Annotated in this window: 40 protein-coding genes, 1 tRNA gene, 2 pseudogenes and 1 riboswitch; of the genes and pseudogenes, 16 read left to right on the forward strand and 27 right to left on the reverse strand. The window is 68.5% G+C overall.

What is annotated here, in order from left to right; translation table 11 throughout:
- Positions 1-99: 99 nt before the first annotated feature.
- Positions 100-590 (forward strand): annotated as a pseudogene (locus ABS73_RS15115) (transposase family protein); the annotation flags it as partial.
- Between the two features lie 39 nt (positions 591-629).
- A pseudogene (locus tag ABS73_RS15120) lies at positions 630-989 on the forward strand (transposase); the annotation flags it as partial.
- A 330-nt stretch (positions 990-1319) separates the two neighbouring features.
- Here the strand turns inward: ABS73_RS15120 and ABS73_RS15125 are convergent.
- The 7 genes from ABS73_RS15125 to ABS73_RS15155 form a co-directional block, all read right to left on the reverse strand.
- Complete coding sequence (locus tag ABS73_RS15125; protein WP_277021625.1) at positions 1320-2039, reverse strand: sulfate/molybdate ABC transporter ATP-binding protein; 720 nt, start codon at positions 2037-2039, stop codon at positions 1320-1322.
- A gap of 12 nt (positions 2040-2051) precedes the next feature.
- On the reverse strand, positions 2052-2933 hold the full coding sequence (cysW, locus tag ABS73_RS15130) for a sulfate ABC transporter permease subunit CysW (protein ID WP_277021623.1): 882 nt from the start codon (positions 2931-2933) through the stop codon (positions 2052-2054).
- Positions 2926-3762, reverse strand: a complete 837-nt coding sequence (gene cysT / locus ABS73_RS15135; RefSeq protein ID WP_277021620.1) for a sulfate ABC transporter permease subunit CysT — start codon at positions 3760-3762, stop codon at positions 2926-2928. The genes cysW and cysT overlap by 8 nt, the downstream gene beginning before the upstream one ends.
- A 3-nt stretch (positions 3763-3765) precedes the next feature.
- The gene (locus ABS73_RS15140) at positions 3766-4743 is read right to left on the reverse strand and encodes a sulfate ABC transporter substrate-binding protein (RefSeq protein WP_277021618.1); all 978 of its coding nucleotides are present in this window, start codon (positions 4741-4743) and stop codon (positions 3766-3768) included.
- A 37-nt stretch (positions 4744-4780) separates the two neighbouring features.
- Positions 4781-4942, reverse strand: coding sequence for a hypothetical protein (locus ABS73_RS15145; RefSeq protein WP_277021616.1), 162 nt, complete (start codon positions 4940-4942; stop codon positions 4781-4783).
- 33 nt (positions 4943-4975) lie between these two features.
- Positions 4976-5200 (reverse strand): hypothetical protein, encoded by a 225-nt coding sequence (locus tag ABS73_RS15150; protein ID WP_136858286.1) that lies wholly within the window; start codon positions 5198-5200, stop codon positions 4976-4978.
- A gap of 242 nt (positions 5201-5442) precedes the next feature.
- Positions 5443-5895: an RrF2 family transcriptional regulator gene (locus tag ABS73_RS15155; RefSeq protein ID WP_277021613.1), complete on the reverse strand. Its 453-nt coding sequence runs from the start codon at positions 5893-5895 to the stop codon at positions 5443-5445.
- Between the two features lie 202 nt (positions 5896-6097).
- Here ABS73_RS15155 and ABS73_RS15160 point away from each other — a divergent pair, with 202 nt between their 5' ends.
- Positions 6098-6580 carry an Lrp/AsnC family transcriptional regulator gene (locus ABS73_RS15160; RefSeq protein ID WP_277021610.1) on the forward strand — a complete coding sequence of 161 codons (483 nt, stop codon included), beginning with the start codon at positions 6098-6100 and terminating at the stop codon, positions 6578-6580.
- Between the two features lie 48 nt (positions 6581-6628).
- Here the strand turns inward: ABS73_RS15160 and ABS73_RS15165 are convergent, their stop codons facing one another.
- The 4 genes from ABS73_RS15165 to ABS73_RS15180 all read right to left on the reverse strand — a co-directional run bounded on the left by ABS73_RS15165 (position 6629) and on the right by ABS73_RS15180 (position 10633).
- Positions 6629-6811, reverse strand: a complete 183-nt coding sequence (locus tag ABS73_RS15165; protein ID WP_277021609.1) for a hypothetical protein — start codon at positions 6809-6811, stop codon at positions 6629-6631.
- A 58-nt stretch (positions 6812-6869) separates the two neighbouring features.
- The gene (locus ABS73_RS15170) at positions 6870-7298 is read right to left on the reverse strand and encodes a hypothetical protein (protein WP_286693539.1); all 429 of its coding nucleotides are present in this window, start codon (positions 7296-7298) and stop codon (positions 6870-6872) included.
- 117 nt (positions 7299-7415) lie between these two features.
- Entirely contained in the window at positions 7416-9953 is a 2538-nt protein-coding gene (locus tag ABS73_RS15175) for an ABC transporter permease (protein WP_277021604.1), read from the reverse strand.
- A complete protein-coding gene (locus ABS73_RS15180) occupies positions 9950-10633 on the reverse strand; it encodes an ABC transporter ATP-binding protein (protein ID WP_277021603.1) in 684 nt (227 codons plus the stop codon). Before ABS73_RS15180 ends, ABS73_RS15175 begins: the two co-directional genes overlap by 4 nt.
- On the opposite strand from ABS73_RS15180, the gene ABS73_RS15185 reads away from it, so the two are divergent.
- Positions 10632-11348, forward strand: coding sequence for an arylesterase (locus ABS73_RS15185; RefSeq protein ID WP_423805179.1), 717 nt, complete (start codon positions 10632-10634; stop codon positions 11346-11348). The genes ABS73_RS15180 and ABS73_RS15185 overlap by 2 nt on opposite strands.
- Here the strand turns inward: ABS73_RS15185 and fba are convergent.
- Genes fba through ABS73_RS15210 form a run of 5 tightly spaced genes read right to left on the reverse strand, consistent with a single transcriptional unit; the run spans position 11342 to position 15336 of the window.
- Positions 11342-12376: a class II fructose-bisphosphate aldolase gene (fba, locus tag ABS73_RS15190; protein WP_277021600.1), complete on the reverse strand. Its 1035-nt coding sequence runs from the start codon at positions 12374-12376 to the stop codon at positions 11342-11344. The genes ABS73_RS15185 and fba overlap by 7 nt on opposite strands.
- Positions 12377-12381: 5 nt before the next feature.
- Complete coding sequence (locus ABS73_RS15195) at positions 12382-13350, reverse strand: class 1 fructose-bisphosphatase (protein ID WP_277021597.1); 969 nt, start codon at positions 13348-13350, stop codon at positions 12382-12384.
- Complete coding sequence (gene derI, locus ABS73_RS15200; RefSeq protein WP_277021594.1) at positions 13350-13811, reverse strand: D-erythrulose-4-phosphate isomerase; 462 nt, start codon at positions 13809-13811, stop codon at positions 13350-13352. The genes ABS73_RS15195 and derI overlap by 1 nt, the downstream gene beginning before the upstream one ends.
- Positions 13808-14569, reverse strand: coding sequence for a triose-phosphate isomerase (locus ABS73_RS15205; protein ID WP_277021591.1), 762 nt, complete (start codon positions 14567-14569; stop codon positions 13808-13810). The genes derI and ABS73_RS15205 overlap by 4 nt, the downstream gene beginning before the upstream one ends.
- Entirely contained in the window at positions 14566-15336 is a 771-nt protein-coding gene (locus ABS73_RS15210) for a DeoR/GlpR family DNA-binding transcription regulator (RefSeq protein WP_277021589.1), read from the reverse strand. Before ABS73_RS15210 ends, ABS73_RS15205 begins: the two co-directional genes overlap by 4 nt.
- 132 nt (positions 15337-15468) lie before the next feature.
- Here ABS73_RS15210 and tkt point away from each other — a divergent pair, with 132 nt between their 5' ends.
- On the forward strand, positions 15469-17493 hold the full coding sequence (gene tkt / locus ABS73_RS15215) for a transketolase (RefSeq protein WP_277021586.1): 2025 nt from the start codon (positions 15469-15471) through the stop codon (positions 17491-17493).
- A gap of 114 nt (positions 17494-17607) precedes the next feature.
- On the opposite strand, the gene ABS73_RS15220 is transcribed toward tkt, so the two are convergent.
- The 5 genes from ABS73_RS15220 to ABS73_RS15240 are packed head-to-tail and all read right to left on the reverse strand — an operon-like array spanning position 17608 to position 23751.
- Positions 17608-18561 (reverse strand): sugar-binding transcriptional regulator, encoded by a 954-nt coding sequence (locus ABS73_RS15220; RefSeq protein ID WP_277021583.1) that lies wholly within the window; start codon positions 18559-18561, stop codon positions 17608-17610.
- Positions 18561-19709, reverse strand: a complete 1149-nt coding sequence (locus tag ABS73_RS15225; protein ID WP_277021580.1) for an iron-containing alcohol dehydrogenase — start codon at positions 19707-19709, stop codon at positions 18561-18563. Before ABS73_RS15225 ends, ABS73_RS15220 begins: the two co-directional genes overlap by 1 nt.
- Before the next feature lie 24 nt (positions 19710-19733).
- A complete protein-coding gene (locus tag ABS73_RS15230) occupies positions 19734-20666 on the reverse strand; it encodes a sugar phosphate isomerase/epimerase family protein (protein ID WP_277021577.1) in 933 nt (310 codons plus the stop codon).
- A gap of 9 nt (positions 20667-20675) precedes the next feature.
- Positions 20676-22187 carry a glycerol-3-phosphate dehydrogenase gene (locus ABS73_RS15235; RefSeq protein ID WP_286693540.1) on the reverse strand — a complete coding sequence of 504 codons (1512 nt, stop codon included), beginning with the start codon at positions 22185-22187 and terminating at the stop codon, positions 20676-20678.
- Positions 22177-23751: an FGGY-family carbohydrate kinase gene (locus tag ABS73_RS15240; RefSeq protein ID WP_277021573.1), complete on the reverse strand. Its 1575-nt coding sequence runs from the start codon at positions 23749-23751 to the stop codon at positions 22177-22179. The genes ABS73_RS15235 and ABS73_RS15240 overlap by 11 nt, the downstream gene beginning before the upstream one ends.
- A 378-nt stretch (positions 23752-24129) precedes the next feature.
- Between ABS73_RS15240 and ABS73_RS15245 the strand changes: the two genes are divergently transcribed.
- The 7 genes from ABS73_RS15245 to ABS73_RS15275 all read left to right on the forward strand — a co-directional run bounded on the left by ABS73_RS15245 (position 24130) and on the right by ABS73_RS15275 (position 32138).
- Entirely contained in the window at positions 24130-24783 is a 654-nt protein-coding gene (locus ABS73_RS15245; RefSeq protein ID WP_277021571.1) for a DUF2291 family protein, read from the forward strand.
- Positions 24780-26285 carry a sugar ABC transporter ATP-binding protein gene (locus tag ABS73_RS15250; RefSeq protein ID WP_277021568.1) on the forward strand — a complete coding sequence of 502 codons (1506 nt, stop codon included), beginning with the start codon at positions 24780-24782 and terminating at the stop codon, positions 26283-26285. The genes ABS73_RS15245 and ABS73_RS15250 overlap by 4 nt, the downstream gene beginning before the upstream one ends.
- 13 nt (positions 26286-26298) lie before the next feature.
- Complete coding sequence (locus ABS73_RS15255; RefSeq protein ID WP_277021566.1) at positions 26299-27333, forward strand: ABC transporter permease; 1035 nt, start codon at positions 26299-26301, stop codon at positions 27331-27333.
- Between the two features lie 94 nt (positions 27334-27427).
- Positions 27428-28378, forward strand: a complete 951-nt coding sequence (locus ABS73_RS15260; RefSeq protein ID WP_277021564.1) for a D-ribose ABC transporter substrate-binding protein — start codon at positions 27428-27430, stop codon at positions 28376-28378.
- Positions 28379-28431: 53 nt separating this feature from the next.
- Entirely contained in the window at positions 28432-29232 is an 801-nt protein-coding gene (locus tag ABS73_RS15265) for a DeoR/GlpR family DNA-binding transcription regulator (protein WP_277021562.1), read from the forward strand.
- A 3-nt stretch (positions 29233-29235) separates the two neighbouring features.
- Entirely contained in the window at positions 29236-30489 is a 1254-nt protein-coding gene (locus tag ABS73_RS15270) for an FGGY-family carbohydrate kinase (RefSeq protein WP_277021559.1), read from the forward strand.
- Positions 30486-32138 carry a glycerol-3-phosphate dehydrogenase/oxidase gene (locus ABS73_RS15275; protein WP_286693541.1) on the forward strand — a complete coding sequence of 551 codons (1653 nt, stop codon included), beginning with the start codon at positions 30486-30488 and terminating at the stop codon, positions 32136-32138. The genes ABS73_RS15270 and ABS73_RS15275 overlap by 4 nt, the downstream gene beginning before the upstream one ends.
- Here ABS73_RS15275 and ABS73_RS15280 read toward each other — a convergent pair.
- Positions 32120-32590: a 6,7-dimethyl-8-ribityllumazine synthase gene (locus tag ABS73_RS15280; protein WP_277021555.1), complete on the reverse strand. Its 471-nt coding sequence runs from the start codon at positions 32588-32590 to the stop codon at positions 32120-32122. The two genes, ABS73_RS15275 and ABS73_RS15280, sit on opposite strands and share 19 nt — an antisense overlap.
- Positions 32591-32663: 73 nt before the next feature.
- Positions 32664-32795, reverse strand: a riboswitch (FMN riboswitch).
- Between the two features lie 55 nt (positions 32796-32850).
- Positions 32851-33981, reverse strand: a complete 1131-nt coding sequence (gene tgt, locus ABS73_RS15285) for a tRNA guanosine(34) transglycosylase Tgt (RefSeq protein ID WP_277021552.1) — start codon at positions 33979-33981, stop codon at positions 32851-32853.
- Between the two features lie 123 nt (positions 33982-34104).
- Here tgt and ABS73_RS15290 point away from each other — a divergent pair, with 123 nt between their 5' ends.
- The 4 genes from ABS73_RS15290 (at position 34105) to ABS73_RS15305 (ending at position 35836) form a co-directional block, all read left to right on the forward strand.
- Positions 34105-34461 (forward strand): SUF system Fe-S cluster assembly protein, encoded by a 357-nt coding sequence (locus ABS73_RS15290; protein ID WP_042250045.1) that lies wholly within the window; start codon positions 34105-34107, stop codon positions 34459-34461.
- 71 nt (positions 34462-34532) lie between these two features.
- Positions 34533-34904 (forward strand): HesB/IscA family protein, encoded by a 372-nt coding sequence (locus tag ABS73_RS15295; protein ID WP_136855555.1) that lies wholly within the window; start codon positions 34533-34535, stop codon positions 34902-34904.
- A 56-nt stretch (positions 34905-34960) separates the two neighbouring features.
- Positions 34961-35707 carry a triose-phosphate isomerase gene (gene tpiA, locus ABS73_RS15300; RefSeq protein ID WP_277021544.1) on the forward strand — a complete coding sequence of 249 codons (747 nt, stop codon included), beginning with the start codon at positions 34961-34963 and terminating at the stop codon, positions 35705-35707.
- A 52-nt stretch (positions 35708-35759) separates the two neighbouring features.
- Positions 35760-35836: transfer RNA gene (locus ABS73_RS15305), tRNA-Arg, on the forward strand.
- A gap of 307 nt (positions 35837-36143) precedes the next feature.
- Here ABS73_RS15305 and ABS73_RS15310 read toward each other — a convergent pair.
- From ABS73_RS15310 to ABS73_RS15325, 4 genes are all read right to left on the reverse strand, one after another.
- Positions 36144-36545 (reverse strand): site-specific integrase, encoded by a 402-nt coding sequence (locus ABS73_RS15310; protein WP_286693542.1) that lies wholly within the window; start codon positions 36543-36545, stop codon positions 36144-36146.
- 867 nt (positions 36546-37412) lie between these two features.
- A complete protein-coding gene (locus ABS73_RS15315) occupies positions 37413-38057 on the reverse strand; it encodes a ceramidase domain-containing protein (protein WP_277021628.1) in 645 nt (214 codons plus the stop codon).
- Between the two features lies 1 nt (position 38058).
- Positions 38059-39297: a YeeE/YedE family protein gene (locus tag ABS73_RS15320; protein ID WP_277021538.1), complete on the reverse strand. Its 1239-nt coding sequence runs from the start codon at positions 39295-39297 to the stop codon at positions 38059-38061.
- 76 nt (positions 39298-39373) lie between these two features.
- Entirely contained in the window at positions 39374-40285 is a 912-nt protein-coding gene (locus ABS73_RS15325) for a M10 family metallopeptidase C-terminal domain-containing protein (RefSeq protein WP_277021535.1), read from the reverse strand.
- Positions 40286-40372: the final 87 nt, after the last annotated feature.

Below are 40372 nucleotides of genomic sequence, written 5' to 3' on the forward strand. Positions count from 1 at the left end.
AAAGCCCTTGGTGACATCTGCAGCATGTTCTCACCCGAAGAATGCTGGAACTACTTCAACGCTGCAGGCTATGTGTCAGGTTAAAAGCGAAATGCTCTAATGAGCAATCCTTGCGGGCTGAGGGTTGCCCGAATGGAGCGACAAGAACTGTACTTAGCCAAGAGCCATGGCAAGCCCCGCGTCGAAGATCGCTGCGCGCTCAGTGGAGCAATCTCTATCAATCGCAATGGCTTGCGGTGGTTTGACGCGCCGAAGCAATACGGCGCGGCCAAGAGCCTCTACCACCGTTGGTGGCGCTGGAGGGCGCGGCAAACGCCGGTGGTTCCAGTGACGCAACCACGGGGTCGTCGCCCGGCTCATGGTCGACGTGGCCGCCGAGAGTGCCGAGCGCAAGACGATCATGACCGACGCGACATATCTCAAGGCACACCGCAAGGCGTCGAGGCCCTGGGGTGAGAAACGTATGAATCCCAAGCCGGGTCTCTCGCGAAACGACGGTGACATACGACAAGGGGCGTAACATGATCATGTTCGGGCGGCTGAAAGACTGGAGACGTGTCGACACGAGGTTCGACAGGTGCCCCCTGACCAAGGCGGGCCTGAGCGTGGTGCTGATCAAGACCCGGCATCCCTCTCGGTTCACGTTGTCGAAGTGGCGTGGCCTCACGCCGGCGCGCAACCAGTCGGGCGACCGCGACATCTCTGGCGGGATCACCAAAGCAGGCGACGTCACCCTGCGGCGGGCGCTGTGCCGAGCGGCGCCGGTCATGATGCATGAGGAGGGTCAGAAAACAGTCCGGCGGACGGTTTTCCCAACGACTGGTGGCCGCTCGACATGGCTGAGACCATGGGCAGTGCAGATGGCGCGCCGCCGCGGCGCGGAAGGGGCCATGATCGCCCTTGCCCGGCGCATCAGCGTGATCCTGCACCCGATAGCGACTGACGGCACAACCTTCCGATCCGAGATCGAGGGTCCGCATGCACGCTGATCGGCCAGGGGCTCCACCGTTGCCTGCCTGACCGCAGGCCGTCGAGGTCCCCAGGGGTCGCGGTTCCGATGATGCCGTGGTCAGGACTGTCGCCGAGCCCCATCGAGCACGCCAATGGGGTGGGACATCGGACCTGCCTTGAGCATCATGATGGCGGCCTGCGCGGCCTGTCACGGGCCGAAGCATGCACCCAGGTGATCCCGGACGAAGGTGGCTGCGGCAGCCGTGAGACGATCAGACAAAAGCTGAAACCGCCACTCTGCGAACAACGGCGCGTGCGTGGAACTCTTGACCGAGATGCACCCGTTACCGAAGGCCTGACCGTAGGCGTCACGCCCCGATGAAATCGCGGACGAATTCGGTTGCGGGTTTGGCGCGGATGTCCTGGGGTTTGCCGATCTGCTCGATCCGGCCCATGGACATGACGACGACCAGATCGGCCAGTTCCATGGCCTCGTCCTGATCGTGGGTGACGAAGACCGAGGTCAGGCCGGTCTCGTCATGGATGTCGCGCAGGCCCTGGCGCAATCCCTTGCGGACCTTGGCGTCCAGGGCGCCGAAGGGCTCGTCCAAGAGCAGCATCCGCGGCTCGATGGCCAGGGCGCGGGCCAGGGCCACGCGCTGGCGCTGGCCGCCCGACAGTTGCGTGGGATAGCGGTCGGCGATCTGGGGCAGCTGGATCAGGTCCAGCAGCTTCAGGACGCGGCGGTCGATTTCGGCCTTGGGCGGGCGCGAGGCGCGGGGACGGGCGCGCAGGCCATAGGCGATGTTCTCGAACACGGTCATGTGGCGGAACAGGGCGTAGGACTGGAACACGAAACCCGCACGACGCGCCTGCACGGACAGGCCGGTGGCGTCCTGGCTGTTGAACAGCACACGCCCCGAGGTCGGAAACTCAAGGCCCCCCAGGATGCGTAGCAGCGTCGTCTTGCCCGAGCCGGAAGGCCCCAGCAGTGCCACCAGCGCGCCCGAGGGGATGGACAGGCTGACCGGATGCAGCGCGGTGGTGGTGCCGAAATCCTTGGCGATCTCATCGATCTGGATGTGCATGGGGGTCCCTCCCTAATGGCGGCGTGTGGCCGACAGCGCGTCGGCATGGCGCAGTTCCAGCGCGGTCTTGAGCAGCAGCGTCAGCAGCGCGAACCCGGTCAGCAGCGCGGCCATGGAAAAGGCCGCGACTGACAGGTATTCGTTGTAGAACATCTCGATGGTGATCGGCATGGTCGCGGTCTGGCCGCGGATCTTGCCGGACACGACGGCCACGGCACCGAATTCCCCCATCGCGCGGGCCGTGCACAAGAGCGTGCCGTAAAGCAGCGCCCACCGGATGTTGGGCAGGGTCACGGTGCGAAACACCCGCCAGCCGGTGGCGCCGAGCGTCAGGGCGGCCTCCTCCTCGGTGCGGCCCTGCTCGATCATCACGGGGATCAACTCGCGCGCGACGAACGGGAAGGTCACGAAGACGGTGGCCAGCACGATGCCGGGCACCGCAAAGACGATGGGATAGCCGCTGGCCACCAGCCAGCCGCCAAGCGCGGAATTGGCCCCGAACAGCAGCACGATGCACAGGCCGGCCACGACCGGGCTGATGCTGAAGGGCAGGTCGATCAGGGTGATCAGGAACGCCTTGCCGCGAAAGTCGAACTTGGTGATGAACCACGCGGCCGCGATGCCAACGACCGCGTTCAGCGGCACGGCGATGGCGGTGATCAGCAGGGTCAGGCGGATCGCGGCCTGTGCATCGCGGCTGGCAAGGCCTGCGACCGCGGCGGCCCAGCCCCGCGACAGCGCCTCGACAAAGACGATGACCAGCGGCGCGCCGACCAGCAGGGCCAGGCCACCGACCGCGATGGCGATCAGCGTCCACCGGGCGGCGGGCGATTCCTGGGTGGCGGACCGGAAGCGGGCGGGGGTGGCCGGTTTGTGAAGGGTGGCGTCAGACATGACCGATCCTCCGGCGTGACCAGATCTGGATGAGGTTGATCAGCAGCAGCATGGAAAAGCTGATGGCCAGCATCGCCAGGCCAATGGCCCCTGCGGCGCCGTAATTGTACTCCTCCAGCTGGATCACGATCAGCAGGGGCGCGATCTCGGTGCGCAGCGGGATGTTGCCGGCGATGAAGATCACCGATCCGTATTCGCCGACCGCACGCGCCAGCGACAGCGCGAAGCCGGTCAGGGCGGCGGGCATCAGCATCGGCGCGATCACATGGCGCAGGGTGTGCCAACGCGACGCGCCAAGGGTGGCGGATGCCTCCTCGACCTCGGTCTCGATCTCCTCGATGACGGGCTGGACGGTGCGGGTCACGAAGGGCAGGCCCACGAAGACCAGCGCCAGCCAGATACCCCATTGCGTATAGGCGATCTGCCAGCCGATCTGATTGGTCAGGCTGCCCAGAACCCCGTTCGGCGCGTAAAGCGCGGTCAGCGCGATGCCCGCCACGGCAGTGGGCAGCGCAAAGGGCAGGTCCACCGCCGCGTCGATGATGCGCCGCCCCGGAAAGCGGTACCTGACCAGCACCCAGGCCAGGATCACCCCGAACACCAGGTTGAAGCAGGCGGCCAGAAAGGACAGCCGGAAGGACAGCCACAGCGCCGCCCAGACCCGGTCGCGGTTGATCGTGGCCCAGATGTTGGCGGCGCCGAATTCCGCGCCCTGCCACAGCAGCGCGCCGATGGGCAGCGCCACCACCAGCGTCAGCATGAAGAAGGTGATCCCGGCCGAAAGGCCGAGACCGGGCATTGCCGTCCTTTGGATCAGGGGTGCGCGCATGGATCAGGGCGCGACATAGATCTGATCAAAGATCCCGCCATCGCCGAAATGCTCGGGCTGGACAGTGGCCCACCCGCCCAGATCGTCGATCGTCACCAGTTCAAGGTCCGGGAAACGGGCGACATCCTCGGGGTCGGCGGCGCTGTCGTCCCATGCGCGGTAGAAATGCTTGTAGGCCAAAGCCTGTCCCTCGGGGGAATACAGATAGTCCAGATAGGCCTCGGCCAGTGCGCGCTGTTCGTCGTTCTGGATGTTGCCGTCAACGATCGCCACCGGCGGTTCGGCCACCACCGAAAGCGAGGGAACCACGATGTCGAACTGATCCTCGCCCAGTTCGGCCAGCGCCAGATAGGCCTCGTTCTCCCAGGCCAGCAGCACGTCACCGATGCCGCGTTGAGCGAAGGTCGTGGTCGATCCGCGCGCCGCCGTGTCCAGCACCGGCACATTGGCATAGATCTGGCCCACGAACTCGGCCGGGTCGCGGCCGTCTTTCTCGGCCCAGGCCCAGGCCGCCAGATAGTTCCAGCGCGCCCCGCCCGACGTCTTGGGGTTGGGCGTGATCACTTCGACGTCGTCCTGGATCAGGTCGCCCCAGTCCTGGATGCTCTTGGGATTACCCTCGCGGACCAGAAACACGATGGTCGAGGTATAGGGGCTGGAATTGTGCGGCAGGCGCGATTGCCAGTCCTCGGGCAGCTTGCCCGTGTCGGTGGCGATGCGGTCGATGTCGCCCGCCAGTGCCAGCGTCACCACCTGAGCGTTCAACCCGTCGATTACCGCACGCCCCTGCGCGCCCGATCCGCCATGGCTGGTCTCGATGGTGGGGCGCGGGTTGCCAAGCGATTCCCAATGGGCGGCAAAGGCCTCGTTGAACTCGCGATACAGCTCGCGGGTGGGGTCATAGCTGACATTCAGCAGGCTCTCCGCATGGGCGGCAGGGGCCAGCATCAGCAGGGCAAGGGCGGTGGTGCGCAGAAACATGGGGGCCTCGTGACGGTTGATCAGGGAAAGGCGGGCGTCAGACGCCCATCGGGGCCAGCCTGCCGACCGGGAACCCGGTCAGCGTGCCGCGCCCGGTCGAGATGGTGACCCGGCCATCGGCATGTTGGGTGACGCGCGGGCCCTGGGCGCTGCTGTGGGGGCCCGTCTGGATGGTGGCGGTCTTGATGGTGGCGAACATGGCGGTCTCCTGTGGCTCAAGGGGGGCGTGGGGTCAGGCGGTGGTGCTGGCGGGCAGCGGCTGGATGCGGGCGTCCCAGATGCGGGCGTCGCGTCCGGCCAGCAGCTCGGCCGCGGCCAGCTGCGGATCGCGGCTGAGCGAGACCAGCGCCGCACCGTTCACGCGGTGCGGGCGGCCGGTGCGCCGGTCGATCAGCGTGATGGCGCAAAGCGGAGGGCGGGTCCGCGAAGAGATCGTGCCGGTCTGGTGCGGGCTCATCTGTCGTCCTTTCCTGTCGCCGATGCGGCGGTTCGATGGCTTAATATCGACAGGTAAAGTCGTGTTTAGCAATGGAAATAAATCGGCTGATTTAGTCGTCTAAAGAGAAGATTGTTCTCCGCGCAGCCGTCCGATCGGCCACTGGCCATGCACCCTGCCGCCGTGGCGCCGTGGCGCTGCGGCGTCATGCCTTGGAAAAACCCGCAATCCTGGATGTCAGATGCCGTGGGACGGGCCCGCGATCAGGCGCCGGTGACCTGCGCCGCGACCGCCTCGGACCCCAGCATGTCGGCCAGGCTCAGCGATTCGATCAGGATCAAGTAGGACCAGAACACCTCCGAGAACACGCGCCGCAACCGGCAGCTGGCCTCGTCGGTGCAATCCTCGCAGCGCTGATAGGCGCGCCGCGACAGGCAGGGCAGCGGCGCGATCGGCCCGTCGATCAGCCGCAGCAGCTCCGAGATCGAGACGTCCTCGGGGCGCTTGATCAGGGTATATCCCCCCGACCGCCCCCGGATCGACGCTACGATCCCCGCGTTGCGCACCTCCAGCAGGATCTGTTCCAGAAACCGCTTGGGCGTGCCGGAGCGCCGGGCGATCACCTCGATGGTCAGCGCCTCGGGGCGGTCGCGGCGCGCCTCGTCCCCAAGCACCAGCAGGGCCTTCAGCGCGTATTTCATCTTTTGTGTGATCATGGCGCGGCCCCCGGATGCGTTGCTGTCCGCCGGATATAGGCCAGTTCGCCACGCTGCAAAAGAAAAGACGACCGGACCACGGGGTTTTCACGCCGGCCCCGCCCGCCCGGCAGGACCCGATGGGCCAATCCGCTAAAATACGACAATGACACTAGACATTGTAAATTATTATCGCATGCTGTCCGGGAAAGGAATCGTCCCGATGACCCAGACCGCCCCCCTGGACCTGATCGACCGCAAGATCGTCGCGGCGTTGATGGCGGATGCCACCACCCCCATCGCCCAGATCGCCGACAAGGTCGGCCTGTCCCAGACCCCCTGCTGGAAGCGCATCCAGAAGCTGGAGGCCACCGGCGTGCTGACCCGCCGCGTGGCCCTGGCCGACCCCGCCAGGCTGGGCTTCGGGCTGACCGTCTTCGTCGGCATCGAGGCCCCGGACCATACCACCGAATGGCGCCAGGCATTTGCCCACGCGATGGACGCCCTGCCCGAGGTCATGGAGGCCTGGCGCATGGCCGGCGACATCGACTATCTGCTGCGCGTCGCTGTCCCGGACATGGCCGCCTATGACCGCTTCTACAAAGCCCTCACCGACGCCGTCCCCATCAAGAACGTCACCTCCCAGTTCGCAATGGAAACCCTCCGGCACACAACAGCATACCCAGTGAATACAAAAGACAGGTAGGGCCGCAAGGCGCGACGGCATCCCCAGACGGGGGCCGTCGCGCACATCTCAGAACAGCCAGGCGGCCGCGCCCAGCAGGGCCGCCGTGCCGCCTAGAAACGCCAGCCAGTGCAGCAGAACCTGTCGGGCGACGCCCGGCTGCGGGCGGGTCGGGGGCATGGGGAACCCGTCATCGGCGTCAGTCTGGTCGTGCGGGGGCCGTGCCCCCGATGGGGTTGCCAGATCGGTCATCTTATCGTCCTCGGATACGAAACACCGGGCGGACCCCTGAAAGCCAGGCGGTCCGGGTTCAGATCGTCATCGTCGGAGGGACTGGCGGCGCACGCGGCCTGCATCGCGGGCAGGGATGCGCGACGGGCGGATGATCAATCGCGCCGGGCCAGGGCGCGACATCCGTGGCTCCGGCGCGCGCATGGGTGACACGATGCTCCGGCAGGGTCGCATCGTCGCCCAGGGGCATGCCGGGCTTGGGGCGCTCGGCCAGCGCGCTGGAGGCGGGCAGGACGCTGTCGGAAAGGCGATCCTCGGGTCCGTGCCCCGGAATCATGGGCCGCGCCAGCGCCAGGGCCGCCACCAGCGTGACGATCATCACCAGCACCGTCGCCCAGGCCACCAGCGCGCGGCGACAGCCCGCCAGACCCCGGTCGGGGTCAGCAGGCATCACCGCATCGCCCGCGGTAGGCTGCAGCATCGGGATGGGGTCACAGGGGGCGTGCATGGCTGACGCGTCGTTCCGGCAGGCGCGGCCAGGCTGCCGCAGGCCCCAAGATAGGGCGGCGGCCCCCGTCCCGCCAGTGGCCATGACGCCCCGCGCACAAATGATGCGTCGGCGCGCCTAGTCCTGCGCGCGCAGCACCCGGGCGGGCCGCGCCGCGAGCGGCCGCCAGGCAAAGCCCAGACCCGCCAGCAATGTGGCCAACACGCCCCCCACCACGATCATGAGGGCCGAGACCAGGTCGAACCGGAACGGCACCTCCATCACCAGGACCGACACCGCCCAGCCCGCCAGGCCTCCGCCCAACAGCGCCACGCCCCCCGCCGCAGCCCCCAGCAACGCCGAGCGCAGGGCAAAGCTGGCCAGGATGCGCGCCCGCGAAGCGCCAAGCGTTTTCAGGACCGCCGCCTCATGCACACGGGCGCGTTCGCCCGCGGCAGCCGCGCCGATCAGCACCACGAACCCGGTCAGCAGCGTGGCCCCCGCCGCCCAGGCCGTGGCGGCGGCGATGCCCGACAGCGCCTCGGCGGCGCGGTCAATGACCTCGCGCACGGGGACGGCGGTCACGTTGGGATAGCGGCTGCCCAGATCGCGCAGGATCGGCGCCTCGGCCGCGGGGTCGGCATGGACGGTGGCGATATGGGTGTGCGGCGCGCCCTGCATCGCGCCGGGGTCCAGAGCCATCACAAAGCCGATGCCCGCGTCGCTGAAATCGACCTCGCGCAGGTTGGCGATGGTGGCGGTGATGTCGCGGCCCAGGATGTTGACCGTGATCGTGTCGCCGACCTGCAGCCCGATCTCGGTCGCGATCTCATCGGAAAAGCTGGCCAGGGGGGGGCCTGCGTAATCCTCGGGCCACCATTCGCCCTGGGTGATGCGGGTTCCGGGCGGCGGGGACGCGGCATAGGTGATGCCCCGGTCGCCGCGCAGCACCCAGTGGTCGGGCGCGACCTCGCGGGCGGGACGGTCCTTGAGGCCGGTGATGATTCCGCGCAGCATCGGCGCGGTCGCCACGTCACCCACCAGCGGATCGTCCCGCAGCCGGGTCAGGAACCCGTCCAGCTGATCGGGCTGGATGTCCAGAAAGAAATAGGTCGGCGCGCGGTCCGGCAGTTCGGTGCGGATCGCCTGGTTCAGGTTCGACGACACCTGCCCCACCGCCGCCAGGACGGTCAGCCCCAGCCCCAAGGACAGAATCACCGACAGCGCCTCGTCCCGCGGCCCGCCGATGGCCGACAGCGCCAGCCGCAGCGCAGGACGCCCGCGCATCAGCCGCGACCGCCCGCCCGCCCGCGCCGCGCGCCGGACCAGGCCCGCCGCCGCGACCAGCACGCCAAAGGCCAGGATCACGCCCCCCGCCACCCCAAGCGTCAGCGCCCACAGCCCCGAGAACCAGGCAGCCGACCCCACCAACAGCGCCGCCGCCAGCCCGATCACGGCCAGGAACCGCGCCTGCGGCCAGCCCGCACCGATGCCGCCCGCATCGCGGAACAGCGTCGCCGCCCGGATCTGGCGGGTCCGCGCCAGCGGCCACAGCGTAAAGATCGCCGCCGTCAGGATGCCGTACAGCGCCGCCTCGGCCAGCGGGCCGGGATAGGGCGCAAAGACCGCCGGCACCGGCAGCCGCGCCGACAGGATCGGCGCCAGCGCCAGCGGCACCAGCGCGCCCAGCACCAGCCCCAGGGCGACGCCCATCAGCGTCACCGCCCCCACCTGCAGCAGATAGACCTGAAAGATCGTGCGCCCCGACGCCCCAAGCGTCTTGAGCACCGCGATGACCTGCGTCTTGCGCGCCAGATGCGCGCGCACCGCAGCCGACACGCCGACCCCGCCCACGGCCAGCCCCGTCAGCCCGACCAGCACCAGAAAGGCGCCGATGCGGTCCACGAAATTGTCGATACCCGGCGCGCCCCGGCGGCTGTCGCGCCAGCGCGCCCCGCTGTCCGGAAAGGCCGCGCGCCACTCGTCGCGCAGCGCCTCGGGGTCCGCCCCCGGCGGCAGCATCAGCCGATAGCGGCTGTCGAACAGCGTGCCCGCGCCCAGGAGCTGGCTGTCCTCCAGCGCGGATCGCAGGACCAGCGTGCGCGGACCAAAACCGAATCCCGCCGCCCCCGCATCGGGTTCGACCTGCAGGCGCGCGGTCAGGACGAAATCCTGCACCCCCAGCCGGAACACGTCGCCCACCGCCAGCCCCAGACGGTCGGCCAGCAGCGGCGCCATCACCCCGCCGGGCAGGCCCTGCGGCGTCGGGCCAAGCGCCTCGGCCAGCGGCATCGGCGGGTCAAGAACCACCTGCCCCACCAGCGGCCAGGCCGCGTCCACGCCCTTGACCTGGGTCAGCGCGCGTTCGGCGGCACCGTCCTGGCCCACCACGGCCATCGACCGGAAATCGACGATCTCTGACACGGTTGCGGCGCGATCCCCCAGCCAGTCGCGTTCGGCCGGATCGGCAAAGCGATAGGTCAGGCTGACCTCGGCATCGCCGCCCAGCAGGGCCGCGCCCTGTTCGGTCAGCCCCGCCTGGATCGCCGCGCGCACAGACCCCACCGCCGCGATCGCCGCGACCCCAAGCGCCAGACACACCAGCAGCACCCAGAACCCCCGCAATCCGCCGCGCAGATCGCGCCGCGCGATGCGGGCCGCCAGTGCCAGGCTCATGCCGGGACCCTCGCATCGACGCGGCCGTCGTTCAAGCGGATCACCCGGTCGCAGCGCGCGGCCAGGACCGGATCATGCGTGACCAGAACCAGCGTCGCGCCATGATCGCGCGACAGGGCGAACAGCAGATCCATGATCGCCTGCCCGTTGGTGCCGTCCAGATTGCCGGTGGGCTCATCCGCCAGCAGGATCGCGGGACGCGGCGCCGCGGCGCGGGCCAGCGCCACGCGCTGCTGTTCGCCCCCCGACAGCTGGGCGGGGTAATGGTCCAGCCGTCCGCCCAGACCCACGCGGCCCAGTTCGGCCGCCGCGCGGTCAAAGGCATCGTCCACGCCCGCCAGCTCCAGCGGGGTCGCGACATTTTCAAGCGCCGTCATCGTCGGGATCAGGTGGAAGGACTGGAACACCACCCCCATATTGCCAAGACGAAAGCGTGCCAGCGCGTCCTCGTCCAGCGCGGTCAGATCCTGACCCAATGCACGGACCTGTCCGCCGGTGGCCCGTTCCAGCCCGCCCATCAGCATCAGGAGCGATGATTTGCCCGACCCCGAAGGACCGACCAACCCGACCGTCTCGCCCCGCGCCACGTCCAGCGTGATGCCGCGCAGGATATCGACCGGCCCCGCGTTGCCCTGCAGCGTCAGTTGCGCGTCGCGCAGGCGGATCACCGGGTCGGCCATGGGCTCGGTCCTCTCATCTTGGGCTTTGGCGGCACGATACGGGGGCCGCGCCGCGATTGGCAACCGCGCCCGGGCCGCCTTGGCGGCGCTGGCGGTCACGGTCATGGCATCGGGCGCAACCCCTGCTGACGCAGAGGCGCTGCGCCTGACCGCCCTGGGCGACAGTCTGACGCAGGGATACGGCCTGCCGCAGGAGGAGGGGTTCGTCCCTGTGCTGCAGGATTGGCTGCAGGGCCGCGGCCATGACGTGACGGTCATCAACGCGGGCGTGTCGGGCGATACGACGGCGGGGGGTGCGGCGCGCGTCGACTGGACGCTGGCTGACGCGCCCGATGCGATGATCGTGGCGCTTGGCGGCAACGACCTGCTGCGCGGGATCGACCCGGCCTCCAGCCGGGCCAACCTGGATGCCATCCTGTCCAAGGCGCAGGCGGCCGACGTGCCGGTCCTGCTGGCGGGCCTGCCCGCGCCGGGCAATTACGGCCCCGATTTCGCCCGCGACTTCGAGGGGATGTATGTCGATCTGGCCGCGCAATACGACGCGGTGCTGGTCCCCGATTTCCTGGGACCGATCGGGGAAAAGGCAACGCAGGGCCTGTCCTTGGCCGACCTGATGCAGGACGACAGCATCCACCCCAATGCCGAGGGCGTCCGCCAGATCGTCGACGCCATCGGTCCCGAGGTCGAGGCGTTGCTGGCCCGCGCGGATCAGTAACGCGCGGCCATTTCCGGCATGGACAGCGGGCGCAGGCGGTCGGCATTGCCTGCGGTCCCGAAGGCCTCGAACCGGTCGCGGCAGACCTGCGCCATCATCGCCATCGCGGGCTTCAGATAGGCGCGCGGGTCGAACTCGGCCGGGTGCTCGGCCAGCACGCGGCGGATCGCGGCGGTCATGGCCAGGCGGTTATCGGTGTCGATGTTGACCTTGCGCACGCCGTGGCGGATGCCGCGCTGGATCTCGTCGACGGGGACGCCCCAGGTCGGGCGGATGTCGCCGCCATGCGCGTTGATGATGGCCTGCAGATCCTCGGGGACCGAACTGGAGCCGTGCATCACCAGATGGGTGTTGGGCAGGCGGCGGTGGATCTCCTCGATCACATGCATCGCCAGGATGTCGCCGTCAGGCTTACGGGTGAATTTATACGCGCCGTGGCTGGTGCCCATCGCGATGGCCAGCGCGTCCACGCCGGTATCCTCGACGAACCGCACGGCCTCGTCGGGGTCGGTCAACAGCTGATCCTCGGACAGCTTGCCCTCGGCGCCGTGGCCGTCCTCGGCGTCGCCCATGCCGGTCTCCAGGCTGCCCAGCACGCCCAGTTCTCCCTCGACCGAGACGCCGCAGGCATGGGCCATTTCGGTGACGCGGCGGGTGATGTCGGCGTTATAGGCGTAGTCGGCGGGCGTCTTGCCGTCAGATTTCAGCGATCCGTCCATCATCACCGAGGTGAAGCCGTTCTGGATCGCGGTCGCGCAGGTCTCCAGCCCGTTGCCATGGTCCAGATGCATACAGATCGGGATGTCGGGATAGGCCCGCGCCAGCCCGCCGATCAGCCCGGCCAGCACCGCGTCATTGGCATAGGCCCGTGCGCCTCGGCTGGCCTGCAGGATCACCGGGCTGCGGGTGGCCTGCGCCGCCTGCATCACGGCCAGGCCCTGCTCCATGTTGTTGATGTTGAAGGCGGGCACGGCATAGCCATGCTCGGCTGCGTGATCCAGCAGTTGGCGCAGGGTGATCATGGGCATCGGGGTTATCCTCTGAGGGCGTCATGCAGCGCGTCGATCTCGTCCGAGGCGCCGAAATAAAGGGGGGTGAATTCGTGCAGGCCGCGCGGCACGCGGTCCAGGATGGGGCCGTGCCCGTCGGTGGCCTGCCCGCCCGCCTGTTCGATCAGAAAGGCGATGGGCACGCATTCATAGATCAGCCGCAACCGGCCATCGCCATATCCGGGGCGCGCATCGGCGGGGTACAGGAACGCGCCGCCTTTCAGCAGGATGCGGTGCAACTCGCCCACGGCGGCGGCCAGCCAGCGCATGTTGAAATCGCGCCCGCGCGGCCCGTCGCGCCCCACGCGCAGATCGCGGGCCCAGGCCTGCAGCCCGGGCGCCCAGTGGCGTTCGTTCGAAGCGTTATACGCGATGGTCGAGGCCTGCGGTTTCAGGCGCAGGTTCTTGCGGCTGACGCGGAACGCATCAGCCTCAGCATCCCAGGTGGCGACATGGACGCCCGCGCCGGTGGACCAACCGAAATCGACCGAATGGCCAAAGGACGCGTATCCCGCTGCCACCACCGCCCGGCCCGTCCGCGCGAACCCCTGCGGGTCGGCGGGCAGGATGCTGAACAGCATTCCCAGGGGCGCGCCGATGCCGATGCTGCCAGACCCGTCGATCGGATCGATCGCCACGTCAAACGCCCCATCGGGGTTCAGGCCGATGATATCATCGGCCTCCTCGGACAGCACCTGACGCACGCCCGCTGCGCGTAGGACGGAAATCATGTGGTCATGGGCCGCCATGTCCAGCGCCTTCTGGCTGTCGCCGCTGTCGTTGGTGCCGACGATGGCCTCGGGGTCGCCATGCAGGCGGCCCGCCGCCAGACGCGCGGCCAAGGGCGGCAATGCGCGGGCGATGGCCGCCACGATGGCAGGCGCGCCGTCACGCGCCAGCAGATCGTCCAGTAGCGGCCCGGTGGCCGGCCCGTCCGTCGGCAGCCGCAGCATCACCGCCCTGCGTACTTGGCGCCGACCGCGTCGATCGCATCGACATTGCCCGCCGACTTGCCGTTGCGGTCAAAGTTTTCGGTCTGCGCCAGCCAGGCATCGGCGATGGTTTTGGCGACCTCGGCCCCGATGACGCGGGCGCCCATGGTGATGATCTGCGCGTCGTTCGACAGCGCGGCGCGTTCGGCGGAATAGGTGTCATGCGTCAACGCGGCGCGGATGCCCGGCACCTTGTTGGCCGCGATGCAGACCCCGATGCCCGTGCCGCAGACCAGGATGGCGCGGTCATAGGTGCCGTCCATGACCTGGCTTGCAACGCGGTCCGACAGGTTGGCATAGAACGCGTCGGGGCCTTCGTCCGTGCGGCTGATTTCCGACACGTCGAAGCGGTCCTTGAGGTGGTCGGCCAGCACCTTGGCCAAACCTTCGCCCGCGCTGTCGCCTGCGATTGCCAGTTTCATGCGTTCTCTCCGATGGTTGCGGCGCAGCGCGCCAGGATGTCCAGATAGCCGTTCACGTCCCAGGCCGACCGCCCGATGAACAGCCCGTCGATATGCGGGCAGGCGATCAGTTCCGCGCAATTGCCCGGATTGACCGACCCGCCATAGAGGCAGGGCACAGGGCGGCCCAGCACGTCCTGCGCCACCGCGATGATCTCGGCCTGACGCGCATTGGCGTAATCCGAGGTCGCAGGAATGCCGTTCGCGCCGATGGCCCAGACCGGCTCGTAGGCCAGCAGGATCGTGGCGTCAGACCCAGCCACCGGCTCCAGCGCGGCGCGGACCTGGGTCTCCAGCACCTGCGTGGCGCGGCCTGCCTCGCGCTCGGCCAAGGTTTCGCCGATGCAGATCAGCGGGATCAGGCTGTGGCGGATGGCGGCGGCGGTCTTCAGGCCTACGGTCGCGTCGGTCTCGCCGAAATATTCGCGGCGTTCGCTGTGGCCCAGCTCGACCATGTCCAGCCCGCAATCGGTCAGCATCACAGGGCTGATTTCCCCGGTCCAGGCGCCCGCGTCGTCCCAGTGCATGTTCTGCGCGCCGACCTTGACGTCAGAGTCCGACAGGGCGTCGGCCACCTGGCGGCAGGCGGTGAAGGGCGGGATGACAAACCGCTGGATGCCTGCGTGCGCGGGCGTGCCGCGCAGGCCGTCCGCGAATGTCATCGCCTCGGCCAGGGTCTTGTTCATCTTCCAGCTGGTGCCGATCCAGAATTGGGTCATGCGGGGTCCTTTGCGATGGTCAGCGCGATGCCCGCCCGGTCGATCGCGGCGCGATCCTCGGGCGCGGGGGGCGCGTCGGTGATGATGGCGTCGAAATCCGACAGGTCGGCCAGCGCATGCAGCGCGCTGCGCCCAAAGCGGGCGTGGTTGACCAACAGCGCGCAACGTTCCGACGCCTGCATCATCGCGCGCTTGGTCCGCACCACGCCGTCATCCATGTGAAACGCCCGCAGACCCGCCACCGCCGGGGTCGAGATGAACGCCAGGTCCGCCCGCAGCCGCGACAGCGCATCCTCGGTCACCATGCCGAAAAAGCCGTTGAACTTGACGCTGTAGATGCCGCCAAGCGCGATCAGCGTCACCCGCGGCGCGTCGCGCAGCCGGTCGATGATGGCGGCATTGTTGGTGATGACCGTCAGCGGAGCGCGGTCGGTCAACCGCGCCCCCAGCAGCGCCGCCATCGAGCCGTCATTGACCATCACGGTCATCCCCGGCTCGACCAGCTCCAGCGCGGCCTGGGCCATGCGCGCCTTGGCGTCGCCGTCCTGCAATTCGCGGATGCGGAAATCGCTCTCGAACTGGGTGCCGGCCTCAATAGTAGCGCCGCCGCGCACCTTGCGCAGCAGGCCCGCCTGTTCCAGGTCGTCCAGATCGCGGTGGATGGTCATCCGGCTGACCGCAAAGCGCAGCGCCAGATCGTCCAGGTCCACGGCCCGTGCCGCGACCAGCAGATCCATGATCGCCTGCCTGCGTTCGTCGCGTTTCACGCCGCCCTCCCTGTTTCACACTCCATTCATAACACGCCAACCGCACATAACAACACCCTGAATGTTACTTTGTGATTTTTCGTTGTGATGACACCGCCGATAGGCTATGGAGGGCGCAACAGGAGGACCCCCATGCCCTTAGACACCCCCAAAGACCCCGCCATCGCCGCCAAGGCCGATCTGGACCCACAGAACTTCGCCCTGGCGAACTGCATCCGGGCGCTGACCATCGACGCCGTGAACGCCGCCAACAGCGGCCATCCCGGCGCGCCGATGGGCATGGCCGATGCCGCCACCGTGCTGTTCCGCAACCACCTTAAATTCGACGCCGCGAACCCCGATTGGCCCGACCGCGACCGCTTTGTGCTGTCGAACGGGCATGCGTCGATGCTGCTCTACAGCCTGCTGCACCTGACCGGGTATCAGGACATGACGCTGGAGCAGGTCAAGAATTTCCGCCAATGGGGCGCGATCACCGCGGGCCACCCGGAATACGGCCACGCCAAGGGGATCGAGACCACGACCGGCCCCTTGGGTCAGGGCTTGGCCACCGCCGTGGGCATGGCGCTGGCGGAACGCGCGCTGGCGGGCGAATTCGGCGACGACCTGGTCGATCACCGCACCTGGGTCATGCTGGGCGACGGCTGCCTGCAGGAGGGCATCGGCCAGGAGGCAATCAGTCTTGCGGGCCATCTGGGCTTGGGCAAGCTGATCGTGCTGTATGATGACAACAGCATCACCATCGACGGCCCGACCTCGGTCAGCTTCTCCGAGGACATCCCGGCGCGGTTCGCGGCCTGCGGCTGGCATGTCCAGACCTGCGACGGCCATGACGGCCACGCGCTGGATGCCGCGATGGAGGCCGCCAAGGCCGAGACGGGGAAACCGTCACTGATCGCGATGAAGACGATCATCGGGTTTGGCTCGCCCAACCGGGCGGGCAGCTATTCCGTGCATGGCTCGCCCTTGGGCGCCGATGAGGGCGCGCTGACCCGCGAGGCCCTGGGCTGGACGCATGACGCCTTCGTGATCCCCGACGACCTGGCCACTGAGTGGCGCCAGATCGGCGCACGCGGCACTGCTGACCGCGAGGCATGGGAGGCCCGTCTGGCCGCATCGCCCCAAGGTGCCGCCCTGACGCAGCGCCTGTCGGGCGATCTGCCCGAGGGCTATGACGCCGCCGTCACCGCCGCCCGCGACGCCCTGTTCGCCGCACCGAAGAAGGCCGCGACCCGCAAGGCCAGCCAGATGGCGCTGGAGGCCCTGGCCGGGGCCGTGCCTGCGATGATCGGCGGATCGGCCGACCTGACCGGATCGAACCTGACCCGCGTCAAGGCGGTCGACACGCAATACACCCGCGACGCGCCCGGCCGCTATATCGGCTATGGCGTGCGCGAATTCGGCATGGCCGCCGCGATGAACGGGCTGAACCTGCATGGCGGCGTGATCGCATATGGCGGGACATTCCTGGTGTTTTCCGACTATGCCCGCAACGCGATCCGCCTGTCGGCGCTGATGGGTGTCGGCACGATCTATGTCATGACCCATGACAGCATCGGCCTGGGCGAGGACGGCCCCACGCATCAACCGGTCGAACATCTGGCGTCGCTGCGTGCCATCCCCGGCCTGACCGTCCTGCGCCCCGCCGACACGGTCGAGACGCTGGAGGCCTGGGACATCGCGATCCGCAACCGCAACGTGCCGTCCCTGCTGGCCCTGTCCCGCCAGGACGTGCCGCAGTTGCGCCTTGATGCCGGGACCGAGAACCTGACCGCCAAGGGCGCCTATGTGATCCGCCAGTTCGGCGAGGGCCGCGACGTGACCCTGATCGCCACCGGCACCGAGGTCGCCATCGCCGTTCAGGCCGCCGAGGCGCTGGCCGCCGAGGGCATGGCCGTGGCCGTCGTGTCGATGCCCAGCTGGGAGCTGTTCGAGGCGCAATCCGCCGATTACCGCGCCCAGACCTTGGGTACCGCGCCCCGCATCGCCGTCGAGGCCGCCGGCAAGTTCGGCTGGTCCCGCTATGTCGCGACCGAGGACGATGTGATCGGCATGACCGGTTTCGGCGCCTCGGCCCCCATCGACCGCCTGTACCAGGAATTCGGCATCACCCCCGCGGCCATCATCGCCCGCGCCCGTCTGGTGACCGGCCACTGATCCAAAGGTCAAGGCCGCAAGCGGCCTCGACATGATGCACCCCACGCGCGCAAAGCGCGCGGGGCCCAGCGGCAGCGACCGGGTCGGGGTTTCCCCGACCCGCCCCCGTGCGGGTCACGCCGACATCAGGCCGCGCGCCGTGATCTCGTCGGTGATCAGGCCGGACAAGCGGCCGCTGTTCAGCACCGCCCGGATCGCCGCCAACTTGTCGGGACCGCCCGCGATGACGACGATGCGCTGGTCTTCGGCGCGGTCCAGCTCGACCGCCAGGGTCCGGGCGGTCAGGGTGGTTTCCAGCACATGTCCTCGGGCGTCGAAGAAATGGCCCATCATCTCTCCCATGCCGCCGGCCGCGTTGATTTCCGCGATTTCGCGCCGTTCGATCATCCCCGAGGCAACCAGCTGCGCCCCCGCATCCGCCGTGCCCATCCCCACCAGGGTCAGGGTCGCGCTGTTCGACAGATCGAAGATGTCGCGCACGCCGGGTTGGGACAGCAGCACCGCGCGGTCGGCCTCGGAATTGGCAAAAAACGGCACCGGCATCACATAGGCCTGCGCGCCGGTCTTTTCGGCCAGAGTGTGCATGACGTCATGCGGGTTCGCCGCGTAATTGCGCGTCAGGCCGCCCAGCACCGCCACGAAACGAATGTCGCGCGCCTCGAACCGGGGCAGCTGCCGGACTGCCGCCGCCAGGGTCCGACCGTGGCCCAGGCCGATGACCTGATGCTCCCCGCTTTCGATGGCGCGGCGCAGAAAGCCCGCACCGGCCAGGGCCAGGGCGCGCAGGGGCATCCCCTCCTCTCCCAGGTCGGGGGCCACCTCGCAATGCGCCAGGCCAAAGCGCGCGCAGAGCTGGTCCTCCAGCATGGCGCATTCGACGATCTCTCCGTCGATGGTGACCTTGACCACGCCCTCGGCCACCGCGCGGGCGATCAGGCGATGCGCCTTGACGCCGGTCACGCCCAGCCGCTTGGCCACCGCCGCCTGCGTCAGCCCGCCCGCGTAATGCAGCCAGGCGGCGCGGGTCGCCAGGCTCTGCTCGGGGTCGATCGGGCCGCGCCGCGTCATCACGATGCCGCCCGCATGACGGCCCGCAACGCGGCCACGGAAAGGGGCGCCGGGTTAGCCTTCATGGAGGAGGATGTCGCCGCCGCCTCGGCAGCCGCCTGCTGGGCAGCCGCGTCGATCCCCTGTGCGGCAAGGCCGGGAAGGCCCGCCGCCCGCGACCACTCGCCCAGCAGCGCCGCCGCCTGCGGCAGGGTGGCACCGCCCCGCCCGAAGGTCGCGCCGATCCAGGCGCCGACCTGATCCAACCGCGCCGCCAGGGCCGGATCGGTCACCGCCTGCCGGTTGGCCAGCAGCACATGCGGCAGCAGCGCACCGCAGATCGCGCCATGCGCGGCCCCGGTCAGCCCGCCCAAGGGGCCCGCCAGACCATGCACCGCGCCCAGGCCCGCATTGGCCAGAGCCAGACCGCCGCACAGGCTGACCCAGGCCATTTCGTCGCGGGCCTGCGGGTCCTCGGCCTCCATCAGGCGCATGATCGCCGTCAGGCCGCGCGGGATGGCATCGCGGCACAGCGCATCGGCCAGAGGGTTGGCGCGGGTGCAGACGTAGGGCTCGATCACCTGCGTGATGGCATCCAGCCCCGAGGCCAGCGTCACCCCCCGCGGACAGCCATCGGTCAGGCCTGGGTCCACGATGGCCAGCGCGGGCAGCATTCGCGCGTCGCGCAGGCTGACCTTGCGGCGTGCATCCGGCACGCCGATCACCGCATTGCGGGTGACCTCGGCCCCCGTGCCTGCGGTGGTGGGGATTGCCACGAAGGGCAGCGGCTGATGGTCCAGCGGCAGGCCCTGCCCCACCACCTCCAGATGGTCCAGAACGGGCCTGGTCATGGTCAGGCAGGCGGCCAGCGCCTTGCCCGCATCGATCACCGCACCACCGCCCAGGGCCACGACGACCTGGGCGCCCTTGGCATCCTCCAGCGCCGACAGGATCATCGGCAGGTCGGGCTCACGCGGCACCGGTAGGCGCGTGACCGTGCAGCCCTGCGCCTCCAGCGCGCGGGCCAGCCAGTCGGCGCGCACAGGTGTCGCCCCCTGCACCAGCAGCACCGCACGCCCCATCGCCGCGATGCGGCCCGCCGCCTCGGCCGACTGGCCGCGTCCGAAGAGGATCTGCGTGGCGGTGGCAAAGGCGAAGGGGCTGGTCATGGCGGCATCCCGGACTGCGATGCGCTAGATATTCAGCTTATCCGCGCCGGTGTCGATATGCGGCGCCCAGAATGCCACGCTTTCCGCGATCTGGGCGATCACCTGCCGGTCATCGGGCTCACGCTCCTTGAAGGACAGCTCCAGGCAGATCTCGTTGTCGACGGCCCCGCCCTGGGACAGCGCCTCCAGCAGGGGTTCAGGCTGGACCCGGCCCTTGGCGTTGAATTCGGCGGTGAAGGGGCGGTGGCCGCCCTTGTCCATCAGCGACTGCTTGATGTGGATGATCGGGCTGACGCGGGGCACCGCGCGCGCCCAGGCATAGGGGTCGTAATCGTCGGGGTCGGCACTGGTCACGTCGCCATGGTCGATATCGGCCATCATCCACATCGGCACCGCCATGTCGGCCGCCGTCAGCCGGTCCTGGAGCGCCATGGCGGCGGGGATCGTCTCTCCGAATTCGCGGCCCACGCTCATCGGCTCCCAGAAGATGTAGTCCAGACCGGCGGCCTTGGCATGGTCGGCCACCTCCGCCCAACAGTCGATGGCGATGCGGATCAGGTCCTCGCGGCGGGCGGGCGCGTCATAGTCACTCCAGGTAAAGATCGCGAATTGCGTGCCGACCGACCTCCCGCCCAGATCGGCGGTGATGTCCGCGAAGGTCTTGAACCAGTCGATATAGTATCGCCGCACATCCGCGTCGGGATGGCCGAAATGGTTCAGCCGCCCATACGGCCCGGTCATGCCGCTGGTCACCCGCACCCCGGTCCGGTCCAGCGCCGCGCGCATCTGCCGCGTCAGGCGGCGGATGACCGGCGCGGGCCAGGAGGGGTTGATGAACTCATGCGTCAGCTGCAGGTCACGGATGCAAAGGTCGCGCGCGACCGTGTCGATCAGGTCGTCCGGATCGGCGATGCGGTTGACCAGCGGGTTTGTGTTCAGCGACAGGGTCAGGGGCATGATGTCCTCTCAGGCGGCCTGCGCCAGATCCGATGCGGCGAACCAGTCGGTAAAACCCGCCTGCTGCGCCGGGGTCAGGTGCAGATAATGTTTCGTGCGGCGGGTCAGGATGTCCTCAGGCGTCTGCGCCCATTCGCGGGCCACAAGATAGCGCACCTCGGCCTCATAAAGCTGTCCGCCGAAATGCAGGCCCAACCCCTCCAGCGACCGGGCGCCCGCCACCACGTCGCGGGTCCGCGCGCCATACAGCCGCCCATAATGCTGGACCAGCGCGCGGGGCATCCAGGGGTGCAATTCGCGCAGCAGGTTGGCAAAGCTTTCGTAATCGGCATTGGCAATCTCGCCGCCCGGCAGGGGGGCGGTCTCGGTCCAGTCGGGGCCCATCTGCGGAAAGATCTCAGCCAGGCGGTGCATGCCGCGCTCGGCCAGCTCGCGGAAGGTAGTGATCTTGCCGCCAAAGATGTTCAGCATCGGCGCGCCGCCATTCCGGTCCAGATCGAACACATAGTCGCGCGTCACCGCCGACGGGTTGCCCTGCCCGTCATCGAACAGCGGACGCACACCCGAGAATGAATGGATCACGTCCTGGCGGCGCAGCTTTTCCTTGAAATAGCGGTTCACGGCGGCCAGCAGATAGTCGATCTCGGACTCGTCGGCGGTCACATCCTCGGCCCGGCCGTCATAGGCGATGTCGGTCGTGCCGATCAGCGCCATGTCGCCTTCGTAGGGGTTGATGAAGATCACCCGCTTGTCGTGGTTCTGGACCAGATAGGCATTGGGGCCGTCCCACCATTTCGGCACGATGATATGGCTGCCCTTGACCAGCCGCACGTTGCGGGCCGAATTCGACCCGGCCACGCGGGTGATGATGTCGCTGACCCAGGGCCCCGCGCAATTGACCAGGCAGCGGGCGCGGAACTGCCGCTCCTCCCCCGTGACGGTGTCGCGGGTGGTCACGGCCCAGACATCGCCCTCGCGCCGCGCCGACACGCAGGCGGTGCGGGTCAGGACGGTCGCGCCGCGGTCCGCCGCATCGACCGCGTTCAGCACCACCAGCCGCGCGTCATCGACCCAGCAGTCGCTGTATTCGAAACCCTTGTGATACTGGTCCAGCAGGGGCGCGCCGACCGGATCGCGGCGCAGATCCAGCGTGCGCGTCCCCGGCAGTTTCTTCCGCCCCCCCAGGTTGTCGTAAAGGAACAGCCCTAGCCGGACCAGCCAGGCGGGCCGGTCATCGGGGCTGTGCGGCAGCACAAAGCGCATCGGCCAGATGATGTGGGGGGCGGCGCGCAGCAGCACCTCACGTTCGATCAACGCCTCGCGGACCAGGCGGAATTCGTAATACTCCAGATAGCGCAGCCCGCCATGCACCAGCTTGCCCGAACGCGACGAGGTGCCCTGCGCCAGGTCGTCCTTTTCGCACAGCACGACCGACAGGCCCCGCCCCGCGGCATCGCGCGCGACTCCCTCGCCGTTGATGCCGCCACCGATCACGAACAGGTCGATCAGGTCAGGTGTCATGGGTCTCTCCTGGCAGGGGGGCGCGGGCGGTGGCCAGCGCGTTCCAGATGGGGGGCAGCGCCTTGCGCGCCGCGGCAAAGGCGGGAAACAGCCGCGCATAGGTGGCGGCCAGATGCGGGTCGGGGGCTTCGGGGCTGCGCAGCAGGGGCGTGACCCATTCGGCGATGCAGGCATTCATGTCGGGATAGGCGCCGATGGCCACGGCGGCCATCATCGCGGCGCCCGCGGCCCCGGCCTCGTCGCGGTCCGACACGCGGACGGGCGCGTCCAGCGCCGCGGACAGGATGGCGCGCAGCGCGGGCGACCGCGCCGCGCCCCCGGTCAGGCGCAGTTCGGACGGCAGCGGCCCCATCGCGGCGTAACAGTCGCGCATGGCCAGGCCCAACCCCTCGGCCACGGCACGGACCAGATCGGGATAGCGGTGCCCCGCCGACAGGCCGGTGAACCCCGCCCGCGCGCCCGCATCGACGAACGGCCCCCGTTCCCCGGCATCAGAGATGTAGGGGTGATAGAGGATCTGCCCCGGCGCTGCCTGCCCCAGCCAACCGTCCAGCCGCGCGACCAGATCGCGATGCGTCACCGGCTGGCCCATGTCGGACAGGATGCCCGCGGCCAGGCCCAGCACCCAGTCCAGGTTCAGCGTCGCCGCCATGTTGGTCTGGACCTGCGTGACCATGCCCGGCACGGGCAGACAGATGACATAGCCCGTGCCCTGATCGTTCAGATGCACCCGGTCAGCGGTCACCGCGCGCAGATGCACCCCGGTCGACCCAACCGTCGAACAGGCCACGTCGCCCGCCCCGCCCAGCACGCCCGCGCCCAGCGCGGTCATCACCATATCGACATAACCCAAGGATACCGGCGTTCCCGCCAGCAGCCCCGTCGCGGCGGCGGCATCAATGGTCAGCGAATGGGTCACCTGCGTGCCGTCGATGATCGGCGGCAGCAGGCCGCGCCGATGCATCAGGCCCAGCGCCTCGATCACCGCGTCGTCATAGGCGCGGGTGCGGAAATTGCCAAAGGTAAAGCTGGCCTCGGACGGGTCGGTCGCGCGGATGCCGGTCAGGTTCAGATACAGCCAGTCCTTGCAATGCAACGCGACCCGGGCGCGGTCCAGCAGGTCGGGGTAATGGGCGTCCATATGCGCCATCTGCGCGCCCTGCTGACAGGTGTTCAGGCCGGTGCCCGTCGCCTCGAACCGGGCGCGGTCCTGGCCCAGCCGCGTGACCGTGGGCGCGGCGCGCGCGTCCAGCCACAGCCAGGCATCGCCCACCGGCCCGTCATCGCCCACCAGCCAGGTGCCGTCGCCCTGCCCCGTCACCGACAGCGCCGCGGTCCGCGCCGCAAGGTCGGGGATGTGGTCTGCCAGCGCCCGCAGCGCCGCCGCGCAATCATCCCAGGTCCGCGCCATGTCCTGCGTCGCCGCCCCCCGCGCGCCCGTGGCATAGCGGTTGGCAACCGAGGCCGCGCCCAGCTGCCGGCCCGACAGATCGAACCCCACGGCCTTGATGACCGAGGTCCCCGCGTCGATCCCGATCAGCACGTCGCGCTGCATGGTGGTCATGGTGCCTCCGTCCCTTGGTCTGTCGGTTTATATCACGATCATCGCACAGGGAACGTATTTTTTTACGGACACAGCAATTTATTTCATCTAAGCTGATTGCAACGACCTGTGATGGATGCGCGGATTCGCCGCAATCACAGGCATCAGCGACGCGAATCGACCGGAGGGGAGGCCGGGACGCATGACCGCAATCGCCCATCATGGACCATCCGTCCGACCCTTGCGCCCGGCCCGCGTGGCGGCGCCCGCGCCGGGGTGTGCCCTTTCGAAACGGGCAGGTGACCGCCGCCTTGCCGGAACCGGCACCCCCGGCGATCATCACGCAGAGATCACATGGCCGGCGCCGGTGGCGCCCGCCCTTCAGCCAGAGGCCGCCCGATGACCGACAGCACCCCCGCCCCCCGGGCCCCCGCCGCCAGCCGCCGCGGCCTGATCCTGTCCGTGGCGATCGGCCTGGGCGTCCTGACCGCGATCGCGCTGGACACAACCGTGGTGCAGGTCGGCTCCGAGGCCGATGCGCGGCAGCAGGCATTCTCGCCCGACGCCTATGGCACGCAGGAATTCCCCCGCATCCGTGACGCGGTGATCGCCCGCGCGGTGCCCGCGACAGACCTGGCCGCCGCCATCGCCGCCGATCAGGACGCGGCCATCGCCGAATACGGCACGCCCGCATCGACCGGCGCGATCATGATGGTCACCGTGACCGGCACCGCAGGCGAGCCGCGCGCCGGGGTCTATCCCCTGACGGTCGACGGCCTGCCCGAGGATCTGCGCATCCGCGTACAGACAGGCCCAGCGATCAACGGCACCGACCTGCGCGACGCGCCCGGCGACATCTCCTTTGGCGCCTTCCGCAACCAGATCGAATACCAGGACGCCGGATCAGGCATCAACCGCGCCATGGCGGCCGAGGTGCTGGCCCCCATCGACACCGCCGCCCTGACCGGCAGGCAGGTCACGGTGACCGGCGCGTTCCGGCTGATCAATCCGTCGAACTGGCTGATCACCCCCGTCGCGATGGAGGTCCAATGAGCGCCGAGGTCGTTCTTGCCGCCCGCAACGTGGCGAAATCCTATGGTCAGGTTCATGCACTGAAGGGCGTGAATTTCGACATCCATCGCGGCCAGGTCACCACGCTGTTCGGGGAAAACGGCGCGGGAAAATCGACGCTGATGAAGATCCTGTCGGGGGTGATCCAGCCCTCCGCGGGCCAGATCGTGCTGGACGCCCAGCCGGTGGCGTTCGGCAATGCCAATGACGCGCGCGCCCGGGGCATTTCGATCATCCACCAGGAGCTGTCCCTAGCCCCGAACCTGTCGGTGCGCGACAACATCTTCATGGGCCGCGAGATCATGGGCCCCCTGGGCGTCGATTACGCCGAGGAGGAGCGTCAGACCCGCGCCCTGATGGAGGAGCTGGAGGAGCAGATCGACCCCGCCACCCCGGTCGAGGACCTGCGCCTTGGCCAGCAGCAGATCGTCGAGATCGCCCGCGCCCTGTCCGTGGACAGCCGCATCCTGATCATGGACGAACCCACCAGCGCCCTGTCGGCCAGCGAGGTCGAGGTGCTGTTCAAGGTCATTCGCGACCTGACCGCGCGGGGCGTCAGCATCGTCTATATCTCTCACCACCTGGAAGAGGCGCTGACCATCACCGACCATGCGGTGGTGCTGCGCGACGGGATGATGACCGCATATGCGCCGCGCGCCCAGATCGACCTGGAATGGATCGTGCGCAACATGGTGGGCGAGAATTACGACCTGGGATCGCCCCCGGACAGCACGATGGGCGAGGTCGCCCTGTCGATCCGCGACCTGTCGGTGCCCGACGCCACGGGCCAGGACCTGGTGCGCGGGCTGAACCTGGACGTGCGCGCCGGAGAGATCGTCTGCATCTATGGCCTGATGGGCGCCGGTCGGACAGAGCTGTTGGAGACGGTCGCCGGACGCCTGCGCGCCACTGGTGGCCAGATCGTGCTTGAAGGTCATGAGATCAGCCACCTGTCCATCGGCCAACGCATCGCCCGCGGCCTGGCCCTGGTCCCCGAGGACCGCCAGCGCGACGGTCTGGTCCAGACCATGAGCGTCGGCCAGAACCTGTCGCTGGCGTCCATCGGGCGGTTCACGCGCGGACTGTTCACCAGCACCCGCGCCGAACGCGCGCTGGTCGACGACAGCATCCGCCGCGTGACCGTCAAGACATCGGGCGGGGGCGCCCCCATCGGGTCGCTGTCGGGCGGCAACCAGCAGAAGGTCGTGATCGGCAAGATGCTGGCCACCAACCCCCGCGCCATCCTGCTGGACGAGCCGTCGCGCGGCATCGACATCGGCGCTAAGGCCGAGGTGTTCCGCCTGCTGGCCGAAGGCGCGCGGAACGGGCTGGCGGTGGTCTATTCCACCTCCGAGGTCAGCGAATGCCTGTCCATCGCCCACCGGATCATCGTCATGCACAAGGGCCGCATCACGGCCGAATTCGACAGCACCGTGTCCAAGGACCGGATCATGGCCGCCTCGGGCGAGTCCCAGGCCGCCTGAGGGAAGGGAACCCATGTCCGCAACCACCACCAACCCCGCCAAGACCCGGTCCCTGAACATCGGCCGCCTGCTGCTGGAGGGCCGCGCCTTCTTCGCGCTGATCGCGATCATCGCGGTGTTCTCGGTTCTGTCGCCGAACTATTTCACGCTGTCGAACCTGCTGATCATGTCCAGCCAGGTGGCGATCTTTGGCATCCTGTCCATCGGCATGCTGCTGGTCATCCTGAACGGCGGGATCGACCTGTCGGTGGGGTCCATCCTGGCGCTGTCCGGCGTCGTCGCGGGCGCGATGATGCAGGGGGTCGAGATCGACGCGATGGGGGTCATCCTCTATCCGCCGGTCTGGGCGGTCGTCGTGCTGACGGTCTGCGTCGGCGCAGCGGTGGGCGCGATCAACGGCGTGCTGGTCGCGATCTTCAAGGTGCCGCCTTTCGTGGCGACCCTTGGGGTGATGTATGTGGCGCGCGGCGTCGCGTTGCTGATGACCAACGGGCTGACCTACAACAACCTGCGCGGGTCCGAGGCCCTGGGCAATACCGGCTTCAACTGGCTGGGCTTTTACCGCATCGGCGGTGTGCCGATCAGCGTGATCGTGCTGGCCGTGGTGGCGGTTGCCGCGGGGCTGATGCTGTCGCGGTCCGCCTTCGGGCGCTGGCTGTACGCGTCGGGCGGGAACGAGCGCGCGGCGGAACTGTCCGGCGTGCCGGTCAAGCGGGTCAAGATCACCGTCTATGCCGTGTCGGGCGCCCTGGCGGCCGTCGCCGGGCTGGTGCTGGCCTCGCAGCTGACATCGGCGGGGCCCACCGCGGGCAATGCGTATGAGCTGACCGCCATCGCCGCGGTCGTCATCGGCGGGGCGGCCCTGACCGGCGGGCGGGGCACGGTGCGCGGCACCATGCTGGGCGCCTTTGTCATCGGCTTTCTGTCGGCGGGTCTGGTGATCATCGGGGTCAGTTCCTACTGGCAGACGGTGTTCACCGGCGCGGTGATCGTGCTGGCCGTGCTGATGAACTCGCTTCAATACGGCAGCGGCGCGCGCAAGACGTGAGGCCCTGCCCCAGACCTTCCCCGGGGGGCGCGGGAACGCCCCCCGGAAAGACTGCCCCACCGGGCAGGACCACCACACCAAAGGGAGAGAGAGAATGATGAAGATGACGCGCCGGATGCTGATGGCTGCCGTGGCCACCGTGCCGCTGATGGCCGGATCGGCCTGGGCCGAGGGGCTGATCACCGTGATCGTGAACGATCCGGCCAACCCCTACTGGTTCACCGAGGGCGAGGTCGCCAAGGCCACCGCCGAAGAGCTGGGCTATACCGCCAATGTGGCCGCCCATCGCGGCGACACCAACACCGAAAGCACGCTGATCGACACCGCGATCACCAACCAGTCGGTCGCGATCATCCTGGACCCGGCCAATGCCGACGGCTCGGTCGGTGCCGTCCAGAAGGCCGTTGATGCGGGCATCCCGGTGTTCCTGGTCAATGCCGAGATCAACCAGGAGGGTCTGGCCAAGGCGCAGCTGGTGTCGAACAACGCGCAGGGCGCGGCCCTGGGCGCGCAGGCCTGGGTCGAGGCGATGGGCGAGGAAGGCGGCCAGTTCGTCGAGCTGTTCGGCGCGCCGTCGGACAACAACGCCCAGACCCGGTCCAACGGGTTCGAGACGGTGCTGTCCCAGTACCCCGAGTTCGAGAAGGTCGGCCAGGAGGTCGCCAATTGGGACCGCACCCAGGGCTATCAGCGCATGCAGTCGCTGCTGCAGGCGAACCCCGACGTGACCGGCGTGATTTCCGGCAATGACGAGATGGCCCTGGGCGCCATCGCCGCGCTGAAGGAGGCGGGCCGGCTGGATCAGGTCACCGTGGGCGGCTTTGACGGCAGCCCCGACGCGGTCGAGGCCGTGCGCGCCGGAGAGATGGCCTATACCGTCCTGCAGCCCGTCGCGATCTTTGCCGAGGAAGCCGTCCGCCAGGCCGACACCTTCATCAAGACCGGAGAGACCGGCGCCGACAGCGAAAAGCAGCTGTTCGACTGCCTGCTGATCACCCCCGAGAACGTCGACAGCTACAGCGCGCCCTTCGTTCTGGACCAGTGACCCCCGCGGGGCGTGCGGTGACCCGCGCGCCCCCTTTTGCCCCAAGGCCCGCCATGGACATCATCCCCTCGGACAGCCGCCAGGCACGCAGACAGGCGCGGCGCACGCTGATCGCGCAGGCGGTCCTGTCCGAGGGCCAGCTGCGCATCGAGGACCTGACCGCGCGGTTCGGCATCAGCCTGATGACCGCCCATCGCGATCTGGACGACCTGGCCGCGCGCGGCGTGCTGCGCAAGGCGCGCGGCGTCGTCTCGGCCGCGCCGACCAGCCTGGTCGAGGCCAGCGACCAGTATCGCGACACCCGCCAGGCGCCCCAGAAATCGGCCATCGCGGCGCTGGCCGCCCGCCAGATCGACGCCGGACAGGCGGTGTTTCTGGACGACAGCACGACCGTGCTGCGCATGGTGCCGCATCTGGCGGCACTGGTGCCGCTGACGGTCATCACCAATGCGCTGACGCTGATGGGCGCCGTCAAGGACATGCGCGATCTGACGCTGCTGGGTCTGGGCGGACAGTATCACGCCTGGTGCAACGCCTTCATGGGGCCGCAGACCACCGCCCAGATCACCCGCCTGCGGGCCGATCTGGCGATCGTGTCGATGGCCGCGATCACCGACGGCCGGGTCTTTCACCAATCGCCCGACATGGCCGCGACGAAACGCGCCATGCTGGACGCCGCTGGCCGCCGCATCCTGCTGGCCGATCACACCAAGTTCACCCGCCACGCCCTGCATTCCATGGGCGGGGTCGAGGATTTCGACCTGGTCGTCACCGACGACCGCACGCCCGCCGACCAGATCACCGCCCTGCGCCGGCGCGGTGTCACGGTCCAGATCGCCGCCGTGGAGGGCTGAGCCATGCTGATCCTGGGGTTGGACAACGGGCTGACGGTCACCAAGGCGGTGATCTTTGACCAGACCGGCGGCGTGCGCGGGGTCGCCGATGGGTGGGTCGCGGACGGCACCGCAGCACGAGCGCTGGCGCGGACCGGGCAGATGCCCCATGCCTCGGCCCCCGCCGCGATCTTGGCGTGGATGCGCGACCACGACCCCGCGCGCTTTGCCGCCATCGGCCATGTGCTGGCCTGCAAGGACTGGCTGACCCTGTGCCTGACCGGCCGCATCGGCACCGACCTGACCGAGGCCAGCACCTCGTTCACCGACGTGGCTACCCAAGATTACGCCCCCGACATTCCCGTCATCTTCGGTCTGGCGGGCCTGCCCCTGCCCGACATCGCCCTGCCCGATCAGGTCGTGGGCCATGTGACAGCCCAGGCCGCCGCGCTGACCGGCCTGATGCCCGGCACGCCGGTCGTGGCGGGGCTGCATGACGTCACCGCCTCGGCCTTGGGGTCGGGGGGCTATGCTCTGGGCACGGTCGCGATCGTCGCGGGCACCTATTCGATCAACCAGACCGTCACCGACCGACCCCTGTCCGATCCGCGCTGGTTCTGCCGCAACGGCATCGCGCGGGGGGAATGGAACGCCATGTCGATCTCTCCTGCGTCCGCCGCGAATTACGACTGGTTCCTGGACAGCCTGTGCCGGGAGGAGGGCGACCAGCCCGCCCATCTGCGCGTCATCCCCGAGATCGAGGCCGCGCTGGCCCGCCCCTCCAGCGCGTTGTTCCACCCCTATCTGTTCGGCTCGCCCCACGGGCCGCAGGCCAGCGCGGCGTTCTTTGGCCTGCACGGCTGGCACGATCGCGGCGATATGCTGCGCGCCGTGATCGAGGGCATCGCCTTCAACCACCGCCACCATGTCGACGCCCTGCGCGACGGGTTCCGCCCCACAGCCGCACGTTTGACCGGCGGCATCTCTCGCGCGCCGGTCTTTGCACAGCTGTTCGCGGATGTGCTGGGCATGCCGGTGACCGTCAGCGCGACCGAAGAGGCCGCAGCCTGGGGCGCGGCGCTATGCGCGGGGTCGGGGGTGGGCCTGTTCGCCTCGCCGCGCCACGACCCGCGCGACGCGGCGGCGATCACCCACACCCACCATCCCGACCCCGCGCGCATGGCCGACATGGCCGCGCGACACGCGGTCTTCACCGATCTGGGCGCGGCGCTGGCGCCGCTCTGGCCCCGGATCGAGGCTTTGCAGGGCGACACATGACCCAGGATATCGACGTGCTGATCCTTGGCGCGGGCATCAACGGCGCGGGGCTGTTCCGCGACCTGTGCGAACAGGGCATCAACGCCGTGATCGTGGACAAGGCCGATTACGGCGGCGGCACCTCGGCCGCACCCTCGCGCCTGATCCATGGCGGCATCAAGTACCTGGAGACCGGAGAGCTGCGCCTGGTCGCGCAATCCACGCTGGAGCGCAACCTGCTGCTGAAGAACGCACCCCACTTGGTCAAGCCGCTGCCCACGGTCATCCCGATCTTCTCCTGGCTGCGGGGCATCGGGCCTGCGCTGCGCACGTTGATGGGGTCCACCACCGCGCCCCGCAGCCGCGGCGCGGTGCTGATGAAGGCCGGGCTGGCGATGTACGATTTCTATGGCCGCCGCCACCGGGTGATGCCGCGCCACCAGTTATGGTCGCGCGCCCGCGCCCTGCGCGAGATCCCACCTTTGACTCCGCGCATCAAGGCCGCGGGCCAGTATTACGACGCCGCCGTGACCCTGCCTGAACGGTTGGTCTGGGAGCTGGTCGCCGACGGGCTGCGCGCCAATCCCGCCGCACGTGCGCTGAACCACACCGCGCTGACCGGCACCGATGGCGATGTGATCCACCTCTCCGGCCCGGACGGCGTGCTGTCCCTGCGCCCCCGCATTGTGGTGAATGCCGCAGGACCTTGGATCGACCGCGTGAACGCCATGCTTGGCACGCCCACGCGGATGATCGGCGGGACCAAGGGGTCGCATATCCTGCTGGACCACCCCGCGCTGCTGGCCGCCCTGCAGGGCCGGATGATCTATTTCGAGGCCGATGACGGCCGCATCTGCCTGGTCTTTCCCTATCTGGACCGCGCGCTGGTGGGTTCCACCGACATCCGCGCCGACGACCCCGATACCGTGGCCTGCGACGACGCGGAAATCGCCTATTTCCTCGACGCGCTGCGCGGCCTGCTGCCGGGGCTGGAATTCGATGACAGCCAGATCGTCTATGCCTATTCCGGCATCCGCCCCCTGCCCGCCTCGGATGCCGCCAATCCCGGCCTGATCAGCCGCGACCATTCGGCCCCGGTTATCGACCCGGACGCGACGCGACGCTGGCCGATCATCGCGCTGGTGGGGGGCAAATGGACCACCTTCCGCGGCTTCGCCCAGGAAGTCGCCGACGACATCCTGCAGCGCCTCGCCGCGTCACGGCGCATCAGCACGGAACGCCTGCCCATCGGCGGTGGCCGCGATTACCCGGCCGATGCGGGCGCGTGGAGCGACGATGCGGCACGGCGCACCCTGGCCGCGCCCGCCCGCGCGCGCCATCTTCTGGCGCGCTATGGCACGACCGCCGCCCAGATCCTGGCCGCCGAAGGCCCCACGCCTGCGATGCTGGCGGACAGCGATCACAGCGAACAGGAGCTGGACTGGATCATCCGGAACGAACAGGTCGGCACCCTGGCCGATCTGGTGATGCGCCGCACCGCGCTGGCGGTCACCGGCCGCCTGTCGGCCCGCGATCTGGCCCGCATCGCCGACCTCTGCGCCACGGCCCTGCACTGGGACGTCGCGCGCCGCGACAGCGAACTCGGGGAAACGCAGGCGATGCTGCTGTCACGGCACCGCCTGCGGATGGATCAGGCCGCGTCCGCCTGATCCAGGCGGGCCAGACGCCCCTCGACTGCCAGCATCTGGGCGACGGCATGGGCAGCCTCGGCCCCCTTTTTTACGAAATGCTCGCGATAGAACCCGGTCAGCAGCTCGGTCTCCTGATAATTGTGCGGCGTCAGCGAGACGGAGAACACCGGCACACCCGTCTCCAGCCCCGCCTGCATCAGCCCGGAGACGACTGCCTGGGCCACGAAATCATGGCGATAGATGCCGCCATCAACCACCAGGGCGGCGGCCACCACGGCGTCATACTTGCCCGTCAGGGCCAGCTTCTTGGCCAGGAACGGCATCTCGAAGGCGCCGGGCACGTCCCAGGCCTCGATCTGGGCGCCGGGCATCAGGCTGGCGGCCTCGGCCAGGAAACCGTCATGGGCGCGGTCCACCACATCGGCGTGCCAGCGCGCCCGGACAAAGGCGATACGAGGAGATTTGGTCATCTTTCAGGAACCTTACGTTAGAATGCGTCAGGCCCCCAAGGCATACCACCGCGCGCGCCGGGGTGGCGCACAGGGCGGTTCTCTTCCATCCGGACTATACCGTCGGCCCCGGAATTTCACCGGATCTGCTGACCCCCTTTCGAAAAAGGGGCGCTCGCGGGCTGTGACCGCCGGTGGGGAATTGCACCCCGCCCTGAGAACGCCCACAAGATAACCCCTCAACCCGCCCGCGCCAAGGGCGGACGCTGCGGAAAATCGCGTCAGACGGGTTCGATGTCGCCTTCGGCCCGGCGCGCGTGGAAATCGGCCACGAACGAGTCCAGCCGACCCGCCGCGATCGCGTCGCGCAGCCCCGCCATCAGCTGTTGATAGTAATGCAGGTTGTGCCAGGTCAGCAGCATGCCGCTGATCATCTCACGCGCGCGGAACACGTGGTGCAGATAGGCGCGGGAATAGCCCGTGCAGCAGGGGCAGGTGCAATCCTCGTCCAGCGGGCGCGGGTCGTCCTGGTGGCGGGCGTTCTTGATGTTGACCTGGCCGCGCGGGGTCCAGGCCTGGCCCGTCCGTCCCGACCGCGAGGGCAGCACGCAATCCATCATGTCGATGCCGCGCTGGACCGCGCCCACGATGTCATCGGGCTTGCCCACGCCCATCAGATAGCGCGGCTTGTCCACCGGCAGGAAACCTGGGGCATAGTCCAGCACGCCGAACATTGCCTCCTGCCCCTCGCCCACGGCCAGGCCGCCAACCGCATAGCCGTCGAACCCGATGGCCTGCAGGGCCTGGGCGCTTTCCTCGCGCAGATCGCGCGTCACGCCGCCCTGCATGATGCCGAACAGCGCGTGACCGGGGCGGTCCCCGAACGCGTCGCGCGACCGCTGCGCCCACCGCATCGACAGGCGCATGGACGCCGCCACCGCCTCATCCGTCGCGGGCAGCGCGGGGCATTCATCGAAACACATCACGATGTCACTGCCCAACAGCTTCTGGATCTGCATGCTGGTCTCGGGCGACAGGAAATGCTTGGACCCGTCCACGTGGCTGGAAAAGGTCACGCCGTCCTCGGTCAGCTTGCGCAGGCCGGCCAGCGACATCACCTGAAACCCGCCGCTGTCGGTCAGGATCGGTTTCTGCCAGTTCATGAACTTGTGCAGCCCGCCCATCCGCGCGACGCGTTCCGCACCGGGACGCAGCATCAGATGATAGGTGTTGCCCAGCAGGATGTGCGCGCCCGTGGACGCCACGCTTTCGGGCAGCATCGCCTTGACCGTCGCCGCCGTGCCCACCGGCATGAAGGCCGGGGTGCGGATCTGCCCGCGGGGCGTGTCGATGACGCCCGTGCGCGCCGCGCCGTCGGTCGCGGAAAGGGTATAGCTGAAACGCGTGGTCATGGTGCCGCCTGCCTGTGGAACCGTGCGGTTCTAACCGCGCCTCGCCCGGCGTGCAATGCGCGTGCCACTGGACCGCGGGCAGGTGCTGCCCTATATAATTGGTCGGAATTGAAGGATGATCCGATGACCGAACCCCTGATGGAAGGCGCGCCGCTGATCGCGCCGTCTTCGACCGACCATCCCCTGTACGAGCCCATCGTCGAGGCGTGCAAGACCGTCTATGACCCGGAGATCCCGGTGAACATCCACGATTTGGGCCTGATCTACACGGTCGAAATCAACGACGCCTCCGAGGTGCGGGTGATCATGACGCTGACCGCCCCCGGCTGTCCCGTCGCCGGAGAGATGCCCGGATGGGTCGCCGACGCGGTCGAGGCCGTGCCCGGCGTCAAGCAGGTCGATGTCGAGATGACCTTCCAGCCGCAATGGGGCATGGACATGATGTCCGACGAGGCGCGTCTGGAGCTGGGCTTCATGTGATCGCCGGGGGCGGTCTTGAACCCGCGCCCCCCGGATGACTATCTTGAAGTGAGCCCCGAAAGGATCGTCCCATGTTCGCCATGCCCGGCACGCCCCCCGTCACCATCACCCCTGCCGCCGCCGCGCGGATCGCGCAGCTGATGGCGGGCAAGAACGCCTACGGTCTGCGCATCGGCCTGAAGAAGGGCGGCTGCGCGGGCATGGAATACACGATGGAGATGGCCGAGACCCCCGCCCCCAACGAGGCCGTGGTCGAGCTGGACGGTGCCCGCGTGATCATCGCGCCCATGGCGCAGATGTTCCTGTTCGGGACCGAGATCGACTATGAGACCGGCCTGCTGGAGCAGGGCTTCCGGTTCCGCAACCCGAACGTCACCGACAGCTGCGGCTGCGGGGAATCGGTGAACTTTGCCCCCATCGAGGGCGCCCGCCCCGCGAACTGACGGTTGCGCGGCGGCGGGGCGCTGGCTAAGCCTGTCGGGACCAAACGGAGGACCCCATGGCACCGCGCAAACTGGCCGCTGGCAACTGGAAGATGAACGGCACCCTGGCCGCGCTGGATCAGCTGGACGGCATGGCCGCCGCCGCCGAAGGCGCGACCTGCGACGTGCTGATCTGCCCCCCCGCCCTGCTGATCCATCCGATGATCGCGCGCGTGGGCGCAGGCGATCTGCTGATCGGCGGACAGGATTGCCACGCTGCCGCGCAGGGCGCCCATACCGGCGACATCGCCGCGGCCCAGCTGCGCGATGCGGGCGCGACCCATGTGATCCTGGGCCATTCCGAACGCCGCGCCGATCACGGCGAAACCGATGCCCAGGTCCGCGCCAAGGCCCAGGCTGCGCATCAGGCCGGCCTGGTGGCCGTCATCTGCCTAGGCGAGACCGAGGCGCAGCGCGACGCAGGTGCGACGCTGGACGTGATCGCCACGCAGCTGGCGGGTTCCGTGCCCGACGTGGCAACCGCCGCGAATACCGTGATCGCCTATGAGCCGGTCTGGGCCATCGGCACCGGTCGCACCCCCACAACCGACCAGATTGCCGAGGTCCACGCCCTGCTGCGCGACCGCCTGACCGCGCGGCTGGAGGACGGCGCCGATGTCGCCCTGCTGTATGGCGGCAGCGTCAAGCCGACCAACGCGGCCGAGATCTTTGCCATCGCCCATGTGAACGGCGCGCTGGTGGGCGGGGCCAGCCTGAAGGCCGCCGATTTCGTGCCGATCATCACGGCCCTGGACGCAGCCTGACCCATTTTCACCATTGCGCCGCCTGACCCCTGAGGGTAATCAGGCGTCGCGTGCACCCGTAGCTCAGCTGGATAGAGCGCTGCCCTCCGAAGGCAGAGGCCAGGGGTTCGAATCCCTTCGGGTGCACCAGATTTCCAAAGATCCCCTGATTTCATTGCCGTCTTGAGCCTGTTTTGGAAACTTGGCGAGGTTGTTTTCACTTTGTCGCCTACGCTTTGCCCCGAGCACGCCCTTTTGGTCGACCTGGCGGGTGTATTGCGAGATCTCTGGCAGGGTCGCGCGACCCGTTCAGGCGCCGAACTGAGAGGCAGTGGCACCCGTCTCGGCCAGCGCTGCGGCACACGCCTTTCGCAGTCCAATCGTCTAGAGGTCCTGCGGCCGATGCGGCGAAACTCCTCCGCTGCGGCAAGCCCTCCACGCTTCGGGGCTGGCCGTTCTAGGTCATGATCCAGATCATCCGGTCGCGCGGCACCGATGCCAGAAACAGGGCACGCTCTGCACGCGGCGACTCAGCCCATTGGGGCAGCGTCTTGCCCGGACAGGTTGCAGGGCCGCCTGTTTTCGCTTGGACAAAGTTCGGCCAGCCGTCGCCATCTACGCGCTGCCAGCCAAGTCCCACGGCATCGACGCAGCGCGCGCCGGTCCGGTAAATCACCTCGAAAGCGATCCGCCCCCGCGTCATAGCAGCCAAGTGCTGGCGGAACTTCGCAAGTTCGGCAGTCGTCCACTGGCGGTGCGATTTGACCTCGCCACGCTGCGCCTTGACGCCTGCGGACGGATCGGACGGATCGGACGGATCGGACGAGATCATTTCTTCATCGACCGCGAATTCCAGCATCGACCGCCATGGCTTTCGGCCTGTTCTGGGCAGCCCTGGCGTCAGGGCGCGGATATCCTTTCGCTGATGATCGGACGGGAAACCCTTGACCAACCCGGTGCCGCGATCGGCGCTAATACGGTCAAGCGTCCGGCGTGACACCGCGCGCGTGCTGTCTGCCATCCGCCTGTATTCGTGAGACGCGAGGTAGGAGACATACAGGGCAGCGATGGTGCCCTCCTGGTGCCGCGCGGCTTGGACTGCACCCTTCTCGCTGCGACATAGGCTACCAGGAGGTCCGGATGGTTGTCGTGCAGATCAGGGAGCGGCACCAACTGGCCACCGACACGGCAATATTTGCACTGGCGGCCACCGGCCTTGGCGACGACCTTAATCTCCTGCAGTCTCCGAATACCGCGTCGCATGCGCTCCCCTCTTCCTCGCCCTCACTGGGCAGGCTGGACGCGAACTCGTCATGCGCCAGCCGATCGTCGCGGCGCTTGCCCCCCTGCATCGTCCGAGGAATAGAATGCCCCTGCCGGATGGTATCGCAGACCCCCAGAGACGCCGCAGCCTCCGGCGTGGGAGGCACGCGCCGCGGGAACGTAATTGCCGCGACGCTGCAGGCGGGTATGCTCGAAGGCCAGCGCAAGACGCAGCGGACAGACCTGCACGCCGCATAGGCAACCCAGGACTTGCGCATCAGCCACGAGAAGCAGCTGACCGACATCCGGACTGATCTGGTCGCCCACAGCCGCTCGATCCAGCAGCTGCAGATCTCCGACGTCTTGTAAGCCGTGGAAAGTTAACGCGCCGCGTAGGACGGATTTCCACGCTAAAGCGACGAGAATGCGGCTTTACGCGGCCCCGTCGGCTGCACCAGTTTCCCTAACCGACGCGGTGACGGCGCCAGACCTCGATCATCCAGGCCAGCATGATCGCGTTCAGGATATGCCACATGAAATGCGTGCCGATGGGCAGCACCGCGCAGCTGGCCTGATCCAGGGTGCGAAAGGTCAGCGATACGACCAGCAGCCCCGCCCCGATCGCCAGACCCCGCGCGACCTGCGGCAACCGGCCGCGCAGCAGCAGCGCGTAGACCCCGATCAGCACCGGCACGGGCGCATAGCTGGCCGACGACCCCAGCCCCGGCACCTGCTGGAACAGCGGCACGGTCAGGGCGGCATAGGGGATGAACCCCGCCGTCACCACCGCCGCCACCCAGGGCCGCGCGCCGAAATAATCGCGCGTCGCGGCAAAGACATAAAGCAGGATGAAGGCCACGATCGGCACCACGTCCATCAGGCTGGTCAAGGGATTCGCGTGGGTGTGAAACAGCCACGACCCGATGCCGATGACGAACAGCACCCCCGCCATCAGCCGCCCCATCGCCAGGCCCGGCCCCTGCAACCGCCGCCAGATCACCACGGCAGCCACCAGAAAGGCCAGGTTGGTCAGGGCATTGATGGGTTCGGACCAGTAATCCGGGCCGGTGCGTTCGCAATAGGCGTCGACGGGGGCGAACCAATCCATCTCAGCCATCCGCCCGGCTGGTCCGCCGCTCCATGAAGAACCACGGCCGCAGCTTGACCCCCAGGATATTGCCCGCAAAGGCCGCCACCGCCCACAGATAGCCATGCAGGCTGCCCGATGCGATCCCCGAGAAATAGGCCCCGATGTTGCAGCCATAGGCGATGCGCGCGCCATATCCCAGCATGAGGCCGCCCACCACCGCCGCGATCACCGACCGCAGCGGGATGCGCAGCGACGGCGCAAAGCGGCCCGCCAGAGACGCGGCCAGCATGGCCCCCGCGATGATGCCGATATTCATGATCGTGGTGATGTCGGCAAAGATCGACGATTGCAGCGCTTGGGCATTGGCGGGGCGCTGCCAATAGCCCCAGGCGGTCGGGTCGATCCCCACCAGCTGCGCGATTTTGGCGCCCCACAGCGCAAAGGCCGCGGTGATGCCCCAGGGCCGCCCGGAAATCGCCAGCGTCAGAAAGTTCAGCACCACCAGCGCCACCGCGCCCGCGACCAGCGGCCAAGGCCCGCGCAGCCAGCGCGCCACACCGTGGACCGGGCTGTCGGGCGCCTGCTCCAACGCGCCGTGGCGGCGGCGTTCGACCCGCGTCGTCAGCAGCGCGATGGCGCCGAAGATCGCCAGCGACAGCGCGATGCCGCCCCACACGCCGAAGGGCTGCCACAGGGCCATAGGCTCCAGCGACGGCAGGCTGGCCCACCAGTCGAAATGCACGGTGCCCAGCAGCGATCCGACGATGAAGAAGACCAGCGTGATCAGCATCCGGGCATTGCCGCCCCCCGCCGTGAACAGCGTCCCCGAGGCGCAGCCCCCGCCCAGCTGCATCCCGATGCCAAAGATGAACGCCCCCGCGATCACCCCCAGACCTGCGGGCGAGACCAGGCCCCGCACCTCGTTCCCGAACAGCATGCCCGAGGACAGCGCCGGAAAGAACAGCAGCACCGCCATCGCCAGCAGCAGCATCTGGACCCGCAGCCCGCGGCCCCGCCCGTCCAGGATGAACACCCGCCAGGCCGAGGTGAAGCCGAAGGCCGCGTGATACAGCGACAGCCCCAGCGCCCCGCCGATCAGAAACAGCGCGCCCTGCGCCGGGCCATAGGTCAGGGCCAGCCCGATCGTGCCCAGGGCCAGCGCCACAAGCGCCCCCACGCCCGGCGCGCCCAGAGGCGGCAGGCCCATTCCGGGTCGGCCCATTCCGGGTCGGGAGGACAGGATCTGTGCGTCGGCCATGGCGGTTCCTTTGTCATGGTTCGGGATGCGTCCGGGCAGATGGCCCCGAAGCCCCCCGATTGGCAAGCCCCGCCCGTCACAGCAGGAAGTGGTCGGCCTCCAGCTCCAGCCGCCCGGCCAGGCGGATGATCATGTCGGGCGTGCGGTCTCCGTTCACGTCGACCAGCACGCGCGTGGCCCCGTCCATGTGATCCCACCGCAGCGAGCGCATCCCGTCGTGCGGGCCGGTCCCGGCAAAGGTCAGGTTCAGCGCCCGCAGGTCGATCAGATCCTCTCCGGGGCGGAAATCGGTGATCAGGTCCGCCAATCCGCGCGCGCTATCGGCCACGGAATTGAAGCGGAACACATCCGCCCCCATGCCGCCGGTCAGCACGTCCTGACCCAGCCCGCCGATGATCGTGTCGTTGCCCTGCTGACCCAGCAACGTGTCGCGGCCCGGTCCGCCATCCAGCAGGTCGTTGCCCATCCCGCCCTCGGCCCGGTCATTGCCCGCCCCGGCGCGGATCGTGTCCCAGCCCGGCCCGCCAAAGATCAGATCGTCGCCCGCACCCGCCAGGATGATGTCGTCGCCCATGTCGCCATACAGCGTGTCGCGCCCCGCCCCCGCCGTCAGCCGGTCATTGCCCATGCCCCCCGACATCCAGTTGTTGCCCAGCATGTCGGTCAGATGATCCGCGCCCTCGTTCCCGAACAGGCGATCATTGCCCGCCCCCCCGATCAGCGTGTCGTTGCCCATGCCGCCATGCAGCGAGTCGTTGCCACCATTGCCCAGGATGCGGTCATTGCCCGCACCGCCGCGCAGCATGTTGCCCACGGCGCTGCCCTGCACCACGTCATTGCCCGACCCGGCCACATAGCCCTCGATCAATGTGCCGGGCGCGATCTGCAGATTGCCGCGCAGGCCCCAGACGTCGGAGGACGCGCCCATGCGCAGATCGACCCGCTGATCCATCCAGTCGCGCGAGAAGTTGATGGTGTTCCTTGACAACGGTTCGATCTGTCAACCTAAAACACTATATTTCCTGGACTACCTCATCAGGTCGATAATATGGCTCTCTGGACATCGAGAGGCGCC

This window comes from Paracoccus sp. SCN 68-21 (genome assembly GCF_001724535.1).
GTDB lineage: Bacteria > Pseudomonadota > Alphaproteobacteria > Rhodobacterales > Rhodobacteraceae > Paracoccus > Paracoccus hibiscisoli.

What these genes read in the sequence shown, in the direction of transcription:
- derI (WP_277021594.1), bottom strand. Translation starts at nt 13,811, where the DNA reads ATGAAACTGGCAATCGCAGGCGACAGCGCGGGCGAAGGTTTGGCCAAG.
- ABS73_RS15260 (WP_277021564.1), top strand. Translation starts at nt 27,428, where the DNA reads ATGATGAAGATGACGCGCCGGATGCTGATGGCTGCCGTGGCCACCGTG.
- ABS73_RS15310 (WP_286693542.1), bottom strand. Translation starts at nt 36,545, where the DNA reads ATGCTGGAATTCGCGGTCGATGAAGAAATGATCTCGTCCGATCCGTCC.
- ABS73_RS15240 (WP_277021573.1), bottom strand. Translation starts at nt 23,751, where the DNA reads ATGACCACCATGCAGCGCGACGTGCTGATCGGGATCGACGCGGGGACC.
- ABS73_RS15205 (WP_277021591.1), bottom strand. Translation starts at nt 14,569, where the DNA reads ATGACCCAATTCTGGATCGGCACCAGCTGGAAGATGAACAAGACCCTG.
- ABS73_RS15250 (WP_277021568.1), top strand. Translation starts at nt 24,780, where the DNA reads ATGAGCGCCGAGGTCGTTCTTGCCGCCCGCAACGTGGCGAAATCCTAT.
- ABS73_RS15175 (WP_277021604.1), bottom strand. Translation starts at nt 9,953, where the DNA reads ATGAGCCTGGCACTGGCGGCCCGCATCGCGCGGCGCGATCTGCGCGGC.
- ABS73_RS15150 (WP_136858286.1), bottom strand. Translation starts at nt 5,200, where the DNA reads ATGAGCCCGCACCAGACCGGCACGATCTCTTCGCGGACCCGCCCTCCG.
- ABS73_RS15280 (WP_277021555.1), bottom strand. Translation starts at nt 32,590, where the DNA reads ATGACCAAATCTCCTCGTATCGCCTTTGTCCGGGCGCGCTGGCACGCC.
- ABS73_RS15275 (WP_286693541.1), top strand. Translation starts at nt 30,486, where the DNA reads ATGACCCAGGATATCGACGTGCTGATCCTTGGCGCGGGCATCAACGGC.
- ABS73_RS15185 (WP_423805179.1), top strand. Translation starts at nt 10,632, where the DNA reads ATGGGCTCGGTCCTCTCATCTTGGGCTTTGGCGGCACGATACGGGGGC.
- cysT (WP_277021620.1), bottom strand. Translation starts at nt 3,762, where the DNA reads ATGCGCGCACCCCTGATCCAAAGGACGGCAATGCCCGGTCTCGGCCTT.
- ABS73_RS15295 (WP_136855555.1), top strand. Translation starts at nt 34,533, where the DNA reads ATGTTCGCCATGCCCGGCACGCCCCCCGTCACCATCACCCCTGCCGCC.
- ABS73_RS15145 (WP_277021616.1), bottom strand. Translation starts at nt 4,942, where the DNA reads ATGTTCGCCACCATCAAGACCGCCACCATCCAGACGGGCCCCCACAGC.
- ABS73_RS15180 (WP_277021603.1), bottom strand. Translation starts at nt 10,633, where the DNA reads ATGGCCGACCCGGTGATCCGCCTGCGCGACGCGCAACTGACGCTGCAG.
- ABS73_RS15290 (WP_042250045.1), top strand. Translation starts at nt 34,105, where the DNA reads ATGACCGAACCCCTGATGGAAGGCGCGCCGCTGATCGCGCCGTCTTCG.
- ABS73_RS15220 (WP_277021583.1), bottom strand. Translation starts at nt 18,561, where the DNA reads ATGACGCGGCGCGGCCCGATCGACCCCGAGCAGAGCCTGGCGACCCGC.
- tkt (WP_277021586.1), top strand. Translation starts at nt 15,469, where the DNA reads ATGCCCTTAGACACCCCCAAAGACCCCGCCATCGCCGCCAAGGCCGAT.
- ABS73_RS15265 (WP_277021562.1), top strand. Translation starts at nt 28,432, where the DNA reads ATGGACATCATCCCCTCGGACAGCCGCCAGGCACGCAGACAGGCGCGG.
- ABS73_RS15160 (WP_277021610.1), top strand. Translation starts at nt 6,098, where the DNA reads ATGACCCAGACCGCCCCCCTGGACCTGATCGACCGCAAGATCGTCGCG.
- ABS73_RS15165 (WP_277021609.1), bottom strand. Translation starts at nt 6,811, where the DNA reads ATGACCGATCTGGCAACCCCATCGGGGGCACGGCCCCCGCACGACCAG.
- ABS73_RS15270 (WP_277021559.1), top strand. Translation starts at nt 29,236, where the DNA reads ATGCTGATCCTGGGGTTGGACAACGGGCTGACGGTCACCAAGGCGGTG.
- ABS73_RS15230 (WP_277021577.1), bottom strand. Translation starts at nt 20,666, where the DNA reads ATGCCCCTGACCCTGTCGCTGAACACAAACCCGCTGGTCAACCGCATC.
- cysW (WP_277021623.1), bottom strand. Translation starts at nt 2,933, where the DNA reads ATGTCTGACGCCACCCTTCACAAACCGGCCACCCCCGCCCGCTTCCGG.
- ABS73_RS15195 (WP_277021597.1), bottom strand. Translation starts at nt 13,350, where the DNA reads ATGCTGCGGCTGCCGACGGACGGGCCGGCCACCGGGCCGCTACTGGAC.
- tgt (WP_277021552.1), bottom strand. Translation starts at nt 33,981, where the DNA reads ATGACCACGCGTTTCAGCTATACCCTTTCCGCGACCGACGGCGCGGCG.
- ABS73_RS15140 (WP_277021618.1), bottom strand. Translation starts at nt 4,743, where the DNA reads ATGTTTCTGCGCACCACCGCCCTTGCCCTGCTGATGCTGGCCCCTGCC.
- tpiA (WP_277021544.1), top strand. Translation starts at nt 34,961, where the DNA reads ATGGCACCGCGCAAACTGGCCGCTGGCAACTGGAAGATGAACGGCACC.
- ABS73_RS15245 (WP_277021571.1), top strand. Translation starts at nt 24,130, where the DNA reads ATGACCGACAGCACCCCCGCCCCCCGGGCCCCCGCCGCCAGCCGCCGC.
- ABS73_RS15235 (WP_286693540.1), bottom strand. Translation starts at nt 22,187, where the DNA reads ATGACACCTGACCTGATCGACCTGTTCGTGATCGGTGGCGGCATCAAC.
- ABS73_RS15155 (WP_277021613.1), bottom strand. Translation starts at nt 5,895, where the DNA reads ATGATCACACAAAAGATGAAATACGCGCTGAAGGCCCTGCTGGTGCTT.
- fba (WP_277021600.1), bottom strand. Translation starts at nt 12,376, where the DNA reads ATGCCCATGATCACCCTGCGCCAACTGCTGGATCACGCAGCCGAGCAT.
- ABS73_RS15225 (WP_277021580.1), bottom strand. Translation starts at nt 19,709, where the DNA reads ATGACCAGCCCCTTCGCCTTTGCCACCGCCACGCAGATCCTCTTCGGA.
- ABS73_RS15170 (WP_286693539.1), bottom strand. Translation starts at nt 7,298, where the DNA reads ATGCACGCCCCCTGTGACCCCATCCCGATGCTGCAGCCTACCGCGGGC.
- ABS73_RS15125 (WP_277021625.1), bottom strand. Translation starts at nt 2,039, where the DNA reads ATGCACATCCAGATCGATGAGATCGCCAAGGATTTCGGCACCACCACC.
- ABS73_RS15315 (WP_277021628.1), bottom strand. Translation starts at nt 38,057, where the DNA reads ATGGATTGGTTCGCCCCCGTCGACGCCTATTGCGAACGCACCGGCCCG.
- ABS73_RS15320 (WP_277021538.1), bottom strand. Translation starts at nt 39,297, where the DNA reads ATGGCCGACGCACAGATCCTGTCCTCCCGACCCGGAATGGGCCGACCC.
- ABS73_RS15255 (WP_277021566.1), top strand. Translation starts at nt 26,299, where the DNA reads ATGTCCGCAACCACCACCAACCCCGCCAAGACCCGGTCCCTGAACATC.